The sequence below is a fragment of the Kitasatospora sp. NPDC096077 genome (genome assembly GCF_040303245.1).
Taxonomy (GTDB): Bacteria; Actinomycetota; Actinomycetes; order Streptomycetales; family Streptomycetaceae; genus Kitasatospora.
Map to the genome: position 1 here is coordinate 1 of NZ_JBEOSV010000009.1, position 57,074 is coordinate 57,074.

At 73.3% G+C, this 57,074-nt stretch carries 50 protein-coding genes; 27 read left to right on the forward strand and 23 right to left on the reverse strand.

Annotated elements, in window-relative coordinates; genetic code table 11:
* Positions 1 to 90 precede the first annotated feature (90 nt).
* The 7 genes from ABTZ03_RS11320 to ABTZ03_RS11350 all read right to left on the reverse strand — a co-directional run bounded on the left by ABTZ03_RS11320 (position 91) and on the right by ABTZ03_RS11350 (position 6,129).
* Entirely contained in the window at positions 91 to 1,476 is a 1,386-nt protein-coding gene (locus tag ABTZ03_RS11320) for an 8-oxoguanine deaminase (protein WP_350512660.1), read from the reverse strand.
* A gap of 69 nt (positions 1,477 to 1,545) precedes the next feature.
* Positions 1,546 to 3,072 carry a nucleobase:cation symporter-2 family protein gene (locus tag ABTZ03_RS11325; RefSeq protein ID WP_350512661.1) on the reverse strand — a complete coding sequence of 509 codons (1,527 nt, stop codon included), beginning with the start codon at positions 3,070 to 3,072 and terminating at the stop codon, positions 1,546 to 1,548.
* Positions 3,073 to 3,386: 314 nt separating this feature from the next.
* Positions 3,387 to 4,307, reverse strand: a complete 921-nt coding sequence (gene pucL, locus ABTZ03_RS11330) for a factor-independent urate hydroxylase (protein WP_350512662.1) — start codon at positions 4,305 to 4,307, stop codon at positions 3,387 to 3,389.
* Positions 4,308 to 4,337: 30 nt separating this feature from the next.
* Positions 4,338 to 4,673 (reverse strand): hydroxyisourate hydrolase, encoded by a 336-nt coding sequence (gene uraH / locus ABTZ03_RS11335; RefSeq protein ID WP_350505840.1) that lies wholly within the window; start codon positions 4,671 to 4,673, stop codon positions 4,338 to 4,340.
* A gap of 104 nt (positions 4,674 to 4,777) precedes the next feature.
* Positions 4,778 to 5,281, reverse strand: a complete 504-nt coding sequence (gene uraD, locus ABTZ03_RS11340) for a 2-oxo-4-hydroxy-4-carboxy-5-ureidoimidazoline decarboxylase (protein ID WP_350512663.1) — start codon at positions 5,279 to 5,281, stop codon at positions 4,778 to 4,780.
* 225 nt (positions 5,282 to 5,506) lie between these two features.
* Positions 5,507 to 5,887, reverse strand: coding sequence for a helix-turn-helix domain-containing protein (locus ABTZ03_RS11345; protein ID WP_350512664.1), 381 nt, complete (start codon positions 5,885 to 5,887; stop codon positions 5,507 to 5,509).
* Complete coding sequence (locus tag ABTZ03_RS11350; protein WP_400919768.1) at positions 5,884 to 6,129, reverse strand: thiamine-binding protein; 246 nt, start codon at positions 6,127 to 6,129, stop codon at positions 5,884 to 5,886. The genes ABTZ03_RS11345 and ABTZ03_RS11350 overlap by 4 nt, the downstream gene beginning before the upstream one ends.
* Positions 6,130 to 6,368: 239 nt before the next feature.
* Between ABTZ03_RS11350 and ABTZ03_RS11355 the strand changes: the two genes are divergently transcribed.
* The 14 genes from ABTZ03_RS11355 (at position 6,369) to ABTZ03_RS11420 (ending at position 21,824) form a co-directional block, all read left to right on the forward strand.
* Positions 6,369 to 7,211: a TIM barrel protein gene (locus ABTZ03_RS11355; RefSeq protein ID WP_350512666.1), complete on the forward strand. Its 843-nt coding sequence runs from the start codon at positions 6,369 to 6,371 to the stop codon at positions 7,209 to 7,211.
* Between the two features lie 143 nt (positions 7,212 to 7,354).
* Positions 7,355 to 8,248, forward strand: coding sequence for a 2-hydroxy-3-oxopropionate reductase (locus ABTZ03_RS11360; RefSeq protein ID WP_350512667.1), 894 nt, complete (start codon positions 7,355 to 7,357; stop codon positions 8,246 to 8,248).
* A gap of 375 nt (positions 8,249 to 8,623) precedes the next feature.
* Entirely contained in the window at positions 8,624 to 9,766 is a 1,143-nt protein-coding gene (locus ABTZ03_RS11365; RefSeq protein WP_350512668.1) for a glycerate kinase, read from the forward strand.
* A 192-nt stretch (positions 9,767 to 9,958) separates the two neighbouring features.
* Complete coding sequence (gene allB / locus ABTZ03_RS11370) at positions 9,959 to 11,338, forward strand: allantoinase AllB (RefSeq protein WP_350512669.1); 1,380 nt, start codon at positions 9,959 to 9,961, stop codon at positions 11,336 to 11,338.
* Between the two features lie 95 nt (positions 11,339 to 11,433).
* A complete protein-coding gene (gene alc, locus ABTZ03_RS11375) occupies positions 11,434 to 12,693 on the forward strand; it encodes an allantoicase (RefSeq protein WP_350512670.1) in 1,260 nt (419 codons plus the stop codon).
* A gap of 92 nt (positions 12,694 to 12,785) precedes the next feature.
* Positions 12,786 to 14,246 carry a catalase gene (locus ABTZ03_RS11380; RefSeq protein ID WP_350512671.1) on the forward strand — a complete coding sequence of 487 codons (1,461 nt, stop codon included), beginning with the start codon at positions 12,786 to 12,788 and terminating at the stop codon, positions 14,244 to 14,246.
* 284 nt (positions 14,247 to 14,530) lie between these two features.
* Entirely contained in the window at positions 14,531 to 15,310 is a 780-nt protein-coding gene (locus ABTZ03_RS11385) for an IclR family transcriptional regulator (RefSeq protein WP_350512672.1), read from the forward strand.
* 209 nt (positions 15,311 to 15,519) lie between these two features.
* A complete protein-coding gene (locus ABTZ03_RS11390) occupies positions 15,520 to 16,437 on the forward strand; it encodes a metal-dependent hydrolase (protein WP_350512673.1) in 918 nt (305 codons plus the stop codon).
* 195 nt (positions 16,438 to 16,632) lie between these two features.
* On the forward strand, positions 16,633 to 17,721 hold the full coding sequence (locus ABTZ03_RS11395; protein WP_350512674.1) for a PDR/VanB family oxidoreductase: 1,089 nt from the start codon (positions 16,633 to 16,635) through the stop codon (positions 17,719 to 17,721).
* Positions 17,722 to 17,746: 25 nt separating this feature from the next.
* Entirely contained in the window at positions 17,747 to 18,727 is a 981-nt protein-coding gene (locus tag ABTZ03_RS11400; protein WP_350512675.1) for a M24 family metallopeptidase, read from the forward strand.
* A complete protein-coding gene (locus ABTZ03_RS11405) occupies positions 18,724 to 20,466 on the forward strand; it encodes an SDR family oxidoreductase (RefSeq protein WP_350512676.1) in 1,743 nt (580 codons plus the stop codon). The genes ABTZ03_RS11400 and ABTZ03_RS11405 overlap by 4 nt, the downstream gene beginning before the upstream one ends.
* Positions 20,467 to 20,562: 96 nt before the next feature.
* Positions 20,563 to 20,760, forward strand: a complete 198-nt coding sequence (locus tag ABTZ03_RS11410; protein WP_350512677.1) for a type II toxin-antitoxin system VapB family antitoxin — start codon at positions 20,563 to 20,565, stop codon at positions 20,758 to 20,760.
* The gene (locus ABTZ03_RS11415; RefSeq protein WP_350512678.1) at positions 20,753 to 21,169 is read left to right on the forward strand and encodes a PIN domain nuclease; all 417 of its coding nucleotides are present in this window, start codon (positions 20,753 to 20,755) and stop codon (positions 21,167 to 21,169) included. Before ABTZ03_RS11410 ends, ABTZ03_RS11415 begins: the two co-directional genes overlap by 8 nt.
* Before the next feature lie 34 nt (positions 21,170 to 21,203).
* Positions 21,204 to 21,824: a LysE family translocator gene (locus ABTZ03_RS11420; protein ID WP_350512679.1), complete on the forward strand. Its 621-nt coding sequence runs from the start codon at positions 21,204 to 21,206 to the stop codon at positions 21,822 to 21,824.
* A gap of 13 nt (positions 21,825 to 21,837) precedes the next feature.
* On the opposite strand, the gene ABTZ03_RS11425 is transcribed toward ABTZ03_RS11420, so the two are convergent.
* From ABTZ03_RS11425 to ABTZ03_RS11450, 6 genes are all read right to left on the reverse strand, one after another.
* A complete protein-coding gene (locus tag ABTZ03_RS11425) occupies positions 21,838 to 22,131 on the reverse strand; it encodes a hypothetical protein (protein ID WP_350512680.1) in 294 nt (97 codons plus the stop codon).
* Positions 22,132 to 22,249: 118 nt separating this feature from the next.
* On the reverse strand, positions 22,250 to 23,443 hold the full coding sequence (locus ABTZ03_RS11430; RefSeq protein WP_350512681.1) for an XdhC family protein: 1,194 nt from the start codon (positions 23,441 to 23,443) through the stop codon (positions 22,250 to 22,252).
* Positions 23,444 to 23,625: 182 nt separating this feature from the next.
* Positions 23,626 to 25,110, reverse strand: a complete 1,485-nt coding sequence (locus tag ABTZ03_RS11435) for an NCS2 family permease (RefSeq protein ID WP_350512682.1) — start codon at positions 25,108 to 25,110, stop codon at positions 23,626 to 23,628.
* Between the two features lie 284 nt (positions 25,111 to 25,394).
* Positions 25,395 to 27,761 (reverse strand): xanthine dehydrogenase subunit D, encoded by a 2,367-nt coding sequence (gene pucD, locus ABTZ03_RS11440; RefSeq protein WP_350512683.1) that lies wholly within the window; start codon positions 27,759 to 27,761, stop codon positions 25,395 to 25,397.
* Entirely contained in the window at positions 27,758 to 28,246 is a 489-nt protein-coding gene (locus ABTZ03_RS11445; RefSeq protein WP_350512684.1) for a (2Fe-2S)-binding protein, read from the reverse strand. The genes pucD and ABTZ03_RS11445 overlap by 4 nt, the downstream gene beginning before the upstream one ends.
* A complete protein-coding gene (locus tag ABTZ03_RS11450; RefSeq protein WP_350512685.1) occupies positions 28,243 to 29,130 on the reverse strand; it encodes an FAD binding domain-containing protein in 888 nt (295 codons plus the stop codon). Before ABTZ03_RS11450 ends, ABTZ03_RS11445 begins: the two co-directional genes overlap by 4 nt.
* Before the next feature lie 401 nt (positions 29,131 to 29,531).
* Here ABTZ03_RS11450 and ABTZ03_RS11455 point away from each other — a divergent pair, with 401 nt between their 5' ends.
* Positions 29,532 to 31,124, forward strand: a complete 1,593-nt coding sequence (locus tag ABTZ03_RS11455) for a PucR family transcriptional regulator (RefSeq protein ID WP_350512686.1) — start codon at positions 29,532 to 29,534, stop codon at positions 31,122 to 31,124.
* A 203-nt stretch (positions 31,125 to 31,327) separates the two neighbouring features.
* On the opposite strand, the gene ABTZ03_RS11460 is transcribed toward ABTZ03_RS11455, so the two are convergent.
* A complete protein-coding gene (locus tag ABTZ03_RS11460; protein ID WP_350512687.1) occupies positions 31,328 to 32,410 on the reverse strand; it encodes an alpha/beta hydrolase in 1,083 nt (360 codons plus the stop codon).
* A gap of 360 nt (positions 32,411 to 32,770) precedes the next feature.
* Between ABTZ03_RS11460 and ABTZ03_RS11465 the strand changes: the two genes are divergently transcribed.
* The 7 genes from ABTZ03_RS11465 to ABTZ03_RS11495 all read left to right on the forward strand — a co-directional run bounded on the left by ABTZ03_RS11465 (position 32,771) and on the right by ABTZ03_RS11495 (position 40,538).
* The gene (locus ABTZ03_RS11465; RefSeq protein WP_350512688.1) at positions 32,771 to 33,790 is read left to right on the forward strand and encodes a substrate-binding domain-containing protein; all 1,020 of its coding nucleotides are present in this window, start codon (positions 32,771 to 32,773) and stop codon (positions 33,788 to 33,790) included.
* Complete coding sequence (locus tag ABTZ03_RS11470) at positions 33,787 to 34,827, forward strand: ABC transporter permease (protein ID WP_350512689.1); 1,041 nt, start codon at positions 33,787 to 33,789, stop codon at positions 34,825 to 34,827. Before ABTZ03_RS11465 ends, ABTZ03_RS11470 begins: the two co-directional genes overlap by 4 nt.
* Positions 34,824 to 35,639 carry an ATP-binding cassette domain-containing protein gene (locus ABTZ03_RS11475; protein WP_350512690.1) on the forward strand — a complete coding sequence of 272 codons (816 nt, stop codon included), beginning with the start codon at positions 34,824 to 34,826 and terminating at the stop codon, positions 35,637 to 35,639. The genes ABTZ03_RS11470 and ABTZ03_RS11475 overlap by 4 nt, the downstream gene beginning before the upstream one ends.
* Positions 35,636 to 36,742: an ROK family glucokinase gene (locus ABTZ03_RS11480; RefSeq protein ID WP_400918936.1), complete on the forward strand. Its 1,107-nt coding sequence runs from the start codon at positions 35,636 to 35,638 to the stop codon at positions 36,740 to 36,742. Before ABTZ03_RS11475 ends, ABTZ03_RS11480 begins: the two co-directional genes overlap by 4 nt.
* Positions 36,743 to 37,000: 258 nt before the next feature.
* A complete protein-coding gene (gene ggt, locus ABTZ03_RS11485) occupies positions 37,001 to 38,788 on the forward strand; it encodes a gamma-glutamyltransferase (RefSeq protein ID WP_350512691.1) in 1,788 nt (595 codons plus the stop codon).
* A gap of 183 nt (positions 38,789 to 38,971) precedes the next feature.
* A complete protein-coding gene (locus ABTZ03_RS11490) occupies positions 38,972 to 39,775 on the forward strand; it encodes an exodeoxyribonuclease III (protein WP_350512692.1) in 804 nt (267 codons plus the stop codon).
* A gap of 184 nt (positions 39,776 to 39,959) precedes the next feature.
* Complete coding sequence (locus ABTZ03_RS11495) at positions 39,960 to 40,538, forward strand: hypothetical protein (protein ID WP_350512693.1); 579 nt, start codon at positions 39,960 to 39,962, stop codon at positions 40,536 to 40,538.
* 67 nt (positions 40,539 to 40,605) lie between these two features.
* Here ABTZ03_RS11495 and ABTZ03_RS11500 read toward each other — a convergent pair whose 3' ends face one another.
* A complete protein-coding gene (locus ABTZ03_RS11500; RefSeq protein ID WP_350512694.1) occupies positions 40,606 to 41,349 on the reverse strand; it encodes a lysoplasmalogenase in 744 nt (247 codons plus the stop codon).
* Between the two features lie 230 nt (positions 41,350 to 41,579).
* Here ABTZ03_RS11500 and ABTZ03_RS11505 point away from each other — a divergent pair, with 230 nt between their 5' ends.
* Entirely contained in the window at positions 41,580 to 43,301 is a 1,722-nt protein-coding gene (locus tag ABTZ03_RS11505; RefSeq protein ID WP_350512695.1) for a DUF2398 family protein, read from the forward strand.
* 75 nt (positions 43,302 to 43,376) lie between these two features.
* Here ABTZ03_RS11505 and ABTZ03_RS11510 read toward each other — a convergent pair whose 3' ends face one another.
* From ABTZ03_RS11510 to ABTZ03_RS11530, 5 genes are all read right to left on the reverse strand, one after another.
* Positions 43,377 to 44,786 carry an FAD-dependent oxidoreductase gene (locus tag ABTZ03_RS11510; protein WP_350512696.1) on the reverse strand — a complete coding sequence of 470 codons (1,410 nt, stop codon included), beginning with the start codon at positions 44,784 to 44,786 and terminating at the stop codon, positions 43,377 to 43,379.
* Between the two features lie 138 nt (positions 44,787 to 44,924).
* Positions 44,925 to 45,101, reverse strand: coding sequence for a hypothetical protein (locus ABTZ03_RS11515; protein WP_350512697.1), 177 nt, complete (start codon positions 45,099 to 45,101; stop codon positions 44,925 to 44,927).
* 212 nt (positions 45,102 to 45,313) lie between these two features.
* Positions 45,314 to 46,966, reverse strand: a complete 1,653-nt coding sequence (locus ABTZ03_RS11520) for a BCCT family transporter (protein ID WP_350512698.1) — start codon at positions 46,964 to 46,966, stop codon at positions 45,314 to 45,316.
* A 166-nt stretch (positions 46,967 to 47,132) separates the two neighbouring features.
* Positions 47,133 to 47,504, reverse strand: coding sequence for a MerR family transcriptional regulator (locus ABTZ03_RS11525; protein WP_350512699.1), 372 nt, complete (start codon positions 47,502 to 47,504; stop codon positions 47,133 to 47,135).
* Positions 47,505 to 47,608: 104 nt separating this feature from the next.
* The gene (locus tag ABTZ03_RS11530; protein ID WP_350512700.1) at positions 47,609 to 48,397 is read right to left on the reverse strand and encodes an alpha/beta fold hydrolase; all 789 of its coding nucleotides are present in this window, start codon (positions 48,395 to 48,397) and stop codon (positions 47,609 to 47,611) included.
* A 166-nt stretch (positions 48,398 to 48,563) separates the two neighbouring features.
* On the opposite strand from ABTZ03_RS11530, the gene ABTZ03_RS11535 reads away from it, so the two are divergent.
* Positions 48,564 to 49,793 (forward strand): sulfite oxidase, encoded by a 1,230-nt coding sequence (locus tag ABTZ03_RS11535; RefSeq protein ID WP_350512701.1) that lies wholly within the window; start codon positions 48,564 to 48,566, stop codon positions 49,791 to 49,793.
* A 79-nt stretch (positions 49,794 to 49,872) separates the two neighbouring features.
* On the opposite strand, the gene ABTZ03_RS11540 is transcribed toward ABTZ03_RS11535, so the two are convergent.
* Positions 49,873 to 50,523 (reverse strand): TetR/AcrR family transcriptional regulator, encoded by a 651-nt coding sequence (locus tag ABTZ03_RS11540; protein ID WP_350512702.1) that lies wholly within the window; start codon positions 50,521 to 50,523, stop codon positions 49,873 to 49,875.
* 179 nt (positions 50,524 to 50,702) lie between these two features.
* Positions 50,703 to 51,614 (reverse strand): acyl-CoA thioesterase, encoded by a 912-nt coding sequence (locus tag ABTZ03_RS11545; protein ID WP_350512703.1) that lies wholly within the window; start codon positions 51,612 to 51,614, stop codon positions 50,703 to 50,705.
* 126 nt (positions 51,615 to 51,740) lie between these two features.
* Between ABTZ03_RS11545 and ABTZ03_RS11550 the strand changes: the two genes are divergently transcribed.
* The 3 genes from ABTZ03_RS11550 to ABTZ03_RS11560 all read left to right on the forward strand — a co-directional run bounded on the left by ABTZ03_RS11550 (position 51,741) and on the right by ABTZ03_RS11560 (position 55,727).
* On the forward strand, positions 51,741 to 53,096 hold the full coding sequence (locus tag ABTZ03_RS11550; protein WP_350512704.1) for an SWIM zinc finger family protein: 1,356 nt from the start codon (positions 51,741 to 51,743) through the stop codon (positions 53,094 to 53,096).
* Positions 53,093 to 54,661, forward strand: coding sequence for a hypothetical protein (locus ABTZ03_RS11555; protein ID WP_350512705.1), 1,569 nt, complete (start codon positions 53,093 to 53,095; stop codon positions 54,659 to 54,661). The genes ABTZ03_RS11550 and ABTZ03_RS11555 overlap by 4 nt, the downstream gene beginning before the upstream one ends.
* Before the next feature lie 103 nt (positions 54,662 to 54,764).
* Entirely contained in the window at positions 54,765 to 55,727 is a 963-nt protein-coding gene (locus ABTZ03_RS11560) for a DUF389 domain-containing protein (protein ID WP_350512706.1), read from the forward strand.
* 62 nt (positions 55,728 to 55,789) lie between these two features.
* Here the strand turns inward: ABTZ03_RS11560 and ABTZ03_RS11565 are convergent, their stop codons facing one another.
* Entirely contained in the window at positions 55,790 to 57,004 is a 1,215-nt protein-coding gene (locus ABTZ03_RS11565) for an MBL fold metallo-hydrolase (RefSeq protein WP_350512823.1), read from the reverse strand.
* Positions 57,005 to 57,074 lie beyond the last annotated feature (70 nt).

Below are 57,074 nucleotides of genomic sequence, written 5' to 3' on the forward strand. Positions count from 1 at the left end.
CGCACTACCTATCTCGCCCCGCCCCGGGGGGTTCCGGTAATCCGGGGGGGGGGCGGGCCGGAGGGCAGCTCCGGCCCGCCCACCGGACCGTCAGACCGGCCGGGAGGCCAGCTCCTTGGCCGCGCGGGCGCAGGCGCGGGCGATCCGGTCCTCGTTGACGGTGGTCAGCTCGCCCTTCTCGACCACCGCGTTGCCGTTGACGAACAGCGTCGCCAGTGGCGGCAGCGCGCCGAAGGTGAGGGCGGCGACCGGGTCGGCGATCGAGGAGTGCATGACCCCGTCGATCTTCCACAGCGCCAGGTCGGCCAGCTTCCCGGCCTCGATCGAGCCGATCTCGTTCTGCCGCCCGAGCACCCGGGCGCCGCCCATGGTGCCGAGCCGCAGCGCCTGCCGCCCGGTCAGCGCGGTCGGGGAGCCGTGCAGCCGGTTGATCAGCAGCGCGTTGCGCAGCTCGGTGCCCAGCTCACCGGACTCGTTGGAGGCGGTGCCGTCCACCCCGAGCCCGACCGGCACGCCGGCCTTGAGCATGTCGGGCACCCGGGCGATTCCGGCGGCCAGCCGGGCGTTGGAGGACGGGCAGTGCGCGACGCCGGTTCCGGTCTCGGCGAACTTGGCGATGTCGGAGTCGTTCATGTGGACGCAGTGCGCCATCCAGACGTCCTCGCCGAGCCAGCCCACCGACTCGAAGTAGTCGGTCGGCCCCATGCCGAACAGCTCCTTGCAGAACTGCTCCTCCTCGGCCGTCTCCGAACCGTGGGTGTGCAGTCGGACGCCCTTGCGGCGGGCGAGTTCGGCGGACTGCCGGAGCAGGTCGGTGGAGACCGAGAACGGCGAACAGGGTGCCAGCGCGACGTGCAGCATCGAGCCGAACGAGGCGTCGTGGTAGCGGTCCACGGCTGCCTCGGAGGCGGCCAGGATGTCGTCCAGCTCCTCGACGGCGTGGTCCGGCGGCAGCCCGCCGTCCTTCTTGCTGCGGTCCATCGAGCCGCGCAGCGCGGTGAAGCGCAGCCCGAGTTCCTGGACGGCCTCGATCGAGGCGCCGAGCACGTCCCCGCCGTCCTTGGGGAAGACGTAGTGGTGGTCGGAGGCGGTGGTGCAGCCGGACTTGAGCAGGGCGGCGGCCGAGCCCTGGCTGGCGGCGTGCACGAGCTTCTCGTCGATCCGGGCCCAGGTCGGGTAGAGGGCGACCAGCCAGTCGAAGAGGATGTCGTCCTGGGCGAGGCCGCGGGTGATCCACTGGTAGAAGTGGTGGTGGGTGTTGACCAGGCCCGGGGTGAGCAGGTGGCCCTCGCCGTTGATCCGGCGCACCACGTTGTCCAGCCACTTCGGGGCGGGGCCGTCGCCGACCGATTCGATCCGGTTGCCGAGGACGACCACGTGGCCGCGGGCGTACTCGGTGTCGGTGGCGTCGACGGTGGCGATCGCGACGTTCTCGATCACGATCCGCTGGTCGGCGGGCGGGGGCTGGACTGCCATGGTGTCACTCCTATGGGGGAGGGCCAGGAGGGGCGTGCACCGGGTGGTGCGCGCCCCTGCCCGGACCGGTCAGGACGGTGTCGCCGTCGGCACCGTCGCGCCGGAGGCCCGGCCGGATCTGGATCCGGGATCCGAGGGCCCGGACCCGGACCCTGGTTCCGGGGCTCCGGAAGCAGGGTCCCCGGCCCGGCGGGCGGCTCCGACGTGGTGGAAGAGCAGGTTGAGCAGGACCGCCATCACGCAGCCGGCCGAGATCCCCGAGTGCATCAGGGTCCGGACCGCCTCCGGGAAGGCGTCGTAGAAGGTCGGCACGGCGATCGGCACGATGCCGACCCCGAGCGAGACCGACACCAGGATGGTGTTGGCGCTGGACTCCATGCCGGCCTCCGCGAGGGTGCGGATGCCGCTCGCCGCGACCGTGCCGAAGAGCACGATCCCGGCGCCGCCGAGGACGGGCTGCGGTACCAGGGAGACGACCGAACCGAGCACGGGGAAGAGCCCCAACAGGATCAGGATGCCTCCGCCGGCCGCGACCACGAAGCGGCTGCGGATCTTGGTCAGCGCCACCAGCCCGATGTTCTGGGCGAAGGCGCTGGCGGCGAAGCCGTTGAAGACGGGGCTGAGCGCCGTGGCCAGTCCGTCGGCCCGCAGGCCGGCCGCGAGCGTGGGTTCGTCGGCCTCGCGTCCGACGATCTTCCCGAGCGCGAGCATGTCGGCGGTGGACTCGGTCATCGAGACCACCATGACGATGCACATCGAGACGATCGCGGCCGCGTCGAACATCGGCGCGCCGAAGTGGAACGGGGAGGGGAGCGCGAAGACCTTCGCGTCCCGGACCGTGCCGAAGTCGGCCAGCCCCAGCGGGAAGGCGATCAGGGTGCCGAACGCCAGGCCGATGAGCAGGGACAGCTGCTGCCAGAAGCCGCGCAGCAGCCGGTTGCAGAGCACCACCGCGACGAGGGTGATCGCGGCGAGGCCGACGGCCCGCACGGAGCCGTACCCGGGGGCGCCCGGCGAGCCGCCGCGCGCCCAGTTCACCGCCACCGGGAGCAGGGACACCCCGATGAGGGTGATCACGGTGCCCTGGACGACCGGGGGGAAGAACCGGATGAGCTTGCAGAAGTACGGTGCCGCGAGGAAGCACAGGATCCCCGCGACGATCACCGCTCCGAAGATCACCGGGAGGGCGGTCTTCGGGCCGTGCTCCTTGGCTATGGCGATCATGGGCGCGACGCCCGCGAACGACACGCCGTTCACGAACGGCAGTCGCGCGCCGATCCGCCAGATGCCGAGGGTCTGGAGCAGGGTGGCCAGTCCGGCGGTGAACAGGCTGGCCGAGATGAGCAGGGCGAGGTCGGCGGCGGAGAGTCCGACGCCGGCGCCGACGATCAGTGGGGGTGCGACGACCCCCGCGTACATCGCGGCGACGTGCTGGAGCCCGGTGGAGAACAGCTTCACCGGGGGCAGCACCTCGTCCACGGGGTGGGGCCCGGACCCGGACGGCCCGCCGGGGAGGCGGGTCGAGGTGTCGTTCGGGCCTCGGGTTCTTGCCGGGGTGGAACCGCCGTCGTTACTGCTGGTGTTGCTGGGTGCCATGTCGAGCCCCTCTTGTGCCCGTGGCTCCCGGCGCGCCCGTGGCGCTGGAGACCCCCCGAGGGCGGGACGGCGGAGCAAGGATCCCTCGGGGTGCTTCTCCAGTGCCCCGGGCCGGCCGCCGCGAGGCAGACACGAACTCCGGTTGGTGGGGGTGGAGAAACGGGTGGTACGTGAACTGGCGCGATCTCTGGACGAGTCGCGGGTGGTGCGGGTGGTGCCGGTGCTGCGGCCCGCCCGGACTCGACCGGTCCGTACGGACCGGAGGGTGCGGCGATTCCGGGCGGAGTGCATGCGGGAGGGGTGGGGGAGGGAGGTCAGACGACCGGGATGACCGGGACGACGCCCTCGCGGTGCACGGTGCCCTCGATCAGGCCGTACATGCGGTCCGCGGCGTAGTAGACCTCGTTCTCGTTCTTGAGGCCGAAGGGCTCCAGGTCGACCAGGAAGTGGTGCTTGTTGGGCAGTTCGAGGCGGACCTCGTCCACCTCGGCGCGGTTGTTGAGGACCCGGGTGCCCATCGAGTGCAGGGTCTGCTGCAGCGAGTAGGAGTAGGTCTCGGCGAACGCCTCCAGCATGTGCCGCTTCACGTGGGTGTAGGAGCGGTTCCAGTTGGGCTGGGCCTCGCCGTCGCGGCCGCTGTAGCCGTACTTCCAGCGGGCGGTGACCTGGGTGGCGAGGATGCGGTCGTACGCTTCCTGGAGGGTGGTGTACTTGTCCTTGATGTAGCCCCAGAACTCCGAGTTGGTGGAGTTCATGACGACGAGGTCCTTGAGGCCGGAGATGACCTGGACGGACTCGCCGTCGTAGACGATCTCGGTGGTGCGGGTCTCCTGCCCGTTGCGGACGAAGGAGTGGCCGACCTCCTCCGAGCCGATGAAGCGGGCCGAGTTGTCCGGCGTCCTGATCCGGTCCCAGGAGTACTCCTCGATCCGGATCCGGGCGCTGTGCACGACGCCGCGCTCGGTGTCGTCGACGAAGTGCCGGGCCAGCAGGATGCCGAAGGCCTCGGCCGAGTCGATCCCGTACTCCTTGGCGAAGGCGTAGACGGTGTTCTTGGTGGTGTCGGTGGGAAGGCAGTTGGCGTTGGACCCGGTGAGGTGGACGTCCTCGAACTCGCCCTGGAGGGAGACCGAGACGTTCAGGTCCTTGATCTCGTGCCGGGTGGAGTCGCGGTAGACCCGGACGATGCGGTTCTCCGCCTTGCCGTACTGGTTCTGACCGAGCACGTGGGCCATGACAGGCTCCTAAGCTTCCAGGTCGGTCCACTAGCTTCCGCGGTAGACCGAGTATCCGAACGGGTTCAGCAGCAGCGGCACGTGGTAGTGGTGCTGCTCGGGCGCGACCGTGAAGACGATCGAGACCTCGGGGAAGAACGGCGGCTCCGCCGACTTCGCCGCGTAGTACGCGCCGGTGTCGAAGAGCAGCCGGACGACCGAGCCCGCCTCCACGGCCGGCAGGTCCTTGACCCGGCCGTCGGAGTCCGTGGCGGAGGTGCCGAGCACCTTCCAGCCACCCTCGGTGTGCAGTGCGAGCTCGACCGGGACGCCCTCGGCCGGGCGGCCGAGGCTGGTGTCGAGCACGTGGGTGGAGATGCCAGTCATGGGTGAGGTGACCTTACTGATGGCAGAGGTGATGGTGCGTCAGATCGTGAAGGGCGACCGTCCGGGGGCGGAAAGCCCGCCCACGAAGCATTGTTGACGATGCGTCAGGCTGCGTCGAGGAGGCGGTTGAGCCGGATGTCGTTGATCTTGCGCAGCTCGCTCCGGACGATTCCCGCCTCGGTGGCGGGGTCGTTGGGCTGGCGCTCGCGCAGGGCCGCGAGCATGGTGACCGCGGTGCGGCCGGTCGCGCAGATCAGGAACACATGGCCGAACTTGGCTTCGTAGGCAGCGTTGGCCTCGCGCAGTTCGTCGAGGATCGCCCGGTCCACGCCCTGGACGCCGGCCTGCTCCCGTTCGGAGGTGGCGTCGCCCGCCTTGGGCTGTCCGATCCGGGCGTGTCCGGCCATCGCGTCGCGCAGGTCCGCGTCGGTCAGTCCGGCCGTCGCCGCCGCGTTGGCGGTGAGCAGGGCTTCGCGGCTGGACCAGGGCTCGGCCGCCGCGATCGCGGTGGCCCAGCGGGGGCTGGAGCATATCTCCAGCAGGATCTCCGCCAGTTCCGCGGCATCGGCCGCGGCCAGGGAGTCAAGGGCGTGGGGGTGGTTGGTCACGGGTGGACCTCCTGAAGAGTGGTGCCACCCGGAAAAGCTAGATCGGCCCCACCCGGCCGTCAACAGTTTGTTGAACGGTTGGTGGTTACGTTTTGAACCGGACCGCGCTGCGGGGCCCTTTCGTGTGCGATTCGCCAAGTGTGCCCCGCCGTGGGCCGATCCGGACTTCTCGGCACCGGCGGGGTCACTCCTGCGGCGGGGTTCCCGCCGGACGCTCGCGGCCGCTCAGGAGGGCTTCGAGCCGTCCTGGCGGTTCAGGTAGTTGTACACGGTGAACCGGCTGACGCCCAGGGCGGAGGCGACCGTCTCCACCCCGTGGCGGACGGTGAAGGCGCCGCGCTCCTCCAGCAGGGCCACCACCCGCTGCTTCTCCCAGCGGTCCAGTTCGGCCAGCGGGCGGCCGTCGAACTGGCGGGTCATCTCGGTCAGCAGCCGGTCCAGCGCACTGCTCAGGTGCGGCAGTCGGACGGCCAGGGCCGGGGTGCCCTCCCACTCCAGGACGACGTCCTCGGCCTTCGCCTCGTCCAGCGGGACGGGCGTCGCGCCGACCGCGTCCAGCAGCGGCTTGACCGCTGCGGCGAGCGGGTGTTCCACGAACTCGGTCACGGCTTACCGCCCTCCTCGCCCAGCAGGCTGACCTGGACGGAGATCCGGGTCGCCCCGGCGTCCAGGGTCTCCCGGAGCAGTCGGGTCACCGCGGCGAGCACCTGCTCGGCCTCGCCCTCGGCGCCGGTCCCGAAGGGGCCGACCGACACGTCCAGGCCGGCCTCGTCGACGACCTTGCGGGCCGCGGCGGCGTGCTCCGGGAACGTGTCCAGTTCGAACGGTTCTGTCGTGAACTCCACCATCAATCGCACCTGCTCACTGTATCGAGCGCGGCTCGGCGGGGGCAGGTCCTGGGTCCCGTCCGGCCGGGCCTGGGTGATCGAACAGTCGGCGGGTCGGTCGGCGTGCCGCCCCGGGCCACTTCAACAAAATGTTGCGGCAGCCTTGACACCCGCTCGGCGAGCCGGAGATGCTTCCACCACACAGAATCCCTCTTCCGGATCGTGGAAGTTGCGGATGACGGAAGAGAGAGTGAGAGGTGATGGACGTGACGGCGGCTGCCAAGCACGGCTTCACGGTCAACCTGTCGATCCTGTTCGGCGAACTCCCGCTGCTGGAGCGCCCCGCGGCCGCGGCCGCGGCCGGCTTCACGGCCGCCGAACTCTGGTGGCCCTTCGGCGTCGAGCACAACCCCAGCCGGGCCGAACTGGACGCGCTGCGCAAGGCGTTCACCGACGCGGGCGTACGGCTCACCGGCCTCAACTTCCTGGACGACCTCAGCCAGGGCGCCCGCGGCACCGTCTCGGTCCCGTCCGAGCGGGAGCGCTTCCGCGCCAACCTGCCGGTCGCCGCGGAACTCGCCGCCTCGCTCGGCGCCACCGCGCTCAACGCGCTCTACGGCAACCGGGTCGAGGGCGTCGAGCCGGGCGAGCAGGACGCCCTGGCGCTGGAGAACCTGGTGCTCGCGGCCCGCGCCGCGCACGAGATCGGCGCCGTCCTGCTGATCGAGGCGCTGAACGCGGCCGAGTCCCCGGACTACCCGCTGGTCTCCGCGGCCGCCGCGGTCGAGGTGGTCGACAAGGTCAACGCCGCCACCGGCCTCGGGAACGCCAGGTTCCTCTGCGACCTCTACCACCTGGCCAAGAACGGCGAGGACCTGGCGGCGGTCATCGACACCCACGCCGATCGGATCGGCCACGTGCAGATCGCCGACAACCCGGGCCGCAACGAGCCCGGCACCGGCGAGCTGGACTTCGAGGACCTGTTCGCCCGGCTCAGCGCCGTCGGCTACACGGGCTCGATCGGCCTGGAGTACCGGCCCTCCACCGGCGTCAGCGCCGACAGCTTCGACTGGCTGCCGCGCGAGCTGCGCGCGGCGCGCTAGCTCGCGGCCCGCCGGCTCGCGAGCGCCTCGCGCGGCAGCGGCCCGCCGACAGCCCGGCAGCCGCCCGCCGACAGCGGCCCGGCGGCCGCCGGGCGGTCCGCCCCGCACCCCTCCCCACCCGCACACGTAAGGAACCCGACGCGATGAGCGCCTCCCGCAAGATTGCCTTCGTCGGCCTCGGCATCATGGGCAAGCCCATGGCCGTCAACCTGGTCAAGGCCGGCCACCACGTGACCGGCTTCGACCTCTCCCAGGCCTCGATCGACACCGTCGTCGCGGCCGGCGGCCACGGCGCCGGCAGCATCGCGGACGCGGTGAAGGACGCCGAGGTCGTCATCACCATGGTCCCGGCCGACCCGCACGTCGAGGCGGTCATCCTCGGCGAGGGCGGCGTCCTGGAGAACGTCCAGGCCGGCACCCTGGTGATCGACATGTCCTCGATCACCCCGCAGACCTCCATCAAGGTCGGCAAGGCCGCCCGGGAGAAGGGCGTGCGCACCCTGGACGCCCCGGTCTCCGGCGGCGAGGCCGGTGCGGTCGAGGCGGTGCTGTCGATCATGGTCGGCGGCGAGGCGGCGGACTTCGCCGAGGCCGAGCCGCTGTTCGCCGCGCTGGGCACCACGGTGGTCCACGTCGGCCCGGACGGCGCCGGCCAGACCGTCAAGGCCGCCAACCAGCTGATCGTCGCGGTCAACATCCAGGTGCTCGCCGAGGCCGTGGTGTTCCTGGAGAACGCCGGGGTCGACCTCGCCGCCGCGCTGGACGTGCTCGGCGGCGGCCTGGCCGGGTCCACCGTGCTCAACCGCAAGAAGGCGAACATGCTCAACCGCGAGTTCGCCCCGGGCTTCCGGATCGACCTGCACCACAAGGACATGGGCATCGTCACCGACGCCGCCCGTGCCGTGGGCGCCGCGCTGCCGGTCGGCGCCGTGGTGGCCCAGCTGGTCGCCTCCGCCCGGGCCAACGGTGACGGCTCGCTCGACCACTCGGCGCTGCTGCGTGGCGTCGAGCGGCTCTCGGGCCGCGAGGTGGCCTGACGCCGAGGTGGCCCGACACCTCCCGCAAGCTCCTCCTGGTGGCGTGTACCTGATCCGGTCGTGCCCGCGCCGCCAGGAGGCCAGACCCGACCGGCGGTCGGGCCGGGGCTCATCCGCCCGCCCGCCGGTCGATCCAAGCGGGTGACGCGCACACCCTCCCCCGGGGGCACTTCGGTCGTGCCAGTTGCGTGTCGCCTGACCCCCTCCCCGCCGAGGGGAGCCCCTCGTACGTCGGAAGCGGGACGAGGGGAACGGCGGGGAGGGGGTCGCACCACCCCCTCCCGGGGCCGCCCCCACCCGGGGGTCGCCTTCCGGGACCACCGGACCGATGCTTGTCGAACCACCGCCGGACCCGTACGGAAGTGAGGACCACCGATGCCCCCCACCCCCCACCAGGGTCACGTGGTCGTAGCACCGGACAAGTTCAAGGGCACCCTGGAGGGCGCCGAGGCCGCGGCCCGGATCGCCGCCGGCATCCGGCGCGCCGCGCCCGGCACCGAGGTGCGCGAACTGCCCGTCGCCGACGGCGGCGAGGGCACCCTGGCCGCGGCGCTCGCGGCCGGCTTCGCCCGCGTCCCGGCCAAGGTGGCCGGCCCGACCGGCCTGCCGGTGGACGCCGCGCTCGCCGTCCGCGGTGACACCGCCGTGGTCGAACTGGCCCAGGCCTCCGGGCTCGCCCGGCTGCCCGGCGGCCGGACCGCCCCGCTGGCGGCCGGCTCCTACGGCGTCGGCCAGCTGATCGGCCGGGCGGTCTCGATGGGCGCCAAGCGGATCGTGCTGGGCCTCGGCGGCAGCGCCAGTACGGACGGCGGGGCCGGCATGGTGCAGGCCCTCGGGGTCCGGCTGCTGGACGCCGACGGCGTCGAACTCCCGCCCGGCGGCGCCGCGTTGCGTCGGCTGGAACGGATCGATCCGGGCCCGCTGGCCGAGCTGCTGACCGGCGTGGAGGTCGTGGTCGCCTGCGACGTGGACAACCCGCTGCTCGGCCCGCGCGGCGCGACCGCCGTGTACGGCCCGCAGAAGGGCGCCGACGGGGACGACCTGGTGGTCCTGGAGCAGGGCTTGACCCGCTTCGCCGACCAGGTCGCCGCGGTGACCGGGCGGGACGTGCGGGAGGCCCCCGGCGCCGGGGCCGCGGGCGGGGTGGGCTTCGCCGCCCTCGCCCTGCTCGGCGCCACCATGCGACCCGGTATCGAGCTGCTGCTCGAACTGCTGGGTTTCGACGGGGCCGTGCGTGGGGCACGCCTCGTCGTCACCGGTGAGGGCTGCCTGGACGCTCAGACGCTCCATGGCAAGGCCCCCGCCGGAGTCGCCGCGGCGGCTGCCCGGGCGGGGGTTCGGGTGGCCGCCGTGGCCGGTCGGCTGGAGCTGTCCGAGCCCGAGTGGCGGGCGGCCGGCTTCGTCGCGGCGATCGCCCTCACCGACCTGGCCGAGCAGCCGGGGGACAGCCTGACCAGGGCCGGTGAGCTCGCCGAGGTGGCGGGGGAGCGGCTGGCCGAAGGGCTGCTGTCGGGCTGAGCCCTCGTACGTTCCTCCATTGACGTTTTGTTGAAGGCGGGCCTAGGCTCCCGGCAATCCTTCGGTTCCCGCCCACTCCGACCACCCGCGAGCGCCTCCCCGGGCCGCGTGGTCCGGTGTGTCCCCGCGTACCCCGGGTACCCGCGTGTACCCCGCCGTGTCCCCACCCAGTTCCAGGTTTCGGAGGTCCCCATGCCGTTCAGCGAGCCAGCGGTGATCCGCTCCCGCCGGGCCGTGCTGCCCGACGGCGAGCGCCCCGCGGACGTGCTCATCCGGGACGGCAGGATCGAGCGGGTCGCCGCCCACGGCTCGCTCACGGCCGGCCACGGCGAGCTCGTCGACCTCGGCGACACCGCCCTGCTGCCCGGCCTGGTCGACACCCACGTGCACGTCAACGAGCCCGGCCGGACCGAGTGGGAGGGCTTCGCCACCGCCACCCGGGCGGCCGCGGCGGGCGGCGTCACCACGATCATCGACATGCCGCTCAACTCCGTCCCGCCGACCACCACGCCCGCCGGGCTGGAGGTCAAGCGGAAGACCGCCGAAGGCCAGGCCTGGGTCGACCTCGGCTTCTGGGGCGGGGCCGTCCCCGGCAACGTCCCCGACCTCGAACCCCTGCACCGGGCGGGCGTGTTCGGCTTCAAGAGCTTCCTCGCCCCGTCCGGCGTCGACGAGTTCCCGCACGTCGAGGCCGCCGACCTGGAGGCCGCCCTGGCCGAGCAGGCCCGGATCGGGGCGCTGGCGATCATCCACGCCGAGGACCCGGCCGTACTGGCCGCCGCACCGCAGCAACCCGGCGTCCACTACCGGGACTTCCTCGCCTCCCGGCCGGCCGGCGCGGAGACCGCGGCGGTCGCCCGGCTGCTGGACACCGCCCGGCGCACCGGCGCCCGGGTGCACATCCTGCACGTCTCCTCCGCCGCTGTGCTGCCGCTGCTGCGCCGGGCCCGCGCGGACGGCGTACAGGTGACCGCCGAGACCTGCCCGCACTACCTGACCCTCGCCGCCGAGCAGGTGCCGGACGGCGACACCGCCTTCAAGTGCTGCCCGCCGATCCGCGACGAGGCCAACCGGGACGCGCTCTGGGAGGCCCTGGCGAACGGCGAGTTCACCGCCGTCGTGTCCGACCACTCGCCGTCCACCCCCGACCTCAAGCTGCTGCCCGAGTTCGGCGGCAGCGGCGACTTCGCGGCGGCCTGGGGCGGCATCGCCTCGCTGCAGCTGGGCCTGCCCGCGGTCTGGACCGAGGCCCGCCGACGCGGCCACGCCCTGGCCGACGTGGTGCGCTGGATGTCCGCCGGACCGGCCGAACTGGTCGGCCTCACCGGCACCAAGGGCGCCATTGCGGCGGGCTGCGACGCCGACCTGGTCGCCTTCGACCCCGACGGCGAATTCGCCGTCCACGCGGGTGAGTTGCACCACCGCAACCCGGTGACCCCGTACGCCGGACGGACGTTGAGCGGCGCCGTGCGCACCACCTGGCTGCGCGGCCGGGTGGTGGACACCGGTGCCGAGCCCTTCGGCCGTCAACTGGTCCGACCGGTCAACTCCAGCCCTGCCGAAGGTTCGTGAATCACCACCTGCCAGAACCAGCCGAGCTCCCGAGCCGACCGGGCTCCCCGAGCTCCTGAGATCCCCGTACCGCAACCTTCTTCCGAGGAGAGTCAGTGACCACTGCCGACACCCCCAGCGCTCCTTTCACCGAGCTGGTCAACCTGGCCTCCCGGCTGCTCGGCGCGGGCGTCGTCGCGACCAATGAGGACACCTTCGCGGACGCCGAGAACCTGCTGGTGGCCAAGCCCGCCGAGTTCCGCCCGCACACCTTCGGCCACAAGGGCCAGATCATGGACGGCTGGGAGTCCAAGCGCCGACGCGGCGTCTCCGCCGACCAGCCGCACCCCACCGACCAGGACCACGACTGGACGATCGTCCGGCTCGGCGTCGGCGGCGTGATCCGCGGCGTGATCGTCGACACCGCCCACTTCACCGGCAACTACCCGGAGAGCGCCGCGGTCGAGGCCGCCTCCGTGCCCGGGCACCCGTCGCCCGAGGAGCTGCAGGCCGCCGAGTGGACCGTCGTCGTGCCGCGCACCCCGCTGCGCGGCGACACCGCCCACGAGTTCGCCGTCCAGGACGACACCCGCTACACCCACGTGCGGCTCAGCATCTTCCCGGACGGCGGCGTCGCCCGGCTCCGGGTGCACGGCGAGGTGCTGCCCGACCCGCGCGAACTGGACGGCCTCACCTTCGACCTGGCCGCCCAGGAGTACGGCGGCGTGGCCGAGGCGGCGTCCGACCGCTACTTCTCCTCCCCGCACAACCTGAACGCTCCCGGTCGCGCCTCCGTCATGGGCGAGGGCTGGGAGACCCGGCGTCGGCGCGACAAGGCCAACGACTGGGTGCAGATCGCCCTGGCCGGGGGCGGTGAGGTCCTGGCCGCCGAGGTGGACACCACCCACTTCGTCGCCAATGCCCCCGGCTGGGCCGACCTGATCGGCTTCGACGCCTCGACCGGAGACGACCCGGCCGACGGCGAATGGTTCGAGATCCTGCCCCGCACCCGGCTGCAGCCCGACACCCGGCACCGCTTCCGGCTCGACGTCGGCCGCCCGGTGACCCACGTGCGGATCAACGTCCACCCGGACGGCGGGCTCGCCCGGCTCCGGCTCACCGGCCGCCTCACCGAGGCCGGCCGCGCGGCCCTCGCGTTGCGCTGGTTCGACGCCCTGCCGGCCGCCGAGGCCGCCGCCGCGCTCGCCGAGGCCGGCCTGACCGCCGAGGAGGCCGCGGTGCTGGCCGCCGCCCGCCCGCTGGCGAACCCGGCCGCGGCCACCGCCGCCGTCGCGGACCTCCAGCCGGCCGACGGCCCGGACGGCGAGCACTCCGCCCGCCGCCGCTCGGCGCTGTGGCGCCTGCTGGGCGTCTGACGCCCCGCGCGCGTCCGCCCCCGTTCCTCCCCAAGCACCGCCTTCACGCACCGCCTTCACGCACTGCCTTATCGACACCTGAAGGACCCTCCATGTCCAAGATCCTGACCACGGAGTCCGGCGCCCCGGTCGCCGACAACCAGAACTCGGCCTCGGCCGGCGAGTACGGCCCGCTGCTGATCCAGGACCAGCAACTGCTGGAGAAGCTGGCCCGGTTCAACCGCGAGCGCATCCCGGAGCGCGTCGTGCACGCCCGCGGCTCCGGCGCGTACGGCTACTTCGAGGTCACCGACGAGGTGTCGAAGTACACCCGGGCGGGGTTCCTGTCCGAGGTCGGCAAGCGCACCGAGGTCTTCCTGCGCTTCTCCACCGTCGCGGGCAACCTCGGCGCCAGCGACGCGGTGCGCGACCCGCGCGGCTTCGCGCTGAAGTTCTACACCGAGGACGGCAACTACGACCTCGTCGGCAACAACACCCCGGTGTTCTTCATCAAGGACCCGGTCAAGTTCCCCGACTTCATCCACTCGCAGAAGCGCGACCCGTACACCGGCGTGCAGGAGGCGGACAACGTCTGGGACTTCTGGGCCCACTCGCCCGCCTCGACCCACCAGATCACCTGGCTGTTCGGCGACCGCGGCATCCCCGCCTCGTACCGCCACATGAACGGCTACGGCTCGCACACCTACCAGTGGGTCAACGCCGAGGGCGAGGCCTACTGGGTGAAGTACCACTTCAAGACCAACCAGGGCATCCGCAGCCTGGACGGCGACCAGGCCGCCGAGGTGGTCGGCGCCGACGCCGACTCGCACCAGCGCGACCTGCACCAGGCCATCGAGCGCGGGGTGTTCCCGTCCTGGACCCTCTACGTCCAGCTGATGCCGGTCGCCGAGGCCGCGGACTACCGCTTCAACCCCTTCGACCTCACCAAGGTCTGGCCGCACGCCGACTACCCGCTGGTCAAGGTCGGCCGCCTGGTGCTCAACAAGAACCCGGAGAACGTCTTCGCCGAGGTCGAGCAGTCCGCGTTCTCGCCGAACAACTTCGTGCCCGGCATCGGCCCGTCCCCGGACAAGATGCTGCAGGGGCGGCTGTTCGCCTACGCCGACGCCCAGCGCTACCGCCTCGGCGTAAACCACACCCTGCTGTCGGTGAACGCCCCGCGCGCCACCGAGGCCAACAACTACGGCCGGGACGGGCTGATGGCCGTCAACAGCGCCGGCCGCGGCAAGAACTACGAGCCCAACTCGTACGACGGCCCGGCCCAGACCGACGACGCGCTCGCCGCACCGGTCAAGGTGAACGGCCACACCGGCACCTACACCACGCCGGCCCACACCAAGGACGACGACTTCTTCCAGGCCGGCGAGCTCTACCGGCTGATGTCGGAGGGCGAGCGGACCCGCCTGATCGGCAACATCGCGGGCTTCCTCTCCCGGGTCACCCGGGACGACGTGGTCGAGAAGAACCTCGCCCACTTCCACGCCGCCGACGAGGAGTACGGCGCCCGGTTGGAGGCCGCCGTCGCCAAGCTCCGTGCGGGCGACGAGGGCTGACCCCGGGTCCGACTCCCTCCGCACCCTCCGCACCCTCAGGACCGCCGGGGCCCGCACCCCGGCGGCTCCACGACGGGCCCCTCCCCCCGGGCAGTGGGGGAGGGGCCCGTCGGCGTCCCCGCGGTCGCGGCACCGCACGGTTCGGGCCGTTCCCGCCAGCCGACCGGCCGATGCTCCACGGAATGTTCACCGATATTCACGGACGGCAGTCGTCCGAGCCGCCGGGTGGATAGGCTGGACACCGCCCGCGGTCGCTCCGTGGGGGGACATCGGAAGGGGACGACATGTCGACACCAGCCCCGGGTCGTCACGCCGCGCTGGACCAGGGCCCGACGGGCCCGTTCACCTCCCTGCAGCACGCCCTCAGACTGCTGGAGGCCGTCGACCGCCACCCCGACGGCGTCACCCTGGTCGGCCTCGCGCGGGAGACCTCGCTGGGCCTGCCGACCGTCCGTCGGCTCGCCGAGATCCTGGAGATCGAGGGCTACCTCCAGTGCCAGGACGGCGGTTGGGTGCTCGGCGGCACCTTCGCCCTGCTCGGCCAGCACAACCGGGAGCAGCTCGTCAAAGCCCGGCTGAACCGCAAACTCGCCGAACTCCGGGACGAGTTGGGTGCCGCGGTGTACTTCAGCCGGTACCACGACGGGGAGTTGTCGGTCGAGGCCGTCTCGGCGGCCGACTACGCGCCCGCCGTCCAGGAGTGGGTGGACTTCCGGGCCACCGCGCACGCCAGCGCGATCGGCAAGTGCCTGCTCAGCCAGCTCGACTCGGACGCCCGCCGGGACCACCTCTCCCGGCACCCGGTCGCCCGGCTCACCTCCCGCACGGTCATCGACGCCGACCAGCTGATGCACCGGCTGGAGCGGCAGCCGGCCACGGTGCCGGTGCTGGACATCCAGGAGTACGCGCTCGGCACGGTCTGCGCGGCGGTGCCGATCACGGCGGGCAGCACGGTCGGCTGTCTGGCCACCTCGATGCCGGTCGACAACATCCACAAGCTGAAGGCCGCCGCCGAGCTGCTGGCGGCCCAGGCGGCGCCGCTGATGCTGGCGATGGCGGTCTGAGCACCGATCACCACCTGTGGGGCCCCGTCGGACGCGTCGTCCGGCGGGGCCCGCGTGCTGTCCGCAGGGGGTTTCCGGGGTGGTCCCGCGGTGCACATCACTTATTAGACTCGATGTCGATAAGAGTTGTCGAACCCCTTGTCCCCGCCGCTACCGGCGAGTACGTTTCGCAGAGTCGAGCCGCCGCCCCCAGGTCAGGAGGGCCTGCCATGCCCAGCTCCACCCCCGTCCCCGCCCTCGCCGCCCCCGCCGCGCGCGTGCACGAGAGCCTCGTCCTGGAGCCCCGGGACGTCCGCTTCGACTGGTCGCGGCTCCCGCTGCACTGGATCCCGGACGAGCCGATGGCCACCCACGTGATCAACGTGCTGCACCTGCTGCTGCCCGAGGGCGAGCGCTGGTTCGTCAAGGTGTTCAAGGAGGCGCTGCCGCTGATCCGGGACGAGCAGCTGCGCGAGGAGGTGCTCGGCTTCATCGGGCAGGAGGCCATCCACGCCGAGGCCCACCAGGAGGTGCTCGACCACCTGCTCGGCCAGGGACTCGACCCGCGCCCGTACGTCCGGCAGATCTCCTGGCTCTTCCAGCGCGTCCTGGGCGACAAGCCGGGGCTGTCGCCGGCCCGGCGGCGGGAGAACGTCATCGAGCGGGTCGCCTTCGTCGCGGCGATCGAGCACTTCACCGCCTTCCTCGGCAACTGGGCGCTCAACTCCCCGGGCCTGGACCGGGCGAAGGCCGACCCGACGATGCTCGACCTGCTGCGCTGGCACGGCGCCGAGGAGGTCGAGCACCGCAGCGTCGCCTACGACCTGATGGTCCACCTGGACCCGGGCTACCTGCGCCGGGTCCGCGGCATGGCGGTGTCCGGGCCGCTGCTGGTGCACCTGTGGGTGCGCGGCGCGCGCTTCCTGCTGGCCGCCGACCCGACGCTGGAGGGGCGGCTCAAGCCCACCTGGCGGGAGGCGGGCCGGATCGCCAAGCGCGGACTGCTGCCGGACCCGATCCGCTCCGTCCGCTCCGGGCTGCGCTACCTGCGGCCGGGCTACCACCCGACCCAGGAGGGCTCCTCCAGCCAGGCGCTGGGCTACCTCGCCACCTCCCCGGCCGCCCGGGCCGCCGCCGCGCACGGCTGACGGGCGTTCAGCGGACAGGTGTTCGGCGAACAGATGACAGCGAACAGATCACAGAGTTCAGCGAACAGAGAACGTCATCTGTTCGCTGTCATCTGAACTCTGTTACCTGTTCGCCCCCGCCCCGTCCCGTCCCCGCCCCGCGTCCCCGCCGCCGCCCGCCCCGCCCCGCCTCTCCCACGCCAAGGACCCCGCCGGATGGATCTGCTCACCCCGCCCCCCGACCTCTACGGCCGTCCCCGCGCCGACGCGTTCATCCACTGGCTCACCGCCTTCAGCGACCGCTACTCCCCGGCCCTCGGCAGCCCGCTGCTGCGCCGCAACCCCCGCCGCCCGTTCAGCCGCCCCACCCCGCCGCTGCAGCTGGTCGTCGCCGCCCGCCGCGAACTGGCCACCGACGTCGTCGAGTTGAGCCTCGCCGACCCCTCCGGCGGCCAGCTGCCGCCCTGGCAGCCCGGCGCCCACCTGCGCCTGGTGCTGCCCTCCGGCCGTGAGCGCCACTACTCGCTCAGCGGCGACCCCGCCGACCGCCGCCACTACCGGATCGCCGTCCGACGGCTGCCCGCGGGCGGCGGCGGATCGGTCGAGGTGCACGAAGCCCTCCACCCGGGCGCCCGCCTCACCGCCCGCCGCCCGCGCAACGGCTTCGCGTTCTGCGCCGAGCCCGCCGTCCTCCTGCTGGCCGGCGGCATCGGCATCACCCCGCTCCTCCCGATGGCCCGCGAGGCGCAGCGCCACGGCCTCGACTGGCGCCTGGTCCACGTCGGCCGCAGCGCCGACACCCTCCCGTACGCGGAGGAGCTGCGCGCCCTCGACCCGCACCGCGTGGTGCTGCGCACCGACGACGAGCACGGCGGCGTCCCCACCGGCGCCGAACTGCTCGCCCACGCCCCGCGCGGCGCCGCCGTCTACTGCTGCGGCCCGGCCCCGATGCTCGCCGCCGTCCAGGGGGCGCTGGACGGATCCGCCGCCACCGCCCTGCACTTCGAGCGCTTCGGCGCGGCGCCCGTCACCGACGGCGAGCCCTTCGCCGTCCGCCTCGGCGCCGACGGCCCGACCCTGGAGGTCCCCGCCGACCGCTCCGCCCTGGACGTGCTGCGCGAGGCCCGCCCGGACCTGCCGTACTCCTGCCACCAGGGCTTCTGCGGCACCTGCGAGGTCCGGCTACTGGCCGGTGCGCCCGAGCACCGGGACCGCCGCCTCACCCCCGAGCAGCGCGCCGCCGGCGCCCTGCTGCCCTGCGTCTCCCGGGCCGCCGAGGGCGAGACCCTCGTACTGGACCTCTAGCCGGACCTCTGGAAGGAGCCCTCCGATGCCCCCGACGGCGACCCCTGCGATGCCGACCTTCCCCTACACCGAGCGCGACCTGGCCCGCTTCCGCGAGACCCAGCAACTCGCCTACCACTGCGCCGAACAGGTCGCCGCCTGGATCGAACCGGGTGTCACCGAGCGGCAGGCCACCGCCGAGCTGCGCCGCCGCCTGGTCGCCGCCGGGGTGCAAGACTTCTTCCACATCCCCTTCGCCTGGTTCGGCGACCGCACCGCCTTCCGGCACTTCCACACCCCGCTGCAGTTCTTCGCCGGCAACCGCCGCCTGGAGGAGGGCATGCCGTACGTGCTGGACTGCGCGCCCATCGTGGACGGCTACACCGCCGACATCGGCTACGGCGGCAAGGTCGGCGAGAACCGGGTCTGGGACCGCCTGGCCGCCGACCTGAAGGTCTACCGCGAGCTGATCCTCGCCGAGGTGCGGGCCCGCAAGCCGCTCAACGAGGTGTACGCGGCGGTGGACGCGCAGATCGCCGCGCACGGCTACGACAACCGCCACCAGGTCTACCCGGGCCGGGTGATCGGCCACCAGGTCACCCGCACCACCCTGCGCGGCCCGGCCGGGGTGAACGTCTTCGGCTTCGGCGTGCGCACCCTGCAGACCCTCGGCCGCGAGCTCATCTCCGAGCGCCTGCACGGCCGTTCGCCGCTGTGGGCGGACGGCCGGTCGTCCCGGCACGCCCCCACCCCGGGCCTGTGGGCGGTCGAGCCGCACATCGGCTTCCGCGGCGTGGGCATCAAGTTCGAGGAACTGCTCGTAGTCACCGACGACGACGCCCACTGGCTGGACGACGACCTCCCGCACGTCCGCCGCTGGACCGCCGCCGACGATTCGGCCACCATCGAGCCGACCGGCACCGAGCCGTTCGATGCCACGCCCACCGGCACCACGCCCAACGGCACCGAGCCGTCCGATGCCACGCCCACCGGTACCGAGCCGACCACCCAGGAGGCCACCCGATGACGACCCCCCTCCCGGCCGCGCCCGTCCGCCGCCGCACCGTCCACTCCGGCGGCCTGGCGCTCGCCGTCTTCGAGCAGGGCGACCCCGAGGCCCCCACCGTCCTCCTGGTGCACGGCTACCCGGACACCCACGCCGTCTGGGACGACGTCGCCGCCGACCTCGCCCGCGACCACCACGTGGTCCGCTACGACGTGCGCGGCGCCGGCGAGTCGGCCGCCCCGGCCCGCCGCGAGGACTACCGCCTGGAGCGCCTCGCCGACGACCTGTTCGCGGTCGCCGACGCCGTCAGCCCGGACCGCCCGGTGCACCTGGTGGCGCACGACTGGGGCTCGATCCAGTCCTGGGAGGCCGTCACCGCCCTCGGCGCCGAGCAGCGGATCGCCTCCTACACCACGCTGTCCGGCCCCAGCCTGGACCACATGGGCTACTGGCTGCGCCACCGGCTGCGCCGCCCCACCCCGCGCCACCTCGGGCAACTGCTCCACCAGGGCCTGCACTCCTGGTACATCACCGCCTTCCACCTGCCGTTCCTCGCCCCGGCGGTCTGGCGCCTGGGCCTCGCCCGGGCCTGGCCGCGGGTGCTGCGCGACCTGGAGCACGTCACCCCGCGGGCCGGCCACCCGCAGCCCACCCTGCGTCGCGACGCGGTCCGCGGCATCGAGCTCTACCGGGCCAACTTCCGTCCCACGATGGGCAGTCCGCGTGAGCGGCGGACCGAGGTGCCGGTCCAGCTGGTCACCCTGACCCGGGACCGCTACGTCGGCACCTACCTCTCCGAGGGCCTGGAGCGCTGGGTGCCCCGCCTGACCCGTCGTACGCTGCACGCCGGCCACTGGTCGGCGCTGCTGGAGAAGGGAGCCACCGTGGCCGGCATGGTCCGCGAGTTCACCGCCCGCATCGACGCGGCACCGAAGGGCGAAGTCGCCGAGGGCGATGGCCGGTTGGTGGTGGTCACCGGCGGCGGCAGCGGCATCGGACGGGCCACCGCGCTGGCCTTCGCCGAGGACGGCGCCCGGGTGGTGGTCTGCGACCTCGACCTGACGGCCGCCGAGCGCACCGCCGAACTCGCCTCGCTGGTAGGCCCGCAGGCGCACGCCTACCGGGTGGACGTCTCCGACGGCGCCGCGATGGACGCCTTCGCCCAGAGCGTCGCCGCCGAGCACGGCGTGCCCGACGTGATGGTCAACAACGCCGGCATCGGCCACTCCGGGACCTTCCTGCAGACCACCGAGAAGGAGTGGCAGCGCGTCCTGGACGTCAACCTCTGGGGCGTGATCCACGGTTGCCGCGCCTTCGGCTCCCTGATGGCCGACCGCGGCCAGGGCGGCCACATCGTCAACGTCTCCTCGGCCGCCGCCTACCTGCCGTCCAAGGCGCTCACCGCCTACGCGACCAGCAAGGCCGCCGTCTTCATGCTCTCCGACTGCCTGCGCGCCGAGTTCGTCGCCCACGGCATCGGCGTCTCCACCATCTGCCCGGGCATCGTCAACACCAACATCACCCGCACCTCCACCTTCTCCGCGACCACCGCCGACGAGCAGTCCGCCAAGCAGGCCCGCGCCGCCAAGCTGTACGCCCGCCGCGGCTTCCCCCCGGAGAAGGTCGCCACCGCCGTGGTCACCGCCGTCCGCACCGGCAAGCCGGTCGTCCCGGTCACCCCCGAGGCCAAGGCCGCCCGCTTCCTCTCCCGCCTCAGCCCCGGCCTCCTCCGCCTCGCCGCCCGCCTCAACGTCACCTGATCGGGCGATCGTCACCAGATCGGCCGCAATGGGTCTGCGATATCAACTACCATCGATTGTGATATCGCAGGCCTGTATTCCTTTGGGAGGTCAGCCATGGCTCGCACCGTGATAGACGTCAACGACGAACTCCTGGCCGAGGCCGCCGAGATTCTCGGTACGACAACCAAGGTCGCGACCGTCAACGCCGCTCTTGAGGATCTCGTCAAGCGCCGCAAGCGCGAGAAGTTCATGGCCTGGCTCGCCGAGGGTGGACTGCCCGATCTCACCGGGCCGGTGGAAAAGGGTGACTGAGCGCTACCTGATCGACAAGTCGGCCTTCGCGCGCTTCTCCAAGCCGGGGGTCAGGGCGGTCCTCAGACCGCTGATCATCAGAGGAGTGGTCGCGATCTGTGGCGCTGTCGAGCTGGAGATCATGCACAGTGCCCGCTCCAAGGCGGATGCCATCGAGATCCGTGAGGGCCTCAGCGGCTTCGACTGGCTCCCCACCCCCGACGAGGTGTGGGACCGCGCCATCGAGGTGCAAGCCCTCCTGACAGCAGCCGGAAACTGGCGGGCCCTGTCCGTGGCGGACCTTGTCATCGCCGCCACCGCCGAACGCCATGGCGCTACGGTCCTTCACTACGACGGCGACTACGACATGATCGCCGCCGTCACCGGCCAGCCGACCGAGTGGGTCGTCCCGCAGGGGACGGCCGACTGATCTCTCCATCGGGGCTGTGAGAGCATCGAGGCCCATGGAGATGACAACGGCTCTGTGGTCCTTCGCCCTCGTCGTGGGGCTGCTCACGCTCACACCCGGGCTCGACACCGCGCTGGTCCTGCGGACGTCCGCGCTGGGGCGGCGGCGGCAGGCGTGGGGGGTGGTGCTGGGGATCCAGACCGGGACGCTGATCTGGGGGACGCTGACCTCGGCCGGGGTGACGGCGCTGCTGACCGCCTCGCAGGTGGCGTACGAGGTGCTGCGCTGGGCCGGTGCCGCCTACCTGGTGTGGATGGGTGTCGGGATGCTGCGCAAGCGGGGTACCGAGGCCGCGGCCGAGGAGGAGCCCGCCGAGGGTGGCTTCCGGTACGGCTGGCGGCGCGGGACGCTGACCAATCTGCTCAACCCCAAGGTCGGGGTGTTCTACGTGGCCGTGCTGCCGCAGTTCATCCCCGCCGGGGCCCCGCACTTCGCCGCCGGGGTGGCACTGACCTGCGTGCACGTCGTGGAGGGCATGCTCTGGTCGACCGTGCTGGTCGGCTTCGCCCGGGTGCTGCGCGGCTGGCTGCGGCGCCCGGCCGCCCGGCGGCTGATGGACCGGGTGACCGGCGCGGTGGTGGTGGGCTTCGGACTGAAGCTGGCGCTGGGCGACTGAGCAGCCGGGCGGACTAGCGCCCGAGCCGGGAGAGCCCCTCGCGCAGTTCCTCCGCGTTCATGCACAGGTACACGTCGACGTCCGCGCCGAACTCCAGCCAGAACGGCTCGCAGACGGACGGCAGCGCCGCCTCGTCCGGGACGTCGACCACGATCACCTGGGCGCGGCGGCCGTTGCGGGCGAAGAAGTAGGCCGCCTCGGGCTTGAGTTCGGCCATGATCCGTTGGAACGCGGCGCCGATCGTGCCGTCGGCGATGAGCCGGTTGGACGTCTCGGTGTCGATCTCGATCTCCAGCAGGGCGCGCATCGTCCCCGCTCCTTCCCCGGGCTCGGGGCGAGTCCGCACCTCAAGCCTCCCGCCGCCCCGATGGCCACGCAACGTGACGGCGGATGGGCCGCAGGCGCCGGGCGGCCCGGGTGAGGCCTCAGGCGGCGTGGGTCCGCGGCGCCTTCGCGGAGGACTCGCCCGGAGCCGGCACCGCCGCGACGTCGTGGTGGATCGGCCCGTTCCCGGCGCTCAGCGGCAGGCAGCTGCCGCCCCGCCGGTGGGCGATGATCTCGGCGGCCACCGAGACGGCGGTCTCCTCCGGGGTGCGCGAGCCGAGGTCGAGGCCGATCGGGGAGCGCAGCCGGCCGAGTTCGGTGTCGGTCAGGCCGGCCTCGCGCAGCTTGGCCTCCCGGTCGCGGTGGGTGCGCCGGGAGCCCATCGCGCCGACGTAGCCGACCGGCAGCCGCAGGGCCCGCTCCAGCAGCGGGATGTCGAACTTGGCGTCGTGGGTGAGCACGCACAGCACGGTGCGGCCGTCGATCCGGTCGAGCTGGGAGTCCAGGTAGCGGTGCGGCCAGTCGACCACTACCTCGTCCGCCTCGGGGAAGCGCCGGGTGGTGGCGAAGACGGGCCGGGCGTCACAGACGGTGACGTGGTAGCCGAGGAACTTGCCGATCCGCACCACCGCGGCGGCGAAGTCGATCGCGCCGAAGACCAGCATCCGCGGCGCGGGCACGTAGGACTCGACGAAGCAGGTGACGGTGCCCTGGTCCCGGTCGTCGCAGGGCCGTCCGTCCAGACCGAGCACGATCCGCCCGGTGCGGCCGGCCTCCAGCATGGCCCGGGCCTCGGCGACCACGGCGCGTTCCAGGGCGCGGACCGTGGACGGTCCGACGGAGAGCGCCCCGTGCACGCCGTCGGCGGTGACGGCGAGGGTGGCGCCGAGCAGTCCGGCCGGTCCGGCGATCACTCGGGCGAGCGCGACGGGCGTCCCGTCGGCGATGCACCCGAGACCGGCGTCCATCCCCGGGTCGGCCTCGGGCACGACCGGTTGGACGAACACGTCGAGGATCCCGCCGCAGGTCAGCCCGACCGCGAAGGCGTCCTCGTCGCTGTAGCCGAAGCGCTCCAGCACGGGTTCGCCGCTCTCGATCGCGGCCTGGCAGAGCTCGTACACCGCTCCCTCGACGCAGCCGCCGGAGACGCTGCCGATCGCCTCCCCGGTCGCGTCGACGGCGAGTGCCGCACCCGGGTCGCGCGGGGCGCTGCCGGAGACACCGACGACGGTGGCCACGGCGAAGGAGCGCCCGGACGCGTGCCAGGCCCGCAACTGCTCGGCGATGTCCTGCATGTCGGAGGCTCCTTACACGGTTTCGACAGTAGCGGGAGACGCCGCCGTACGGGAAACGATCCCGTACGGCGGCAGTGGTGCACAAAGAGCGGCCAGTGCACTTAATGGGGGCCAGCGCACCAAGAGCGGCCAGTGCACTAATGGGGGCCAGCGCACCAAGAGCGGCCAGTGCGCGAAGGGGGCTAGTGCACGCCCAGCCAGGACTTGATCGGGCTGAGCGCGAAGTACACGACGAACACCGCGGTGAGGATCCACATCAGCACCCCGGGCTCGCGCCACTTGCCCTGCCCGGCCTTGATCACCGTGTACGAGATCACGCCGGCCGCGACGCCCGCCGTGATGCTGTAGGTGAACGGCATGAGCACGCAGGTCAGGAAGGCCGGGATGGCCACCTCGCGGTCGGACCAGTCGATGTGCCGGGCCTGGCTCATCATCATCGAGCCGATCACCACCAGGGCGGCGGAGGCGACCTCGACCGGCACGATGCCGGCCAGCGGCGAGAAGAACAGCATCAGCGCGAACAGGGCGCCGGTGACGGTGGAGGCGAGGCCGGTCCGGGCGCCGTCGCCGACGCCGGTCGCGGACTCCACGAAGACGGTCTGCCCGGAGGCGCCGGCCAGGCCGCCGACCGCGCCGCCGGCGCCGTCGATGAACAGGGCCTTGGACAGTCCGGGCATCCGGCCCTGCTTGTCCGCGAGCCCGGCCTCGGTGCCGACGCCGATGATGGTGGCCATCGCGTCGAAGAAGCCGGCCAGCACCAGGGTGAAGACCGCGACGGAGGCGCTGATCGCGCCGAGGCCCTGGCCGCCGAAGGCGCCGAACAGGTCGACGTGGCCGAACAGGCTGAAGTCGGGGGCGGCGACCGGGCTGCCGGGCCAGACCGGGACGGAGCTCGCCCAGGCCTTGGCCGGTACGTGGGCGAGCTTGTTGACCAGGATCGCGACCACGGTTCCGCCCGCGATGCCGATCAGGATCGCGCCGCGCACGCCGCGCGCCATCAGCACGAAGATCGTGAGCAGGGTGAGGCAGAAGACCAGGACCGGCCAGCCGGAGAGCTCGCCGAACGGGCCGAGCGACAGCGGGGTGGGGCCGCCGGTGTGCACGAAGCCGGCCTTGTAGAGCCCGATGATCGTGACGAACAGGCCGATGCCGATGGTGATCGCGTGCTTGAGCGGCAGCGGGATGCCGTTCATGATCTTCTCGCGCAGTCCGGAGACCACCAGCAGCACGATCAGCAGGCCGTAGATCACGCACAGGCCCATGGCCTGGGGCCAGGTGGTGTGGGGGACCACCAGCGCGGAGACCGCGCCGGAGACCGAGAGTCCGGCGGCCAGTGCCAGCGGCACGTTGCCGACGACGCCCATCAGGATGGTGGTGACGGCGGCGGCGAGGGCGGTGGCGGTGGTCAGTGCGGCGTGGTCGAGCTTGACGCCGGTGACGTCCGCGCCGCCGAGGATCAGCGGGTTGAGCAGGATGATGTACGCCATCGCCATGAAGGTGGTGAGGCCACCGCGTAGTTCGTTGGCGAGGGTCGAGCCGCGGGCCGAGATCTTGAAGTACGCGTCGAGCGCGCCCTTCGGCCCTGATGCCGGGGAGGAGGGGTGGGACTCGTCCGCGGCGGGTCTGTCTGCTTCAGTGGTGCCGGGCTCCGTGGGGATCCTGGTCATGTCCACTCCCAAGTGTCAAAGGGGGTTGGGGTGGGCGAGCCGACCTGACAGCCAGTCAAGGGAGTTGGCACAGGGGGACGGTATCGACTCACTGGGGCACTCGTAGGGGAGTGCCAGTGGTGCAGGTGGTCGTGCAGGTGGTGGTGCAGGTGAGGGTGGTGCGCACCACTGCGGGAACCCCGGCGTGGGCAGGGCAGCGGGTGGGGGTCCCGGGGCGGCGGGGAAGACGTCACCGCCCCGGGAAGTGTGACTCGTTGGTGCCGTTCCGGCTCGAACTCCCGGTGTCAGCCGGGCTGTTCGGTGGTCAGGTGCTCGGGTCGGACCGGGATCCGGTTGAGCGCGAGACCGGTGGCGTTGCGGATCGCCGCCACGATCGAGGGGGTCGCCGACACGGTCGGCGCCTCGCCGACGCCGCGCAGCCCGTACGGGGCGTGCGGGTCGGGCAGTTCGAGGACGTCCACCGGGATCGGCGGGGTGTCCAGGATGGTGGGGATCAGGTAGTCGGTGAAGGAGGCGTTGCGCACCTTCCCGTCCCGGACGATGATCTCCTCCATCACCGCGAGCCCGAGCGCCTGGGTGCAGCCGCCCTGGATCTGGCCGACCACGGAGAGCGGGTTGAGCGCCTTGCCGACGTCCTGGACGGCGGTGAGCTCGACCACCTTGACCAGGCCCAGTTCGACGTCCACGTCCACCACCGCGCGGTTGGCGCAGAAGGTGTACTGGACGTGGCCGAAGCCCTGTCCGGTCTCCTTGTCGAAGGCCTGGGTGGGCCGGTGGTGGTGCTCGCGGGTGAGGTCGATGGCCTCGTCGCCGAGCAGGTCCACCATGGGCACGAGGACCCCGGCGCTCTCCGAGACGACCTTGCCGCCGGCCAGCGTGATGTCCTTGTGGGTCCAGCCGTACCGCCGCCGACCCTTCTCGATCAGCTCCCGCGCGACGGCCTCCGCGGCCAGCTTCACCGCGCCGCCGGTCATGTACGTCTGGCGCGAGGCGGAGGTCGAACCGGCCGATCCCACCTCGGTGTTGGCCGGGTGGATGGTGACCTGTTCGACGCCCAGCTCGGTGCGGGCGATCTGGGCGTGCACGGTGACGCCGCCCTGGCCGACCTCGGCCATCGCGGTGTGCACCATGGCGACCGGCTCGCCGCCGATCACCTCCAGCCGCACCCGGGCGGTGGAGTAGTCGTCGAAGCCCTCGGAGAAGCCGACGTTCTTGATGCCGACCGAGTAGCCGATCCCGCGCACGATGCCCTCGCCGTGCGAGGTGTTGGACAGCGCGCCGGGCAGCGCCCGGACGTCCAGGTGCTCGGTGTCCAGCGGCGGCGGCAGCGGCATCTCCTTGGCCCGGCGCAGCAGTTCGGCCACCGGCGCGGGCGAGTCGATCTGCTGGCCGGTGGGCATGAAGTCGCCCTCCGACATCGCGTTCAGCTGCCGCAACTCGACCGGGTCCATGCCGAGTTCGGCGGCCAGCTTGTCCATCTGGGACTCGTAGCCGAAGGCCGCCTGGACGGCTCCGAAGCCGCGCATCGCCCCGCAGGACGGGTTGTTGCTGTACAGCGCGACGGCGTGCATCTTCACGTTCGGGATCACGTACGGCCCGTGGCCGAGCGAGGCCGCGTTGCCGACCACGGCGGGGGAGGCGGAGGCGTAGGCGCCGCCGTCCAGCACGATCCGGCAGTCGGCGAAGACCAGCTTGCCGTCCCGGGTGGCGCCGTGCTCGTAGTGCATCCGGGCCGGGTGGCGGTGGACGTGGCCGTAGAAGGACTCGTCCCGGGAGTAGACGATCTTGACCGGCTTGCCGGTGTGCAGGGCCAGCAGGCAGGCGTGGATCTGCATCGAGATGTCCTCGCGGCCGCCGAAGGCGCCGCCCACGCCGGCCAGCGTGAGCCGGACCTTCTCCTCGGGCAGGTCCAGCACCGGGGCCATCTGCTCGCGGTCCACGTGCAGCCACTGGGTGGCGATGTAGAGGTCGATGCCGCCGTCCTCGGCGGGCACCGCCAGGCCGGACTCCGGGCCGAGGAAGGCCTGGTCCTGCATGCCGACCTCGTAGTCGCCGCTGACGACGACGTCCGCCAGCGCCCGCACCTCGTCGGTCACGCCGAGGCCGGAGACCAGCTTCTGCTCGTGGCAGATGTTGCCGTACGCGTGCGACTTGTACTCGTGCGGCTCGTGCACATAGCCGTGGGTCTCCGGGTCGAGGCACTGCTCCTCGGTGACGATCGGGGTGAGCACCTCGTACTCGACCTTGATCTTCTTCACCGCGCGCCGGGCCGTCTCCGGGTGGTCGGCGGCGACCAGCGCGATCGCCTCGCCGTGGTACCGGATCTTGTCGATCGCCAGGGCCGGCTGGTCCTGGATCTCCAGGCCGTAGTACTTGGCGCCGGGGATGTCCTCGTGGGTCAGCACCGCATAGACGCCGGGCACCTTGAGCGCCTCGGAGATGTCCACCGAGAGGATGTTGGCCCGGGGGTGCGGCGAGCGCAGCGCCATGCCCCAGAGCATGTCCTCGTGCCACAGGTCGGAGGAGTAGGCGAACTCGCCCCTGACCTTCAGGTTGCCGTCCGGGCGCAGCGGCGAGCCGCCGATGCCGTCCTTGGAGGCCTGGTTGATGTTCTGCAGGTTCTTCTGGCCCTGGATGGTACGGGTGGTCATGCCGACGCCCCCTTGCCCGAGCACTTGCGGGCGGAGGCGAGCCGCACCGCGTCCATGATCTTCTCGTAGCCGGTGCAGCGGCACAGGTTGCCCGACAGCGCCTCGCGGATGTCGTTGTCGCTCGGCTGGGCGTCCTTCTCCAGCAGGGCGTCGGTCTGCACCAGCAGCCCCGGGGTGCAGAAGCCGCACTGGACGGCGCCGGCGTCGACGAACGCCTGCTGGACCAGGCCCAGCTCGCCGTCCTCCTCGGCCAGGCCCTCGACCGTGCGCACCTCGCGGTCCTGCACCTGTCCGGCCGCGACCAGGCAGGAGCAGACCGGCACGCCGTCCAGGTAGACGGTGCAGGAGCCGCACTCGCCCTGCTCGCAGGCGTTCTTCGAACCGGGCAGGCCGACGCGCTCGCGCAGCACGTAGAGCAGGCTCTCGCCCTCCCACACGTCGTCGGCCTCGACCGGCTTGCCGTTGGCGGTGAACGTGACCCTCATGCCGCGCTCCTGATCTGCTTGCTGTAGTCGTTCCAACACCAGGTGAGGGTGCGGCGGGCCATCACGGCGAGCGAGTGGCGCCGGTAGTCGGCGGTGCCGCGGACGTCGTCGATGGGGGAGGCGGCGGCCTTCACCAGCTCGCCGAAGCGCTGGATCACCTCGGTGCCCAGCAGTTCCCCGGACTCCCAGAGCCCGCGCTCGGCGAGCACTCCCCGCAGGTACTCCTCGGCCTCGACGGCGCGGCGCGGCGTGGGGGCGGCCGAACCGATCCCGGTGCCGACGGTGCCGTCCTTCGGGTGCAGCGCGAAGCCGAACGCGCAGACCGCGATCACCATCGCGTTGCGGGTGCCGATCTTCGAGAACTGCTGGGGGCCGTCCGCGACCGGGATGCGCACGGCCCGGATCAGCTCGTCGGCCTCCAGGCTGTTGCGCTTGACCCCGACGTAGAACTCGTCGATCGGGATCAGCCGGGTACCGCGCACCGAGGCCGCCTCGACGAACACGTCCCGGCCGGCCGCCAGCAGCGCGGGGTGGGCGTCACCGGCCGGAGAGGCGCCGCCGAGGTTGCCCCCGACGCCGCCGCGGTTGCGGATCTGCGGCGAGCCGACGGTGTGCGCCGCCAGCGCGAGCCCGGGCAGCGGGCCGGACAGCTCGTCGATGATCCGGGCGTACGGGACGGAGGCGCCGAGCCGGACGACGCTGCCGTCGTTCGTCCATTCGGTGAGCTCGGTGACGCGGTTCAGGTCGAGAATCGCGGATGGCCGGTGCACGTCGAAGTTCAGCTCGACCATGACGTCCGTGCCGCCCGCGATGGGCAGCGCGGTCGGGTACTCAGCCTTCGCCGCGAGAGCCTCGTCCCAGGTGGCGGGCCGAAGGAACTCCATGCGGGTTTCTCCTCAAGTCTTCGCCGACCGGGTGTCCGGCGGCGTGTCGCCCAGTGAACCCCTGTGACGCGGCCCACTGGCAGTCACCGATGGCATGAAGCCCCGGCTGTGAGCCCGCCCGGCATCCTGTACGTTCCTCTAAGCAGGAGAATCCCGCAGCCCAGGTGTTCGCCGAGTGCTACCTACGACCGTAATCCGGCCGTGATTGCCGGGCTACGGGCCCGTGACCCGGCGGTCCGCTGGTACGTAACGCCGAGCACGGATGTTCGGGCACACTGTCACCCCCACCCCCTCGATCCGGCCGCCGACGCTCGGCCCGGCCGCCGTTCCGACGCTCTGTTCCACCCTCTGTGCCAACCCATGTACCAACCCCTGTTCCAGCCCCCGTAAGGAGTCCGCGGATGCGTGTCCGTGACCTGCTCGCCCCCGGTGCCCCCCGACTGCGCCTGCTCGCGGCCGAGGAGGAGCTGGACCGGCAGGTCAGCGGCGTGATGACCACGGACCTGCACGACCCCGGGCGCTACCTGCACGGCGGCGAGCTGGTGCTCACCGGGATGCTCTGGCGCGGCGGCCCCGCCGACTCCGAGCGGTTCGTCCGCACCATCGCGGCCGGCGGCGCGGTCGCCCTGGCGGCCGGCGAGGCCGAGGTCGGCCCGGTGCCCGAGGATCTGGTCGAGGCCTGCCGCCGGCACCGGATGCCGCTGCTGGCCGTCCCCGACGACATCGCCTTCGGCACCGTCACCGAGTTCATCGGCCGTCAGGTCTCCGCCGACCGCGCGGCCGACCTCGCCGCCCTGGTCGACCGGCACCGGCTGCTGGTCTCGGCGGCCGGCGGCGGCGGACTGGACGCCGTACTGGACCTGCTCGGCGGCGACCTCGACCTGGACTGCTGGGTGCTCACCCCGACCGGCGGGGTGATCGCCGGCCCGGCCGACCGGCTCACCGCCGAGGACCGCGACCAGCTGGTCCGCGCCCACCTGGCCGCCCAGCGCCAGCGCCGCCGACCCCCGCACCGGGCCCGACTGGCGGGCGGCGCCTACTCGTTGCTGTCCGCCGCGGCCTCCGCCGAGCACGAGGCACCGCTGGCGGACTGGGTGCTCGCGGTCGCCGGCGACGTCACCGAGTGGACCACCAAGCGCCAGCAACTCGCCGAGAACCTGGCCCGGCTGGTCGCCGCCGAGCGCCACCGCCGGGACGAGGGCCGGCGACTGCGCCGCCGGCTGGCCGACGAACTGCTCGCCCTGCTGCGCCGGGACGCCGACCCGGCCGAGATCAGCCGCACCCTGTACGCCTCCTCGGCGATGGCCGCCCGCTACGAGAGCCCCGAGCCCAAGTCCCAGTCCCAGGACGCCTCCTGGTTGGTGCTCAGCGCCGAGGGAACCGGCCTGCCGGAGGGCACGGTGCGGGCGGTCCTGGAGGAGGCGCTCGGCGGCACCACCGACCGCGCCCTGGTCGCCGGGGCGGGGCACGGCGCCGTGGTGGTGCTGCCCGCGATGGACAGCCCGGTGCCCGCCGACACCCTGCGCGAGCTGCTCGCCCCGCTGGAGGCCGGGCTCGGCTCGGAGGGCCGGATCACCCTCGGCGTCTCCGCCCCCGCCTCCGAGGCGGGCGGTCTGCGCGGCGCCCTGGAGGAGGCCCGGCACGCCCGCCGGATCGCCGCCGCCCGGGTCGGCCGGGTCTGCGTGGCCGGTCCCGAGGAGCTGGCCTCGCACGTGCTGCTGCTGGCCGCCGTCCCGGACGAGGTCCGCCGGGCCTTCCGCAGCCGGCTGCTGGACAAGGTGATCGCGTACGACATCGAGCACCAGGCGGACCTGGTCCGCACCCTGGAGGCCTTCCTGCGCTCGGACGGCTCCTGGACCCGCTGCGCCGGGCAGCTGCACGTCCACGTCAACACCCTGCGCTACCGGATCGGCCGGATCGAGGAGCTGACCGGCCGGGACCTCTCCCGGCTGGAGGACCGGGTGGACTTCTACCTGGCGCTGGAACTGGCCTGAGCGTCGGCCGGGAATGCGGGGGACCGGGGGTCGGGAAGGCCGGGAGCCTTCGCCGGCCCGCCCGGAATCCGCCTGATCGGTTCCTGTCAGTTCCGGTCGATTCCTGGCAATCCGCTGACAGTGACCGGACACAGAAGATCAGAAACGGCTGAGGGCCCGCCGCGAACGTTCGCGGCGGGCCCTCAGCTGTGTCCGGCGGTCGGCTACTGCGCCGGGATGATCGTGGTCAGCCACTCGAAGGCGCTCGGGACCATCCGCTTCCACATGTCGGTGGTGTGCGGACCGGTGCTCTCCTCGACCTGGACCTTGGTCGGCTCCTTGGCCGCGGCGGCGATCGCCTGGCCGTCCTCGTAGCCGTCCCCCTTGGCGCCGCTGACCAGCAGGGCGACCTTCGGCGGCTGCTGGGCGGACTTGAGGATGTTGACCGGGTTGTTCTCGGTGCGCAGCTTCGGGTCCTTGCCGACCAGCGAGTCCGGCTCGGACCCCGGGTCGTTGTAGCCGGACATCGCGATGCCGGCCCGGTAGCGGTTGGGGTGGGCCAGCGACAGCTTGGCCGCGCAGTGGGCGCCGGCCGAGTAGCCGGCGATCGCCCAGCGGTCGGAGGACGGGTCGGCGCGGAAGTTGTCGAGCACCATCTGCGGGACGTCCCGGGTGATCCAGGCGTCGGCGTTGATCTTGCCGGGGATGTCGGTGCAGCCCGCGTCCTGGTGGTTGCCCAGCAGCAGGGTGCGCGGCGAGACCAGGATGAAGGGCGCGACCTTGCCCTGCTGCATCAGCGGCTTGAGCTGCTCGGAGACCTTGAGGGTGCCGTACCAGGTGGAGGAGGAGCCCGGGTAGCCGGGGATCAGCTCGACCACCGGGAACTTCTTGTCCTTGAACGCCGGGTCGTTGTACTGCGGCGGCAGCCAGACCAGCACCTCGCCGTCGACGCCGGACACCTGGCCCTTGAGGTCGGTCTTCTGGACGTCGCCCGGCACCGCCGGGTCGTTCACCCCGCCGAACTTCTGCAGCACCTTGGGCGGCTGCTTGGCGGCGTCGCCCGAGCCGTCCTTGGCGTTGCCGGCCGGGTCCACCGGCGCCACCGAGGGCACCGCGCGGACGTGGTCACCGGTGCCGAGCAGGTCGTCCCAGTTGCCGTAGATCAGGTTCGCGTTGTTCACCATCACGAAGACCATCAGCACGGCCGTGACCTGGCAGAACATGATCATGACGATCCGGGACAGGGTGCGCACCGGCTGGGGGCCGCGCACCTTCCCCCAGAACAGCAGCGCCACTGTGATGGACACCGGCACCAGGATGACGGTGAGGATGAAGAATGGCGTACCTGTCAGTTCCATCAAGTTCTCGTATCCGGATCGCTCGCCGCCCGGGCCCCGCTCGCCCGAACGCACGTCAATGGCATCAGACGGCGCGAACCGATGATCGGTTGCCGTCCGAATCTGTGCGGAACCTGAGAGGAACATCACGTTTCCGAGCTGTTCCTGCTTCGGGTCGGCGCCTAGTCTGTCACCCGGACGGCGGTGCTCCGGACCAGATGTTCAGCGAACTTCCAGGAAGGTCCCCCGGGGCACCTTACCTCCCGCGCCGATCGCGCTGCCGGGCGAGGCGGTGCGATCCCGCGCGGCCGGGCCAGAGAGACTAGGGGGATGAGCACAACCCGCTTTCGCCCGTCCCGCCGCTTCTGGCCCGTGTGCGCCGTCCTGGCCATCGCGGTCACCGCGGCCGGTTGCAGCAGTACCGGAGGCAGACGCGCCGAGGAGGCCCGCGCCAAGGCCGCGGCCGCCGGTGGCAGCGCCGTCACCACCCCGCGCTGGAAGGTCGCCATGGTGACCCACGCCGGAGCCGGCGACGCCTTCTGGGACAGCGTGCGCAAGGGCGCCGAGCAGGCCGCCGCCAAGGACAACATCACCTTCCTGTACTCCAACGACGCGCAGACCCAGAACCAGGTCCAGCTGGTCCAGGCCGCCATCGACCAGAAGGTCGACGGCCTGCTGGTCACCCTCGCCAAGGGCGACGCGATGGCCGACGTCCTCGGCAAGGCCAAGGCGGCCGGCATCCCCGTCATCACGATCAACTCCGGTCAGGAGTACTCCGCCAAGTTCGGCGCCCTGACCCACATCGGTCAGGACGAGTCCTCGGCCGGTCAGGCGGCCGGCGCCGAGCTGGCCTCGCGCGGCCGGAAGAACGTGCTCTGCGTGATCCACGAGCAGGGCAACGTCGGCCAGGAGGAGCGCTGCTCCGGCGCCCAGTCCAAGGCCGGCGGCGGTTTCCAGGTCCTCTACGTCAACGGCGTCGACATGCCGGACGCCCGGGCGGCGATCTCCGCCAAGCTCCAGGCCGACACCTCCATCGACACCGTCCTCACCCTCTCCGGCCCGATGGCCGCCACCGGGCTGCAGGCCGTCCAGGACGCCCACCGCAACGTGGAGCTGGACACCTTCGACCTGGGACCGCAGGTGGTGGCCGGGCTCAAGTCCGGCAGCGTCGGCTTCGCCGTCGACCAGCAGCCGTACCTCCAGGGCTACGAGGGCGTCGACCTGCTGTGGCTGTACAAGTCCAACCTGGACATGCTCGGCGGCGGCAAGCCCGTCGCGACCGGCCCGCAGATCCTCACCAAGGACAACGCCGACGCGCTCGCCGAGTACGTGGCGAGGGGGACCAGGTGAGCAGTCCGACCACCCCGGACCTGCTCGTCCAGGACCGTCCGGCCGCCCTGCGGCGCCTCCTCGCCCGCCCCGAGCTCGGCTCGCTGATCGCCGCCGTCGCGGTGTTCGCGGTGTTCGCCGCCGTCGCCGAGCCCTTCCTGCGGGTCTCCTCGCTGGGCACCGTGCTCTACGCGGCGTCCACCATCGGGATCATGGCCGTACCGGTCTCGCTGCTGATGATCGGCGGCGAGTTCGACCTGTCGGCCGGCGTGCTGGTCACCACCGCCGCGCTGACCTCCTCGATGGTCTCGTACCAGTTCACCGCGGTCACCTGGGTCGGCGTGCTGGTCTCGCTGGCCACCACGCTGGCCATCGGCGGCTTCAACGGCTGGATGCTCGGCCGCACCAGGCTGCCCAGCTTCATCGTCACCCTGGGCACCTTCCTGATGCTGACCGGCGCCAACCTGGGCCTCACCAAGGCGATCTCCGGGACGGTCTCCACCAAGCCGATCTCCGACATGCAGGGCTTCGAGACCTGCCGCTGGCTGTTCGCCTCGGAGCTGAACATCGGCGGACTGGCGATCAAGGCCACCGTCTGGTGGTGGCTCGGCCTGCTGGTGGTCGGAAGCTGGGTGCTGCTGCGCACCCGCTTCGGCAACTGGATCTTCGCCGTCGGCGGCGACGCGGCCGCCGCCCGCGCGGTCGGCGTGCCGGTCGCCCGCACCAAGACGGTGCTCTACCTGGGCGTCGGCTTCGGGGCCTGGGTGCTCGGGCAGCACCTGCTGTTCTCCTTCGACACCGTGCAGTCCGGCGAGGGCGTCGGCAACGAGCTGATCTACATCGTCGCGGCGGTGATCGGCGGCTGCCTGATCACCGGCGGTTACGGCTCGGTGGCCGGCTCCGCGCTCGGCGCGCTGATCTTCGGCATGGCCAGCAAGGGGATCATCTACGCCCAGTGGAACCCGGACTGGTTCAAGTTCTTCCTCGGCGCGATGCTGCTGCTGGCCGCGCTGCTCAACGCCTACGTCAAGCGCCGGGCGGAACGGGGGCCGCGATGAACGACTCGGAACTCCTCTCGCTCCAGGGCGTCGGCAAGACCTACGGGACGGTCCGGGCGCTGCAGGACGTCTCGCTGACCCTCCGGGCCGGTGAGATCAGCTGCGTGCTCGGCGACAACGGGGCCGGCAAGTCCACCCTGATCAAGATCATCGCCGGGCTGCACCGGCACGACGAGGGCGTCTACACCATCGGCGGCGAGGAGGTCCGGCTGGACTCCCCGCGCCAGGCGCTGGACCGTGGCATCGCCACCGTCTACCAGGACCTCGCCGTCGTCCCGCTGATGCCGGTGTGGCGCAACTTCTTCCTCGGCTCCGAGCAGGGCATGCGCCGCTGGGGCGGCCTGCGGCTGGACGCCGACGGCATGCGCGCCACCACCCGCCGGGCGCTCGCCGAGATGGGCATCGACCTGCACGACGTCGACCGGCCGATCGGCACCCTCTCCGGCGGCCAGCGCCAGTGCGTGGCGATCGCCCGGGCCGTCCACTTCGGCGCCAAGGTGCTCATCCTGGACGAGCCGACCGCGGCGCTCGGCGTCAAGCAGTCCGGGGTGGTGCTCAAGTACGTCACCGCGGCCCGCGACGCCGGCCTCGGGGTCGTCCTGATCACCCACAACCCGCACCACGCCTACCTGGTCGGCGACCACTTCACGCTGCTGAAGCGGGGGCGGATGGCCGGCAGCCACCCGCGCGCCGAGATCAGCCTCGAACAGCTCACCACCGAGATGGCCGGCGGCTCCGACCTCGCCGAACTCTCGCACGAGCTGGCCCGTCCGAACCCCACCCCCTCCCGTGAGGAGCGTCCGCAGCCGTGACCAGCCCCCAAGGCAGCACTCGGCCGGCCGTCCTGCCCACCCTGCTCGGCCTCGGCCCGCGCGCCGAGCGCCGCCGCCGTGCCCTGCCCGCGGGGATACTGCGGCTGCCCACCATCGGCGTCGACATCGGCGGCACCAAGGTGGTCGCCGGGGTCGTCGACGGCGAGGGCAAGGTGCTGGAGAAGCTGCGCACCGACACCCCGCACAAGAGCAAGAGCGCCAAGGTCGTCGAGGACGTGATCGTCGAGCTGGTGCTCCAGCTCGCCGACCGGCACGACGTCCACGCGGTGGGCATCGGTGCGGCGGGCTGGGTCGACGCCGACCGCTCCCGGGTGCTCTTCGCCCCGCACCTCAACTGGCGCAACGAGCCGCTGCAGCAGGCGCTCAGCGAGCGGCTGCGCTTCCCGGTGATCGTGGAGAACGACGCCAACGCGGCCGCCTGGGCGGAGTGGCGCTTCGGCGCCGGGCGCGGCGAGGACCACATGGTGATGCTCACCCTGGGCACCGGCATCGGCGGCGCGGTCGTCCGGGACGGCTACGTCGACCGCGGCAAGTACGGCCTGGCGGGCGAGTTCGGGCACATGCAGGTGGTGCCCGGCGGCCACCGCTGCCCGTGCGGCAACCGCGGCTGCTGGGAGCAGTACTCCTCCGGCAACGCACTGGTGCGGGACGCGCGGGAGCTGGTCGCGGAGGAGTCCCCGGTGGTGCAGCAGCTGCTCGCCCGGGCCGGCGGCACGGTCGAGGGCATCACCGGACCGCTGGTCACCGAGGCCGCCCGGGAGGGCGACCCGACCGCGATCGAGCTGCTCTACGAGGTCGGCACCTGGCTCGGGGTCGGCATCGCCAACCTGGCCGCCGGCCTCGACCCGGGGCGCTTCGTGATCGGCGGCGGCGTCTCGGAGGCCGGCGACCTGCTGCTCGGCCCGGCCCGGGACACCTTCCGCCGCACCCTGACCGGCCGCGGCTTCCGGCCCGAGGCCACCATCGTCCACGCCGCCCTCGGCAACGAGGCGGGCCTGGTCGGCGCCGCGGACCTGGCGCGACAGGTCGCCCGGCGGTTCCGCACCATCAAGCGGCGGCGGGTGGAGCGCAGCGCGCCGTAGCCGGCGGGGTCGTACGGGCGGCGGGTGACACCGGTGACAGCCGACAGGTAACAGCTGACAACTTTCAGCGAACAGAGAACGTTATCTGTTCGCTGAAAGTTGTCAGCTGTTTTCTGTTTTCTGTTTCCCCTCCCGCCCCGGCCTTTGTCGCCCACCTGTCGCCACATCAACTACCCGTTGGTAATGGCAAGGTGTGGTTGTCGGATCATCCCTCCTGTGGAACAACTGATGAGTTGACGTCACATCAGGAGGACTCGGATGAGGGCCGTGACCCGTCTCGTACCATCCCTGCTGCTCGCCACCGCACTGGTCTGGGCCACCACCGGCCCCGCCGGGGCCGCGGCGCCGCCGGCGAAGACGCCGGAGGCGGTGGGCTGGGGCGGGGCGGTGGCATCGGTGGACGCCGACGCCACCGCCGCCGGGATCGAGGTGCTGCGCAAGGGCGGCAACGCGGTGGACGCGGCGGTGGCCGCCGCCGCGGCGCTCGGGGTGACCGAGCCGTACTCCTCCGGGGTCGGCGGCGGCGGGTACTTCGTCTACTACGACCACGCCACCGGTCGGGTGCACACCATCGACGGCCGCGAGACGGCCGGTCGCACCGCCGACAGCGGGCTGTTCCTGGAGGGCGGCAAGCCGCTGGCCTTCGCCGACGCCGTCACCAGCGGCCTGTCCGTCGGCGTCCCCGGCACCCCTGCCACCTGGGACTCCGCCCTGCGCCAGTGGGGCACCCGCTCGCTCGCGCAGAACCTCGAACCCGCCGAGCGGATCGCCGAGAACGGCTTCGTGGTCGACGCCACCTTCCGCGGCCAGACCTCCGACAACTACGCCCGGTTCAAGGACTTCCCGGCCACCGCCAAGCTCTACCTGCCGAACGGCAAGCTCCCCGAGGTCGGCTCCGTGCTGCGCAACCCCGACCTCGCCGCGACCTACAAGCTGCTCGCCAAGGACGGCGTGAAGGCCTTCTACCAGGGCGAGTTGGCGCAGGACATCGTCAACACCGTGCAGCACCCGCCGGTTGACCCGGCGGCCGGCCGCAACGCCCGCCCGGGGAAGGTCGACACCGCCGACCTGGCCGCCTACCAGGTCCGCCGCCAGGCGCCCACCCACGTCGCCTACCGCGACTACGACGTCTACTCGATGGCCCCGTCCAGCTCCGGCGGCACCACCGTCGGCGAGGCGCTGAACATCCTGGAGGACGGCGACCTCTCGACCTACAGCAGCACCCAGTACTACCACCACTTCCTGGAGGCCTCCCGGATCGCCTTCGCCGACCGCAACCGCTGGGTCGGCGACCCGGCCTTCGAGGACGTCCCCACCAAGCAGCTGCTCTCCGGGCGCTACGCCGCCTCCCGGGCCTGCCTGATCAGCCCCGACCACGCCCTCACCAGCCCGCTCGCCCCCGGCGACCCGCGCCACCCGGCCGACTGCGCCGACACCGGCCAGGCCGTCCCCGAGCCGTACGAGGGCCCCAACACCACCCACCTGACGGTGGCCGACCGCTGGGGCAACATCGTCTCCTACACCCTCACCATCGAGCAGACCGGCGGCAGCGGCATCACCGTCCCCGGCCGGGGCTTCCTGCTCAACAACGAGCTGACCGACTTCGACTTCACCCCGCTCGCCGCCGGCGTCCCCGACCCCAACCTGCCCGGCCCCGGCAAGCGGCCGCGCTCCTCGATGTCCCCGACCATCGTGCTGCGGGACGGCGAGCCGCTGCTGGCCACCGGCAGCCCCGGCGGGGCGACCATCGTCACCACCACCCTCCAGGTGCTGCTCGGCCGCCTCGACCGGGGGCTGAGCCTGGAGCAGGCCATCGCCGCGCCGCGCGCCAGCCAGCGCAACACCGCCGTCACCCAGGCCGAGCCGGGCTTCCTGGCGCTGCCGGAGCGGACCGCGCTGGAGGCCCTCGGGCACACGTTCGCCGACGGCGGCGAGATCGGTGCCGCCACCGGCGTGGAACGGCTGCCGGACGGCCGCTGGGTGGCCGCCGCGGAACCGGTGCGGCGCGGTGGCGGCTCGGCCGCGGTGGTCCGGCCCGCCGGCTGACGCCCCGCCGTCGGCGCCCCGGCCCGGGCGGCCCCGGCCCGGGCGGCCTCGGACCCCGGTGCCGCTCCGGCCCGGGCGCCGGTCGGGCCGGGTTGTCGGTGCCGGGCGGTATGTTCGGGGTGGGCCTCCCGCAGGGGCCCACCCCCGTCCGTACCGACCGAACCACCGGGAAGGCCGCCCGCCGTGACCGTCCGCATCGCCACCTGGAACATCAACTCCGTCACTGCGCGGCTGCCCAAGCTCCTGGAGTGGCTGGAGAGCGCCAAGCCCGACGTGCTCTGCCTCCAGGAGCTCAAGTGCGCGGCCGACGCCTTCCCGTACGAGCCGGTCCGCAAGCTCGGCTACGAGACGGCCGCGCACGGCACCGGCCGGTGGAACGGCGTCGCCATCGTCTCCCGGATCGGCCTGGACGACGTGGTGCGCGACCTGCCCGGCCAGCCCGGGTACCTCGCCGACGGCGCCCTGCTGCCCGACGTCGAGCCGCGTGCCATCGCCGCGACCTGCGGCCCGGCGCGGGTCTGGTCGGTCTACGTGCCCAACGGCCGCGAGGTCGACCACCCGCACTACCACTACAAGCTGGAGTGGCTGGAGGCGCTGCGCAAGGCCTCCGTCGAGGATGCGGCCGGCCCGCGCCCCTTCGCCGTACTCGGGGACTTCAACATCGCCCCCGCGGACGAGGACGTCTACGACGTCGCCGCCTTCGAGGGCCTCACCCACGTCACCCCGGTCGAGCGCGCCGCGCTGGAGGCCCTCGGCGAGATCGGTCTGCACGACGTGGTGCCGCGCCCGCTGAAGTACGACCGCCCCTACACCTACTGGGACTACCGCCAGCTGGCCTTCCCGAAGAACCGGGGCATGCGGATCGACCTCACGTACGCCAACAAGCCCTTCGCCGACGCCGTCACCGACAGCTACGTGGACCGCGAGGCCCGCAAGGGCAAGGGCACCTCGGACCACGCCCCGGTCGTGGTCGACCTCGACCTCTGAGTCACCACTGAGTCACCACTGGGGCGCCGCGGTCACCCGCGGTGACGGGCCGTCGCTCCAACGGTCCTGAGCGGTGGCCGGGCCCCGGAGGCCTGCCTACCGTCGGTGAATGACCGGGTGCAGTTGAAACACCACGTGGACATGGGAGTCCCCGGCTGCGCCCGAGAATCCCGGAGGTTCCGGCATGCGCCCCACGCGTACGGCCGCCGCCGCCCTGATCGGCGCGACGGTGCTGACCGGTCTGACGGCCCCCCTCGCATCGGCCAGGGACGGCGCGGCCTCGGTCAGCCCGACCCAGGCCGCACCGGGCCAGACCGTGACGGTCACGGTCTCCTGCGAGAAGTCGGACAAGCCCGACGCCAAGACCATCACTGCCCACTCCGCCGCCTTCGAGGGCGGCCCGGCGACCCTCACGCTCGGGGCCGACGGCAAGCACAGCGGCTCCGCCCGGCTGGCCTCCCAGCACAACGGGGACAGCAAGGTCGACGGCACCTGCCCGGACGGCGGCGCCTTCTCCACCACCGTCAAGGTCACCACCGTGACCGCCGGCGGTGCCGACAAGGGCCTCGGTGACTGGGGCAAGGCGGCGGGGGAGTGGGCGGGCTCGCTCGGGCAGTCCGGCGCCGGCAGCCAGCAGGTCGCCCCGCACGGCGCGGCGAAGACCGGCCTCGGCGGCTCGGTCGCGGCGGACCCGGCGGAGCTCGCCGGAGGGCTGGCCCTGGTGGTCGGCGGCTTCTGGCTGCTCCGGAGGCGCAGTGCCTGACGGCCCCGACGCTCCGCGGCAGTGCCGCGCCGTCGGCCCCTGACCGGGCCGACGGCGCGGCGGTGCGTCAGCGGGCCGACCCGGCCAGCCGGTCCAGGAGCTCCTGGCGCTCCCGCAGTTCCCGGCGCTCCTCGTGCTGCAGGATCCCGCTGGCCAGCAGGTACTGGGCCAGCACATAGGTCGCCATGATCCAGAACTGATGCCCCGGCAGCTCGCGCCACTTGGCCAGCTGGGTCGCGATCAGGGTGTCGGAGAGCAGGAACAGCGCCCCGCCCAGCCCGGTCCGCCACCCGAGCCCGGCCGAGGCGACCGCCGTCGAGGTGAGCAGCAGGCTGTACCCGGCCACCGGCACCTTCAGGTCCCCGAGGTCCGGCCACAGCTGACCGACCAGCCCGGCCCAGGCCGTCGCGTACGCGGCCGCGACCACCAGGGCCCGCCGACGGTCGGTGAACGCCCCGCGCTGGACGAACATGGTGACGTAGCAGACGTGGGCGGCCGCGAAGGAGCCCATCCCGGCCAGGAACGCGGTGTCGTCCTTCAGCTGCAGCAGCACGTCCCCGCCGGCGCTCGCCAGCAGCGCCGGGGCCAGCAGCTTCGGCGCCTCCCGCTCGGCGCGGGCCGCCGCCGCCACGCTGTGCGCGGCCAGCAGCGGCATCAGGGCCGGCTTGGTGGCGTTCTGCAGGACGGAGGCCCCGGACAGGATCGAGCCCAGGTGCGCCGCCGAGGTGGCCGCGAAGCCACCGAGCAGGCCGGTGGCCGAGCGCAGGCGCCCGCCGAGGCCGGTGGCGCGGGTGGTCGTACGGATACTCATGCGGCGTGTGCCTCCGCAGTCGTTCGGGGTGGGGAGACCGACCCTATGGGAGCCGGTCGGACGGCGGAAGACCGGGTTACCGGTGCGTAACCCGGGTCGGGGACGGGTGATGACGGCGTGGCCGGGGAACGGAGCGCCGACGGCCGCTTCCAGGGCTCTTGCGGAGACTTCCTCAGGAGGACGGTTGCTGCCACCGGGTGACCCGGTCACCGTCTAGTCTGGACCCCGACATGGAGCAGCAGGAGTACGCGGTCGGCGCCACCCGGGTGGCCGCCGGCAGGCCGGACGGACGTACGGGCGGGGCAGGGCGGGGAACCGCCGCCGCCGTCCTCGCCGTACGCGGATCCGACTCCGGTCCCGACTCCGGCTCCGCTGCCGAGGCCGCGGCCGACGGCGCGGCCGAGGGCTCTGCTGACGGCCCGCAAGCCGCCGCCGAGGGGCTCTCGCCCGACCCTGGACTGCTCCGGCTCGCCCACTGGTTCGCCGCCGCCACCCCCGGCACCGCCGACGACCTGTGCACGGCCTCCTTCGGCCTCTACTCCGCCCGGCACCTCGGCGCCGCCGCCGAACCCGCCGATCCCGCCGTCAGCTGGTGGCACGGCCCGACGGCCCACGCCGCCGTGCCGCGCGCCCGCGAGGCCCGCACCGAGGGCGGCCTGCGCCGCGCCCGGCGCGACGCCGCCGCACTGCCCGTCGTCCGGTCAGGCGCCAAGCCCGGCAGGCCCGGTCGGCACCGCCGCCAGGAGCTCGGCCGAGCGCTGCCGGGCCCGCTCCGTGAGCTGCAGGACCGTTCCGCCGAGGAACTCCCGGACGCCGAACGCCGCATCGCCGCCCGGCTGCTGCTCGCCCACCCGCTGGTCACCGCCTCCGGCCCGCACGCCGACGGCTTCCCACTGATCCGACGTCACCGCGACTGGCTCACCGAACGCTTCGACACCCTGCTCGGCTACCGCCTGACCGTCGGCCCCTGGCACGCCCGGCTCTGCAAGGCCGGCCTCGGCCCCGGCGCCGTCCGCCGCCTCGAACACCCGGCCACCGGCGCCCCGTTCACCCCGGCCGGCTACGCCCAACTCGCCCTCGCCCTGGCCCTGCTGGTCGACGCCCCCGAGCAACTCCGGTACGGGCGGCTGCTGGAGGCGATGCGGGCCGCCGCACCCGATCTCGCGCCCAACCCGCCCGCGCTGGGCATGGCGCTCGCCGCCCTGGCCGAATGGCAGGTGCTGGGCGAACTGCCGGCCGACCCGGCCGTCACCGTCGACCCGGCCTTCGTGCTGACCGTCGACCGCGAACTCGCCCGCGCCGTCCCGGTCGACCCGCCCGGGCCCGCCGACTCCGCCGCCGACCTCATCCGCCGCGCCGCCGAGGCCGAACCCGCCACCGCCGTACGCCGGCTCCTCGCCGAGACCCCCGCGGTGCTCGCCGCCGACCTCCCCGAGGACCGGCGCGCCTGGCTGGCCGAACACCGGCTCAGCGGCCCGGCCGCGCTCGCCGAGTTCCTCGGCCTGGAAACCGAACTGCGGGCCGAGGGCGTCGCCCTGCTCGACCCGGCCGCCGAACTCACCGACCTCGCCCTCCCCGGCACCGGCACCCTCGCCCAGGCCGCCCTGCTGCTGGTCGAGCAGCTGGTCGAGGAGGTCCGCCCGCTGCCCGGCGAACCCGGCGAGGGCGACGTCCCGATCCCCGACGCGCTGATAGACGGCCTCCTCGGCGACATCGCCGACGACCACGGCCTCCCCACCCGCTACCTGGCCGACCGCACCGCGCTGCGCCGGGACGCCCTCGACCTCCTCCACGGCCTCGGCCTGATCACCCCCACCCCCCGCACCACCTGGCTCCTCCGCCCCCCGGCGGCCCGCTACGCCCCGGCCCCCGACCTCCACCCCACCCCGAGCACCGGCCGGCACTCCCGCCCCACCCCGCCACCCGCCACCCGCGAGGGCCTCCGGGCGTAGCGAGGACCGGCCCGGCTCCCGCGGGTTCCCGCGCGGTCGGACGGGGATGACGGAGGGGAGCGTCGGACGGGGATGTCAGACGGGGATGAGGGCGTCCCACTGGGCGCGGGTCGGGCCGTCGGGGGCGGGGGTGAAGTCCGGGCGGGCGGCGAGCCAGGCGGTGAGGTGGCGGTCGACCTCCTCGGTGCCGTAGGCCTGGTCGGCCGAGTGGACGAGGTGGCGGACGTGGGCGCGGGCCCGCATCACGACGGGGTCGTCGAAGGCGCAGGCGGCGAGGGCGGCGGCGCGGCGGTCCGGGGCGGCCGAAGTGCCGCTCAGCCGTTGCTCGTTGGCCCGGTCCGCGGCGACCTGGTCGTCGAACACCGGGCGTAGGCTCCGGGCGGTCCAGGCGTGGTAGCCGGTGGGGTCGGCGGCGACCTCGTCGGCGTGGTGGGCGAGGTACTGGGCGGTGCGCAGGCCGAGGGCGACGCCGTGGCCGAGGGTGGGGTTGGTGTGGATCAGGCTGTCCCCGGCGTTGACCAGGCCGGTGACGACGGGCCCGGCGGCGTCGGCGAGGGAGGTCCAGCGGTTGTCCAGGCCGGCCATCGCGAGGACGGGCGACCGGGGTTCCGGATCCAGCTCCAGCCAGGCGGCGCAGGCGGGGAAGCGGCGGGCGACGGCCTCGAACACGGCCGGGTCGGTGAGCGCGCCGCGGGTCGGATCGGCGGTGGAGACGACCATGCTCAGCGCGAAGGTGTCGTTGTCGGAGGGGAAGACGCCGGCCAGCGCGAACTCCGCGGCGGAGCCGGTCCTGACCCGTCCGGGGTCGCGCGGGCCGTCGGCGCGCAGGCGGTACCAGCGGCACAGGTAGGCGATCCCGGTGCGGTGGCTGTCGACCGCCGGCGGGCGGCAGCCGGCCTCGACCAGCCAGCCGGGTACGGGTGAACGGCGTCCGGCGGCGTCGACGACCAGGTCCGCCGGGTGGCTCGCGACGCCCGTCCGCAGGCCGGTTCGCACGCCCGCTCGCAGGCCCGTTCGCACGCCGGTGATCCGGGGCGGCCGCCCGCCGGTGACGGTGAGGCCGGTCACCCGCTCGGCCCGCCGGACGTCGACGGCGGGCTCCCGTTCGACGGCCGCGGTCAGGGCGGCCTCCAGGACGATCCGGCGGGTGCGCAGGGTGATCAGGTCCTCGTCCCCGGCCCGGTGCGGCGGGTGCTCCTCGAACCAGTCGAAGTCGTGGTACTCCCGGGCACCGCGGGCCAGTAGGTCGGCGTGGACGTCGGGGGCCTCGGTGCGCAGGACGGTCCGGACCGGCGCGAGGAAGGAGTGGGGCTGGTCGGCCTGGGGGACCCTGGGCCGGTTCCAGTGGTGGAAGTCCTGGTCGAGGTCGTCGCCGGCCTGCCGGGCTTCCTGTTCGAACAGGGTGACCGGGTGGCCCTGCCGCCCGAGCATGAGTGCTGTCGCCAGCCCGCTGATTCCCCCACCGATAATCGCAACCCGCGCCACTGCATCCCCTTCGCGTCGTGTTGCGGAGCGATCCTACTGTCAGATGATCATCAACTCGCAACCGCTGCTGTGCTCAGGCGCCGGAAAGACGGAAGCACCGCGTCCGGAGTCGGACCGCGGTGCTGGTCGGGTCGGGCGTCACTTGCTCGCGGTGGCGGCGAGCGGACTGGGCTGGACGGTCTCCACGGTCGCGCCGACACCGAGGGTGCCCAGGGCGATGGAGGCGAGGACTGCGGTGCAGGCGAGCAGACGACGGTGGCGCTGGGGAAGCGGGAAGCGCGGTTCCTGGTAGGGCGCCTGAGGGCTGGCGTTCATGACAGGGAGGCTCCCAGGGTGGTGTGAACGGTCGGTACGCGCGGGTGAAGTCCGGAGGGGGATCCGGCGTCGGTTGGCCGCATACGCCCCACCCGTCCGACGAGTGGGGCGTATGCGCTGGTCAACGACGTGACCGGGGCCGGGTTCGGGGCGGGATCAGCGGGAACGGACGCGATCCCGCGCCCGGTTCACTGGCGTCGCCCGCGCCCGGTTCACCGGCGTCGCCCGCGCTCGGCGAGGGCCTCGCCGACGGCGACCCGGACGGCGTCCCGCAGGCCGTGGGCGGCATGGAAGCGGGACGGGCCGGCCGCCGGGTCCTCGCGGAGCTCCTTCACCAGCGACACGCACAGCAGAAGCATCACCACGACGAACGGCAGGGCGACCAGGATCGTCGCGTTCTGCAGCGCGGTGAGCCCGCCGGCCAGCAGCAGGGCGGCGGCGACCCCGCCCATCAGCACGCCCCACACCACCACCAGCGGGGTTCGCGGGTGCAGGGAGCCGCGGCTGGAGAGCGAGCCGAGGACGAGGGAGGCGGAGTCCGCGCTGGTGATGAAGAAGGTCATCACCAGCAGCACCGCGACCACGCTGGTGACCGAGCCGAGCGGCAGCGAGCGCAGCATCTCGAACAGCGAGGCCTCGGCGCCGCGCGGGATGGTCGCGACCAGGTCGGCCGCCCCGGTGGTGACCTGGCGGATCGCGGTGCCGCCCATCACGCAGAACCAGATGACCGTGGCCCCGCTCGGCACCAGCAGCACACCGAGGAGGAACTGCCGGATGGTGCGGCCGCGCGAGATGCGGGCGATGAAGGTGCCGACGAAGGGGGCCCAGGACAGCCACCAGGCCCAGTAGAAGATGGTCCAGGAGCCGAGCCAGCTCTCGTCGGTGAAGGCGCCGGTCTGGGTGGACATGCCGAGCAGGTCGGAGAGGTAGCCGCCGACGGTGGCCGGGATGGAGTCCAGGACGAAGACGGTGGGGCCGAACACGAAGACGAACAGCATGATCAGTGAGGCGAGGACCACGTTCGCGGTGGACAGCCACTTGACGCCCTTGTGGACGCCGGAGAACGCGGAGAGCACGAACGCGGCGGTGAGCGAGCCGATGATGACCAGCTGGGCGTTCTGGGTGTTGCGCACCGAGGTGATGTAGCCGAGGCCGTCGGCGACCTGGAGGGCGCCCAGGCCCAGGCTGGTGGCGGAGCCGAAGACGGTGGCGAAGACGGCGAGCAGGTCGATCGCCCGGCCCTGCCAGCCGTCGGCGCCGCGCTGGCCGATGAGCGGGACGAAGGCGGCGGAGATGCGGTTGCCGCGGCCCTTGCGGAAGGTGGTGTAGGCGAGGGCCAGGCCACCGACGGCGTAGATGGCCCAGGGGTGGAGGGTCCAGTGGAAGAGGGAGAACTCCAGGGCCTGCTGGGCGACGGCCGCGCTCTGGGGTTCGAGGCCGGAGCCGGGCTGGGGGGTGGCGAAGAGCTGGAGGGGTTCGCCGACGCCGTAGAACATCAGGCCGATGCCCATGCCGGCGCTGAACATCATGGCGACCCAGGCGAGGGTGGAGAACTCGGGTTCGTCGTCGTCGCGGCCGAGGCGGATGCGGCCGAAGCGGCTGAAGGCGAGCAGCAGGGTGAGGACGAGGAAGACGTCGGCGGCGACGGTGAAGAGCCAGCCGAAGTTGTGCAGGACCCAGCCGAGGGCGGTGCTGGAGGTCCGGCCGAGGGAGTCCTCGGCGAACACGCCCCAGGCGACCACGGCGAGCACCAGGACGGCGCTGATGCCGAACACCACGCGGTCGGTGGGCAGGGTCGCGGCGGGCTCACCGGGTTCGTCGGGCTCCTGCGCGCCCGGGGAGGGCTGCGGCGGCTGGCTGCTCATCGGGCGGACCTCTCGACATACGCGGAATACGGGGATTCAAGATGTATGTCGCACTATGTCCATTCGGTGCCGCCAGTGGCGGGAGGGCGCGCCGGGGAGGCGGCGGGTGGGGACCTTGGTCCCCGTACGGGGACCGGAGCCCCTGGCCGCGGGCCTCGACGCCGCGTCAGGCCGCCTGCTCCGCGCGCGGGGCGCGCGCCGTCGCCAGGTAGTGGGAGAGCACCCGGCGGCTGCGGGTGAGGTCGTCGATCCGGGCATCCAGGTCGGCGAGTTCGCCGCGCAGGGTGGCGAGCAGGTTCGGGCAGGCCTCCAGGACGGGGACCGGGCCGGTGGCACAGGGCAGGAGCTCGACGATGATCCGGGTGGGCAGACCGGCCGCGAGCAGACTGCGGATCTGCCACACCCGTACGGTGTCCTCCTCCTGGTACTCGCGGTAGCCGGCCGGGGTGCGGGCGGGCTGGAGCAGGCCCTGCTCCTCGTAGTAGCGGAGCAGGCGGGCGGACACCCCGGTCAGGCGGGCGAGTTCTCCGATGCGCATGATCGGGAGAACGCGGGCCCGCGCCGGGCTGTTCCCGGCCGGCCCCGCGCGGCTCCGGCCGGTCCTGGCGCCCGCCCCGGCCGGCCCCGCGCGGCCACGGTGCGTCAGTTCTCCGGGAGCTCCAGGAACTCCACCAGGACGTCGCGCAGTTGGGGCAGCACCTCGACCATCGGCAGGTGGCCGCTGGGGAGTTCGACGAAACGGGCGCCGGGGATGCCGTCGGCCAGCAGGCGGTGCTGGGACGGCTGGACCAGCATGTCCTCGGCGGCCCCGACGACCAGCGTGGGCACCGCGATCGAGCCGAGCTCGGCGCGCACGTCGGCCCGGGCGGCCAGCCGGAACTGCTGCGGGAAGCCGCTCGGCAACGGGGACTTGAGCCCCTCCCGCAGCTCGGCGAGCTGATCGGCGGTCAGCGCGTCCACCCAGCTGTGGCCGAGCACGACGGTGAGCATCGCCTCGGCGAGCACGGCCGGCTGGTCACGGAGCCCGACCATCAGCTCGGACAGCGCGCTCAACCGGGGCGAACCGCCGGCCAGGCCCGCGATCAGCAGCAGCGAGCGGACCCGCCCGGGGTGGCGGACGGCGATCCGGACGGCGACGGCGGCGCCCAGCGAGAAGCCGGCCAGGTCGAAGGTGTCCAGGCCCTCCTCGTCGGCGGCGGCGACCAGCCGGTCGGCGTACTCGTCCAGGGTGGGGTCGCCCGGCTCGAACGGGCTGTCGCCGGAGCCGGGGTAGTCGGGGGCGACCACGGTGCGGTGCGCGGCGAGGTCCGGCAGCAGCGGACCCCAGTTGTCCCGGGCGCTGCCGCCGGCGCCGTGCGCGAGCAGCAGGCCGGGGCCGGAGCCCCGGACGATCCGGGCGAGCGGGGCGTGGGTGGGGACGGTGGACGGCACGGGTACTCCTCGGTGACCGGGCGGGGCGCTTCTTCCGACACCGGGGACGCTAGGAGTTCACACCGGTGGGAAGGTCAAGCGAAAAGCGCAGGCGGCGGCCCTGGTCACGGAACGCGCCGGACCCCCTACGCTGGGGGAGGAGCGCCATCCGGACAGTGCCGTCCGGATGCCGCTGCGCTCCGCCGCCGGGGCGCCCGTCGTGCCCGCGTCGGCCGCGCCGGTGTTCGCCCCGGGCCGGGCGGCCGCCGAGGAGGTGCCCAGGCCCGTGCCCGGAAGCGACAACCTGCCAGGGATCGTCAAGCCGCTGCCCGCGGAGTGGTTCGTCCGACGCGACAGCAACGCCGAGATGCGCTGGGACGCGCTGCGCGACGCCGACGGCAAGGCCGCCGTCGGCCGCCACGTCCCGGTGGAACGGTTCTTCGTCCGCAACCACACCAGCACCCCGTTGATCGACCCGGTCGGCTGGCGGCTGCGGCTGTTCGGCAGCGGCCTGCACGGCGCACCGCCGCCGGAACGGGCGCTCGGGTTCGGCCTGGACGACCTGCGCGCGCTGCCCGCCACCCGGATCGACGCGCTGATCGAGTGCGCCGGCAACGGGCGCAGCTACTTCGACCGCCAGCAGGGCGAGCGCGCCCCCGGGACGCCGTGGACCCTCGGCAGCATCGGCTCGGCGAGCTGGCGGGGCGTCCGGCTGGCCGAGGTGCTCCGGGCGGCCGGGCTGACCGACCGTGCGGTGGACGTGCTGCCGACCGGCCTGGACCCGGACTACGTGGTCGACGGCACCAACTACGGCCCGGTGCGCCGCCCGCTGCCGATCGCCAAGGCGCTGGACGACGCGCTGCTCGCGTACGAGATGAACGGCGCGCCGCTGACCCCCGACCACGGCGCGCCGGTACGGCTGGTGGTGCCCGGCTGGGTCGGCATCGCCTCGATCAAGTGGGTCGGCAGCATCGAGGTGGCCGACCACCCGCTGCACTCGCCCTGGAACACCGACTTCTACCGGATGTTCGGCCCGGGCCACCCGCCCGGCGGCGGGCCCGCGCTCACCACCCAGGTGGTCAAGTCCGCCTTCGAACTGGCCGAGGGCGCCCGGCTGACGGCCGGCCGGGAGCACCGGCTGCACGGGCGGTCCTGGTCCGGCACGGCCCCGGTGCGGCTGGTCGAGGTCAGCACCGACGGCGGCCGCAGCTGGCGGCGCGCCGAGCTGGCCGAGGAACCGCGTGCGGCCGGCTGGACCCGCTGGAGCGTCGACTGGCGCCCCGAGCGGCCCGGCCGGTACGAGCTGCGCGCCCGCGCCACGGACCGCGGGGGCGCCACCCAGCCCGAGTGGGCGGCCTTCAACCGCGAGGGCTACCTGTTCGGCGCGGTGGTGGCGCACCCGGTGACGGTGCTCTGAGCCCGCTCCCGGGCCCCGGCGGTTCGGGGCCCGGGGAGTTCGGCTCCTTCGGGTCCGGAGGGTCGGGTCCGGGCCGGGCTCAGCCGGTGGACTGGACCTCGTACGGGGCCGGGTAATGGGTCTCGTACGGGGTCAGCACCAGCCGCACCACGTCCTCCAGTCGTCGTCGGGCGTCCCCGAGGGTGGTGCGGCCGGTCACCCAGGCGGTCAGCTCGCCCTGCCAGGCGTGCGCGACGATGTGCCGCACCAGGTCGCTGGCCGCCGCGGGCACCTCGGCCGTCACCGCCTGGAGCGCGGCGCTGTCGGCCCGGGCCATGCCCTGGAGGGCCTCGCTGGCGAAGGGATCGGTGGAGGCGGCGACGGCGACCCGCAGGCGGGCCAGCTCGGGCTGGCGCTGGTAGGCCCGCATCCCGCCCCGGACGAACCGCACCGCCCGGTCGGTGGCCCCCAGTCCGGCCCGCGGCCCCCGCAGTTCGGCCACCAGGTCGGCCAGCAGCAGGCGGTGCCATTCCGCGATCGCCGCCGCCAGTAGGTGGTCCTTGGAGGAGAAGTAGCGGTACGCCGTCCCCAGGGCGACTCCGGACCGCTCGCAGACCTGCTTCATCTGCAGCCGCTCGACGCCGATCTCGTTCACCAGGGCGAGCGCGGCCGCGATCAGGCTTTCGCGGCGTTCGAGCTGACGCGGAGACATCGCCTCCACCGGCCGTGGTGACAGGTCAACCTTGGTCACCCGCACCATGATACGGGCCGGGGCCGCTCAGGAGTATGACGCCGACCGGCCCCCTTCCGTTCGCCCGGTGGCCACCGGTCTCCCGTCGGGGCGCACCGGCTCGTCCGGGGGGCGCCCGCGCGGCGCCCGCCGGGACCGGCGGAGCGCCCGCGGACCGCAGCCGGGCGGCTCCTCCGGGGCTACCGCAGGCGGCGGATCAGCGCCTCCTGGACGGCCGAGGCCACCAGCAGGCCGTCCCGGTCGTAGAACTCGCCGAGCGCCAGCCCGCGTCCGTCCGAGGCGGACGGGCTGCGCTGGGCGAACAGCAGCCACTCGTCGGCCCGGAACGGGCGGTGGAACCACATCGCGTGGTCCAGCGAGGTCATCAGCAGCCGGGGCGGCTCGGTGCGCTGGAAGAAGTTCGCCTGCTCGTGCAACCCGGCGGTGGAGGCCAGGGTGAGGTCGGAGAGGTAGGCGAGCGCGCAGGCGTGCAGCAGCGGGCCGGTCTCCGGCAGCGGGGTGGCGATCCGCAGCCAGACGAACTGCTGGGGCATCCCCGGGACGTCCGGGGGCACGCCCGGGGCGTCCGGCGGCACGAAGCGCACGTCGAGGTCGCGGAAGCCGTCGGTCCGCCTGATCGCGGCGCGCAGTTCCTCGTCCCAGTGCGCGAACGCGTCGGGCAGGGTCTCCGGGGCGGGCAGCGGCGGCATGTCGCGGTGGCGGTCGCCGGCGGCCGGCTCGGGGAGTTTGAAGGAGACGGTGAGGTCGAAGATCTCGTTCCGGTCCTGCACCGCCCGCACCCGGCGGGTGGTGTAGGTGAAGCCCTCGCGCAGCCGGTCCACCCGGTACTCGATCGGGCGGGTCGGGTCGCCGGGCAGCAGGAAGTAGCCGTGCAGCGAGTGCACCGCGCGCTGGCCGGGGCTGGTGCGTCCGGCGGCGGCGAGGGCCTGGGCGGCGACGTGGCCGCCGAAGGCGCGCATCGGGGCACCGGCGTGGCAGTGGCCCCGGAACGTGTTCTCGTCCAGCTGCTCGATCTCCAGCAGTTCGGCGAACGTGGCAGCCGGGGCGGGCGCCTGCTCGGTCGGTCTCTGCTGTTCTGTCAGGTCGGTCACCGGCCCATAGTGGCAGAAGCCAACCGTGCGGCGGTGTGACCTGGGTAACGCCTCCGGCCCCTAGAACCTGTTCCACTTCACGGCCGGTCCGACGGATTGTCGGACCCGTCACCTAGCGTGCCGTCCATGACGCAATCCGCACACGCGTACGCCTATCTGCGTCCGTCGGCCGTCCTGGACGGTGCCGCCGGCCCGAGCCTCGACCTGGCCACCTCCGGCGGCGCCACCCCGCTCGGGGCACAGGCGCACCCGCGCTTCTTCACGGGCTTCCTGGCCGACCCGGCGCCGGCGGCCGCCGCGCTGCTCGCGGTCGCGGACGTCGCCGCCGCCCGCTACCACCAGCCGCGGCTGCGCGCCTCGCTCGACCCGGTGGTCACCGCCAACGGGGACCGGCTGCGCTTCGAGTCCTTCTCCGGCTGCTGCGGCGTGTACGCCCGGCTCGACGTCCTCCGGGCCGGGCTGGACGGCGACGACATCGGCCACGGCACCACCAACGTGGACGTCAACGACCCGCTGCGGGAGGCGCTGTCCAGGATCGGCCCGGCGGACCCGCTGCACCTCGCGGTCGGGCCGGACGCGCTGGAGGTCACGAGCTTCGACGGCCCGCTGGTCGAGAAGAAGGTCCCGCTGCCGGAGCGCTGGCTGCGCGGCTTCGCCGAGACCCAGGTGGTCGCCGCCGGCTTCGACCTGCGCGCCGAGCTGACCGCCGCCGAGGCGGTGCGCTTCCTGCGCTCGCTGCCGCGCGGCGGCCGCGCCGGCGTCGGCTGGGTCGTCCCCGCCGGGCGCACCCTGCGCCCCACCCTCCGTCCGGTGCCCGGCGCGGTCTGCCTGCCCGGGCCCGAACGGCTGGTCGCGCTGCACCGGGTGCTGCGGCACGCCCTCGCCCTGCGGGTCTACGGGCCGGTGGCCGGCCCGGCCCCGACGGCCTCCGCCTGGGAGGTCGTGCTGCCCGGCATGCGGCTGACCCTGACCCTCTCGCCGGACGCCTCGCGCGGCTTCTCCGGCGAGGGCGGGGTGCTCGGCGCGCTCGCCACCGAGGCGGCCGAGCGGGACGCCGAGCTGGTCGCGGTGCTGCTCGCCTGGGAGCCGCGGATCGAGGTCGCCGAGCTCGCCGAGCAGTCCGGGCTGAGCGCCGAGCGGGTCCGCGCCGCGCTCACCCGGCTCGGCACGGCCGGGCAGATCGGCTACGACACCGCCGAGGCCGCCTACTTCCACCGGCAACTCCCGTACGACGCCGGGCGCGCCGAGACGGCCAACCCCCGGCTGCGGGCCGCCCGGGAGCTGGTCGCGGCGGGCGCGGTCCGGTTGGAGGAGGGCGGGGCGACAGCCGTCGTCACGGTGGACGACCACATCCAGCGGGTGCGGACGGACGGGGCGGGGCGGCTGGGCTGCACCTGCCTGTGGTGGGCCAAGTACCGGGGCGGGCGCGGCCCGTGCAAGCACGTGCTGGCGGTCGCGATGGTGCGGGAGGCGGGAGCGTGAACGCGATGGAGGATGCGGTGGTCGAACCGGCGGGGCCGGTCGGGGAGCTGCTCGCGGCCGTCCGGATCGGCTTCGTCGAGGCGGTGCCGGAGCTGCTGGCCGGGCTGGACAGGGCCCAGCGGCGGGAGTGCCTGGCCGCGCTCAGGGAGCTGCGCAAGAAGTTGCGCGACGACTGGTCGCAGTCCGGGACGGAGGCCCGGGGCGCGCTGCTGGTGGCCGGGGCCGGCTGTCACCCCGGTCCGGCGGGCGCCGCCACCTGGCTCGGCGGCGGTGACTTCGGCGGCCGCGACTGGGCCCGGCACCCGGTGCTGCACCAGGTGGTCGAGGCCCAGCCGCGGGAGTGGCAGGTCGTGGTGGCCGCCCTGGCCGGTGAGACCCCGCCGCGCCGACTCTGGGACTTCCTCAGCGGCACCGGCCGCTCCCCGCGGCGCGGGGCCCGCACCTCGGTGCACGGAGCCGTCCTCGCCGTCCGGCTGGAGGAGGCCGCCTGGCTGGTCACGGCCCACCGGCCGCCCTACCTGCTCGCCACGCCGACCGACGCCACCGGGGCGATCGAGGCGGCGGCACTGGTCGACCGGCTCGCCGGGTACGAGACGGCGGGCGTCACCCCGGGTCGGGCCGACCTGTGCGCGGCTCTGCTGCGGGTCGTGCCCTCGGCGGAGCCGGAGGTGCGGGCCGCGGCCGGGGCGCTCGGCTCGCCCGCCGGGCGGTGGCTGGCGCACTGGCTGCGCACCGGCGGCCTGCCCGGGCAGCCCTCCGAACGGGTGTTGTTCGCGCCCGGCCGGGGCGGCAAGCGCAGCCGTGTGTACCCGGACCGCTGGTGGGAGGACGTCCAGCGGATCGCCGTCGCCCAGCCGGGCATCGGCGCCGGACCGGAGGGGCCGGCCGGGGAGCGGCTCGCCGGGGAGTTCCGCAAGCTGCTCGACCCGACCGAGCCCAGCGTCTCCCGGGCCCGCGCCGCCGACGACTGGGTCTGGCGGCCGATCCCGCACTGGGCGGCGATGCTGCCGCACCACCGCGAGGAACTGGCCGCCCGTTGGCTCGACCACTTCGCGATGGGCGCCGACCGGGACGAGCGCGGGGCCGGTCGCTTCCTCCCGCTGCTCGCCGAGTCCGGCGGCCCGGCCGGGCTCGCCCTGCACCTGGCCGTCGGGTACGGGCTGGGCGCCCGGCACACCGAGGACCGGACCGGCGCCGTCGACGCCCTGCTGGTGCTCGCCGGGCGGGGCCAGTTGGACGGCGGGTTGCTCGGGCGTGAGCTCGGCGAGCTGGTGGCGCGCGGCACGGTCAAGCCGGCCCGACTGGTGGCGGCGCTCGGCCAGGCGGCGGGGACCGGCGCGTACGGGACGGTCTGGTCGGTGCTCCGGGCGGCCGTGCCAGGGCTGTTGGGGGCGGCCGATCCGTCCGCCCGGGGGCTGGGTGACCTGCTCGCCCTCGCCACCGACTGCGCCCGGCGCACCAAGGCGCGGGGGCCGCTGGCCGAGGTGACGGCGGCGGCCGGGCGGGGCGGGTCGGGTCGGGTGGCGAAGGAGGCCCGGGCCCTGCGGGACGTCCTCGCGGACTGAGCGCGCGGGGGGCGGGCGGGGCGTCAGGCCCTAAGGTGGGCGGGATTCCTGGCCCGTCCCCGTCCGTCCTGTTCCCGTCCGTCCCGTCCCCACCGGAGTACCCGTGCTGCACCTTCGCCTGATCGTCCCGCCCGACCTGCGGGAGGCGGTGCTCGGCTGTCTGGACGACTCGGTCGGGGTGACCCATGTGGCGGTGCTGCCGGGGGCGGCGGTGCGGCCCGCCGGGGACCTGGTGCTCTGCGACGTCGCGCGGGAGTCCGCGGACGAGGTGCTGGGCGAGCTGCGTGCGACGGGCCTGGTGGAGCGCGGGGCGATCGACGTCTCGGCGCTCGACCTGACCCTCTCGGCGGCGGCCGACGAGGCCGAACGGCTGGCCCCGGGGGAGGGGGCCGACGCGCTGGTGTGGGAGTCGGTCTCCGAGATCACCCACGAGGAGTCCACCCTCAGCTGGGTGTTCCTGGCCTTCCTCACCATCGCCACCATGCTCGCGGCCTGCGGTTCGGTCCTGGACAGCGCCATCCTGATCGTCGGCGCGATGGCCGTCGGCCCGGAGTTCGGACCGCTCGCCGGGCTCTGTGTGGCGCTCGTCCAGCGCCGGGCGCGCCCGGCGGCGCGTTCGCTGAACGCCCTGGTGACCGGCTTCCTGGTGGCGATGGCGCTGACGGTCTGCTTCGGACTGCTGATGGACGCTCTGGGGCTGTTCTCGGAGGCCCGGTTCGACGCCGCGCGGCCGAACACCTCGTTCATCTGGCAGCCCGACGCGACCTCCTTCGTGGTCGCCTTCCTGGCGGGCATCGCCGGACTGCTCTCGCTGACCTCCGCGAAGGCGGGCACCCTGGTGGGCGTCGCGATCTCGGTCACCACCGTGCCGGCCGCGGCCAACGCGGCGGTCGCGCTCGGGTACGGCAAGGTCGCCCAGTTCTGGGGCTCCAGCGTGCAGTTGCTGCTGAACCTGCTGGGGATCGTGCTGGCCGGGGTGCTGACGCTGCTGGTGCAGGAGGCGGGCTGGGCGGTGATCCGGCGTCGGCGGACGCGGCTCGGCGGACGGGCGTCGGCGAGCGGCTGACAGCTGACAGCTGACAACTGACAGATAACAGCGAACGGATGACAGCGAACAGATAACAGATTTCAGAGAACAGAATTTGAAATCTGTTCGCCGACATCCGTCGCCGGCTCGCGCACCTCCGCCCGTTCCCCCCGTTCCCCCCGTTCCCCCCGTTCCCCCCGCTCCGCGACCAGCGGCTCGATGCCGCGCGGGGTGGCCGCGACGGCGCGCCACCACAGGCGCAGGGCCGGCGGGTCGGCGGGTTCGAAGGGCTTGCCGGGGCGGGGGACCGCCAGGTGGGCGCCGAGCGCCTGGGCGGCGGTGACGACCCGTTCGGCGGGCTCCTCCCAGGGGTGGATCGCCAGGTTGAAGGTGCACCAGTGGATCGGCAGCAGCAGCTCGCCGCCCAGGTCCAGGTGCGCCCGGACGCCCTCCTCGGGGGTCATGTGCACCTCGGGCCAGAACTCGCTGTACGCGCCGACCTGCATCATCGTCGCGTCGAACGGGCCGAACCGGCGCCCGATCTCCGCGAAGCCGGGGAAGTAGCCGGTGTCCCCGCTGTGGAAGATCCGGTGCCCGCCGCCCGCCACCACCCAGGACGCCCACAGGAACAGCGCGCTGGTGCGCGGACCGCGGCTGCAGTAGTGCCGGGCGGGCGTGGCGGTCAGGGTCAGCCCGGCGACCTCGGCCGACTCCCACCAGTCCAGTTCGACGATCCGCTGGGCCGGTACTCCCCAGTGCTCCAGGTGCGCCCCGACCCCGAGCGGCACCGCGAACACCGCGCCGCTCCCGATCAGGGCCCGTACCGTGCGCATGTCGAGGTGGTCGTAGTGGTCGTGCGAGATCACCACCACGTCCACCGGCCCGAGTTCGGACAGCGGCAGCGGTACCGGGTGCAGCCGCTTGGGGCCGGTCCAGCCGAACGGGGAGCAGCGTTCGCCCCAGACCGGGTCGAGCAGCACCCGCCGGCCGCCGATCTCGGCGAGCACGGTGGCGTGGCCCAGCCAGGTGAGCCGCAGTCCGGAGGCGGGCGGGGCGGCGAGGTCGACCGGGAGGAGCCGGTGCACCGGTACGGCGGCGGCCGGTGCCCGTCGGGTCTTGTCCCCGCTCAGCTGGGCGAGGGTGATCTCCAGCGGGCTCCGCTCGTAGACCAGGCGGCGGGTCGGCACCGGGTTGCGGAAGGCGCCGTCGGCGAACTGGGGTGAGCGCTGGATCCGGGCCAGCCGCTCGCCCCGCGGCTCGGCCCCGAAGGCCTCGGTGCGGACCCGGTGCCAGGCGGCGCGGGGCAGTCCGGCCAGGCCGGGGACGGCACGGTCCGGGGCGCCGCGGTCGAGGGCGGCCCGGTCGGTGCCCGGTGCGGTCGGCGGC

Coding starts and splice junctions, on each gene's coding strand:
- ABTZ03_RS11320 (WP_350512660.1), bottom strand. CDS start 1,476: ATGGCAGTCCAGCCCCCGCCCGCCGACCAGCGGATCGTGATCGAGAAC.
- ABTZ03_RS11325 (WP_350512661.1), bottom strand. CDS start 3,072: ATGGCACCCAGCAACACCAGCAGTAACGACGGCGGTTCCACCCCGGCA.
- pucL (WP_350512662.1), bottom strand. CDS start 4,307: ATGGCCCACGTGCTCGGTCAGAACCAGTACGGCAAGGCGGAGAACCGC.
- uraH (WP_350505840.1), bottom strand. CDS start 4,673: ATGACTGGCATCTCCACCCACGTGCTCGACACCAGCCTCGGCCGCCCG.
- ABTZ03_RS11350 (WP_400919768.1), bottom strand. CDS start 6,129: ATGGTGGAGTTCACGACAGAACCGTTCGAACTGGACACGTTCCCGGAG.
- ABTZ03_RS11355 (WP_350512666.1), top strand. CDS start 6,369: ATGGACGTGACGGCGGCTGCCAAGCACGGCTTCACGGTCAACCTGTCG.
- ABTZ03_RS11360 (WP_350512667.1), top strand. CDS start 7,355: ATGAGCGCCTCCCGCAAGATTGCCTTCGTCGGCCTCGGCATCATGGGC.
- ABTZ03_RS11365 (WP_350512668.1), top strand. CDS start 8,624: ATGCCCCCCACCCCCCACCAGGGTCACGTGGTCGTAGCACCGGACAAG.
- allB (WP_350512669.1), top strand. CDS start 9,959: ATGCCGTTCAGCGAGCCAGCGGTGATCCGCTCCCGCCGGGCCGTGCTG.
- ABTZ03_RS11380 (WP_350512671.1), top strand. CDS start 12,786: ATGTCCAAGATCCTGACCACGGAGTCCGGCGCCCCGGTCGCCGACAAC.
- ABTZ03_RS11385 (WP_350512672.1), top strand. CDS start 14,531: ATGTCGACACCAGCCCCGGGTCGTCACGCCGCGCTGGACCAGGGCCCG.
- ABTZ03_RS11390 (WP_350512673.1), top strand. CDS start 15,520: ATGCCCAGCTCCACCCCCGTCCCCGCCCTCGCCGCCCCCGCCGCGCGC.
- ABTZ03_RS11395 (WP_350512674.1), top strand. CDS start 16,633: ATGGATCTGCTCACCCCGCCCCCCGACCTCTACGGCCGTCCCCGCGCC.
- ABTZ03_RS11400 (WP_350512675.1), top strand. CDS start 17,747: ATGCCCCCGACGGCGACCCCTGCGATGCCGACCTTCCCCTACACCGAG.
- ABTZ03_RS11405 (WP_350512676.1), top strand. CDS start 18,724: ATGACGACCCCCCTCCCGGCCGCGCCCGTCCGCCGCCGCACCGTCCAC.
- ABTZ03_RS11410 (WP_350512677.1), top strand. CDS start 20,563: ATGGCTCGCACCGTGATAGACGTCAACGACGAACTCCTGGCCGAGGCC.
- ABTZ03_RS11420 (WP_350512679.1), top strand. CDS start 21,204: ATGGAGATGACAACGGCTCTGTGGTCCTTCGCCCTCGTCGTGGGGCTG.
- ABTZ03_RS11425 (WP_350512680.1), bottom strand. CDS start 22,131: ATGCGCGCCCTGCTGGAGATCGAGATCGACACCGAGACGTCCAACCGG.
- ABTZ03_RS11430 (WP_350512681.1), bottom strand. CDS start 23,443: ATGCAGGACATCGCCGAGCAGTTGCGGGCCTGGCACGCGTCCGGGCGC.
- ABTZ03_RS11435 (WP_350512682.1), bottom strand. CDS start 25,110: ATGACCAGGATCCCCACGGAGCCCGGCACCACTGAAGCAGACAGACCC.
- pucD (WP_350512683.1), bottom strand. CDS start 27,761: ATGACCACCCGTACCATCCAGGGCCAGAAGAACCTGCAGAACATCAAC.
- ABTZ03_RS11445 (WP_350512684.1), bottom strand. CDS start 28,246: ATGAGGGTCACGTTCACCGCCAACGGCAAGCCGGTCGAGGCCGACGAC.
- ABTZ03_RS11450 (WP_350512685.1), bottom strand. CDS start 29,130: ATGGAGTTCCTTCGGCCCGCCACCTGGGACGAGGCTCTCGCGGCGAAG.
- ABTZ03_RS11455 (WP_350512686.1), top strand. CDS start 29,532: ATGCGTGTCCGTGACCTGCTCGCCCCCGGTGCCCCCCGACTGCGCCTG.
- ABTZ03_RS11465 (WP_350512688.1), top strand. CDS start 32,771: ATGAGCACAACCCGCTTTCGCCCGTCCCGCCGCTTCTGGCCCGTGTGC.
- ABTZ03_RS11475 (WP_350512690.1), top strand. CDS start 34,824: ATGAACGACTCGGAACTCCTCTCGCTCCAGGGCGTCGGCAAGACCTAC.
- ggt (WP_350512691.1), top strand. CDS start 37,001: ATGAGGGCCGTGACCCGTCTCGTACCATCCCTGCTGCTCGCCACCGCA.
- ABTZ03_RS11495 (WP_350512693.1), top strand. CDS start 39,960: ATGCGCCCCACGCGTACGGCCGCCGCCGCCCTGATCGGCGCGACGGTG.
- ABTZ03_RS11500 (WP_350512694.1), bottom strand. CDS start 41,349: ATGAGTATCCGTACGACCACCCGCGCCACCGGCCTCGGCGGGCGCCTG.
- ABTZ03_RS11505 (WP_350512695.1), top strand. CDS start 41,580: ATGGAGCAGCAGGAGTACGCGGTCGGCGCCACCCGGGTGGCCGCCGGC.
- ABTZ03_RS11515 (WP_350512697.1), bottom strand. CDS start 45,101: ATGAACGCCAGCCCTCAGGCGCCCTACCAGGAACCGCGCTTCCCGCTT.
- ABTZ03_RS11520 (WP_350512698.1), bottom strand. CDS start 46,966: ATGAGCAGCCAGCCGCCGCAGCCCTCCCCGGGCGCGCAGGAGCCCGAC.
- ABTZ03_RS11525 (WP_350512699.1), bottom strand. CDS start 47,504: ATGCGCATCGGAGAACTCGCCCGCCTGACCGGGGTGTCCGCCCGCCTG.
- ABTZ03_RS11535 (WP_350512701.1), top strand. CDS start 48,564: ATGCCGCTGCGCTCCGCCGCCGGGGCGCCCGTCGTGCCCGCGTCGGCC.
- ABTZ03_RS11550 (WP_350512704.1), top strand. CDS start 51,741: ATGACGCAATCCGCACACGCGTACGCCTATCTGCGTCCGTCGGCCGTC.